Annotated in this window: 51 protein-coding genes and 1 pseudogene (2 of these 52 running past the window's edge); 26 read left to right on the top strand and 26 right to left on the bottom strand. The window is 57.6% G+C overall.

Annotated features, from left to right (window positions below; translation table 11 throughout):
* A protein-coding gene (locus tag GPL81_RS20800) for a DNA topoisomerase III (protein WP_160108259.1) crosses the window boundary here: on the bottom strand, nucleotides 1–1590 show its 5' portion. The gene continues 372 nt to the left of window position 1, outside the view; the window shows 1590 of its 1962 coding nt (coding positions 1–1590); the start codon lies at nucleotides 1588–1590; its stop codon lies off the left edge, out of view.
* Between the two features lie 109 nt (nucleotides 1591–1699).
* Nucleotides 1700–2044, bottom strand: a complete 345-nt coding sequence (locus GPL81_RS20795; RefSeq protein ID WP_160108258.1) for a helix-turn-helix domain-containing protein — start codon at nucleotides 2042–2044, stop codon at nucleotides 1700–1702.
* Between the two features lie 141 nt (nucleotides 2045–2185).
* Here GPL81_RS20795 and GPL81_RS20790 point away from each other — a divergent pair, with 141 nt between their 5' ends.
* Nucleotides 2186–2413 carry a hypothetical protein gene (locus tag GPL81_RS20790; RefSeq protein ID WP_160108257.1) on the top strand — a complete coding sequence of 76 codons (228 nt, stop codon included), beginning with the start codon at nucleotides 2186–2188 and terminating at the stop codon, nucleotides 2411–2413.
* Nucleotides 2414–2505: 92 nt separating this feature from the next.
* Here GPL81_RS20790 and GPL81_RS20785 read toward each other — a convergent pair whose 3' ends face one another.
* From GPL81_RS20785 to GPL81_RS20740, 10 genes are all read right to left on the bottom strand, one after another.
* Nucleotides 2506–2934 (bottom strand): single-stranded DNA-binding protein, encoded by a 429-nt coding sequence (locus GPL81_RS20785; RefSeq protein WP_160108256.1) that lies wholly within the window; start codon nucleotides 2932–2934, stop codon nucleotides 2506–2508.
* 5 nt (nucleotides 2935–2939) lie between these two features.
* Nucleotides 2940–3440: a DUF3158 family protein gene (locus GPL81_RS20780; protein WP_160108255.1), complete on the bottom strand. Its 501-nt coding sequence runs from the start codon at nucleotides 3438–3440 to the stop codon at nucleotides 2940–2942.
* Nucleotides 3437–4186, bottom strand: coding sequence for a PFL_4669 family integrating conjugative element protein (locus tag GPL81_RS20775; protein ID WP_160108254.1), 750 nt, complete (start codon nucleotides 4184–4186; stop codon nucleotides 3437–3439). Before GPL81_RS20775 ends, GPL81_RS20780 begins: the two co-directional genes overlap by 4 nt.
* Before the next feature lie 150 nt (nucleotides 4187–4336).
* The gene (locus tag GPL81_RS20770; protein WP_160108253.1) at nucleotides 4337–5542 is read right to left on the bottom strand and encodes an STY4528 family pathogenicity island replication protein; all 1206 of its coding nucleotides are present in this window, start codon (nucleotides 5540–5542) and stop codon (nucleotides 4337–4339) included.
* Nucleotides 5536–6087 carry a DUF2857 domain-containing protein gene (locus GPL81_RS20765; RefSeq protein ID WP_069557631.1) on the bottom strand — a complete coding sequence of 184 codons (552 nt, stop codon included), beginning with the start codon at nucleotides 6085–6087 and terminating at the stop codon, nucleotides 5536–5538. The genes GPL81_RS20770 and GPL81_RS20765 overlap by 7 nt, the downstream gene beginning before the upstream one ends.
* Nucleotides 6088–6103: 16 nt before the next feature.
* A complete protein-coding gene (locus GPL81_RS20760) occupies nucleotides 6104–7642 on the bottom strand; it encodes a ParB family protein (RefSeq protein WP_160108252.1) in 1539 nt (512 codons plus the stop codon).
* A gap of 14 nt (nucleotides 7643–7656) precedes the next feature.
* The gene (locus GPL81_RS20755; RefSeq protein ID WP_160108251.1) at nucleotides 7657–8535 is read right to left on the bottom strand and encodes a ParA family protein; all 879 of its coding nucleotides are present in this window, start codon (nucleotides 8533–8535) and stop codon (nucleotides 7657–7659) included.
* 5 nt (nucleotides 8536–8540) lie between these two features.
* Nucleotides 8541–8711 (bottom strand): AlpA family transcriptional regulator, encoded by a 171-nt coding sequence (locus GPL81_RS20750; protein WP_282582542.1) that lies wholly within the window; start codon nucleotides 8709–8711, stop codon nucleotides 8541–8543.
* Nucleotides 8712–8857: 146 nt separating this feature from the next.
* On the bottom strand, nucleotides 8858–9595 hold the full coding sequence (locus GPL81_RS20745; RefSeq protein ID WP_160108249.1) for a hypothetical protein: 738 nt from the start codon (nucleotides 9593–9595) through the stop codon (nucleotides 8858–8860).
* Nucleotides 9596–10267: 672 nt separating this feature from the next.
* Nucleotides 10268–12184 (bottom strand): linalool dehydratase/isomerase domain-containing protein, encoded by a 1917-nt coding sequence (locus GPL81_RS20740; protein WP_160108248.1) that lies wholly within the window; start codon nucleotides 12182–12184, stop codon nucleotides 10268–10270.
* Nucleotides 12185–12411: 227 nt separating this feature from the next.
* Between GPL81_RS20740 and GPL81_RS32025 the strand changes: the two are divergent.
* Nucleotides 12412–13548: pseudogene (locus GPL81_RS32025) on the top strand (HAMP domain-containing protein); the annotation flags it as partial.
* A gap of 147 nt (nucleotides 13549–13695) precedes the next feature.
* Nucleotides 13696–14409, top strand: a complete 714-nt coding sequence (locus GPL81_RS32020; protein WP_425502593.1) for a methyl-accepting chemotaxis protein — start codon at nucleotides 13696–13698, stop codon at nucleotides 14407–14409.
* Between the two features lie 72 nt (nucleotides 14410–14481).
* Here GPL81_RS32020 and GPL81_RS20730 read toward each other — a convergent pair whose 3' ends face one another.
* Nucleotides 14482–15321 carry an alpha/beta fold hydrolase gene (locus GPL81_RS20730; protein WP_160108246.1) on the bottom strand — a complete coding sequence of 280 codons (840 nt, stop codon included), beginning with the start codon at nucleotides 15319–15321 and terminating at the stop codon, nucleotides 14482–14484.
* A 150-nt stretch (nucleotides 15322–15471) separates the two neighbouring features.
* On the opposite strand from GPL81_RS20730, the gene GPL81_RS20725 reads away from it, so the two are divergent.
* The 7 genes from GPL81_RS20725 to GPL81_RS20695 all read left to right on the top strand — a co-directional run bounded on the left by GPL81_RS20725 (nucleotide 15472) and on the right by GPL81_RS20695 (nucleotide 22728).
* Nucleotides 15472–17139 carry a flavin-containing monooxygenase gene (locus GPL81_RS20725; RefSeq protein ID WP_160108245.1) on the top strand — a complete coding sequence of 556 codons (1668 nt, stop codon included), beginning with the start codon at nucleotides 15472–15474 and terminating at the stop codon, nucleotides 17137–17139.
* Nucleotides 17136–17951 carry an SDR family oxidoreductase gene (locus tag GPL81_RS20720; protein WP_160108244.1) on the top strand — a complete coding sequence of 272 codons (816 nt, stop codon included), beginning with the start codon at nucleotides 17136–17138 and terminating at the stop codon, nucleotides 17949–17951. Before GPL81_RS20725 ends, GPL81_RS20720 begins: the two co-directional genes overlap by 4 nt.
* Before the next feature lie 88 nt (nucleotides 17952–18039).
* Complete coding sequence (locus GPL81_RS20715; RefSeq protein WP_160108243.1) at nucleotides 18040–19074, top strand: zinc-dependent alcohol dehydrogenase; 1035 nt, start codon at nucleotides 18040–18042, stop codon at nucleotides 19072–19074.
* An 82-nt stretch (nucleotides 19075–19156) separates the two neighbouring features.
* Complete coding sequence (locus GPL81_RS20710) at nucleotides 19157–20104, top strand: NAD(P)H-dependent flavin oxidoreductase (protein ID WP_160108242.1); 948 nt, start codon at nucleotides 19157–19159, stop codon at nucleotides 20102–20104.
* An 11-nt stretch (nucleotides 20105–20115) separates the two neighbouring features.
* Nucleotides 20116–21099 carry an NADPH:quinone oxidoreductase family protein gene (locus GPL81_RS20705; protein WP_160108241.1) on the top strand — a complete coding sequence of 328 codons (984 nt, stop codon included), beginning with the start codon at nucleotides 20116–20118 and terminating at the stop codon, nucleotides 21097–21099.
* A 4-nt stretch (nucleotides 21100–21103) separates the two neighbouring features.
* Nucleotides 21104–21865 (top strand): enoyl-CoA hydratase/isomerase family protein, encoded by a 762-nt coding sequence (locus GPL81_RS20700; protein ID WP_160108240.1) that lies wholly within the window; start codon nucleotides 21104–21106, stop codon nucleotides 21863–21865.
* A gap of 65 nt (nucleotides 21866–21930) precedes the next feature.
* Nucleotides 21931–22728, top strand: a complete 798-nt coding sequence (locus GPL81_RS20695; protein WP_160108239.1) for a FadR/GntR family transcriptional regulator — start codon at nucleotides 21931–21933, stop codon at nucleotides 22726–22728.
* A gap of 3 nt (nucleotides 22729–22731) precedes the next feature.
* Here the strand turns inward: GPL81_RS20695 and GPL81_RS20690 are convergent, their stop codons facing one another.
* The 4 genes from GPL81_RS20690 to GPL81_RS20675 all read right to left on the bottom strand — a co-directional run bounded on the left by GPL81_RS20690 (nucleotide 22732) and on the right by GPL81_RS20675 (nucleotide 26814).
* On the bottom strand, nucleotides 22732–23583 hold the full coding sequence (locus GPL81_RS20690; protein ID WP_246218961.1) for a cache domain-containing protein: 852 nt from the start codon (nucleotides 23581–23583) through the stop codon (nucleotides 22732–22734).
* Between the two features lie 174 nt (nucleotides 23584–23757).
* On the bottom strand, nucleotides 23758–24510 hold the full coding sequence (locus tag GPL81_RS20685; RefSeq protein WP_160108237.1) for an enoyl-CoA hydratase-related protein: 753 nt from the start codon (nucleotides 24508–24510) through the stop codon (nucleotides 23758–23760).
* Between the two features lie 8 nt (nucleotides 24511–24518).
* Nucleotides 24519–25700 (bottom strand): acyl-CoA dehydrogenase family protein, encoded by a 1182-nt coding sequence (locus GPL81_RS20680; protein WP_160108236.1) that lies wholly within the window; start codon nucleotides 25698–25700, stop codon nucleotides 24519–24521.
* A gap of 10 nt (nucleotides 25701–25710) precedes the next feature.
* On the bottom strand, nucleotides 25711–26814 hold the full coding sequence (locus GPL81_RS20675) for an acyl-CoA dehydrogenase family protein (protein WP_160108235.1): 1104 nt from the start codon (nucleotides 26812–26814) through the stop codon (nucleotides 25711–25713).
* A 209-nt stretch (nucleotides 26815–27023) separates the two neighbouring features.
* Here GPL81_RS20675 and GPL81_RS20670 point away from each other — a divergent pair, with 209 nt between their 5' ends.
* Nucleotides 27024–27908 carry a FadR/GntR family transcriptional regulator gene (locus tag GPL81_RS20670; RefSeq protein WP_246218956.1) on the top strand — a complete coding sequence of 295 codons (885 nt, stop codon included), beginning with the start codon at nucleotides 27024–27026 and terminating at the stop codon, nucleotides 27906–27908.
* Nucleotides 27909–28018: 110 nt separating this feature from the next.
* Here GPL81_RS20670 and GPL81_RS20665 read toward each other — a convergent pair whose 3' ends face one another.
* The 6 genes from GPL81_RS20665 to GPL81_RS20640 form a co-directional block, all read right to left on the bottom strand.
* Nucleotides 28019–28741: a 2-phosphosulfolactate phosphatase gene (locus GPL81_RS20665; RefSeq protein WP_160108234.1), complete on the bottom strand. Its 723-nt coding sequence runs from the start codon at nucleotides 28739–28741 to the stop codon at nucleotides 28019–28021.
* Nucleotides 28742–28858: 117 nt separating this feature from the next.
* On the bottom strand, nucleotides 28859–29839 hold the full coding sequence (locus GPL81_RS20660; RefSeq protein ID WP_246218955.1) for an NAD(P)H-dependent flavin oxidoreductase: 981 nt from the start codon (nucleotides 29837–29839) through the stop codon (nucleotides 28859–28861).
* Between the two features lie 60 nt (nucleotides 29840–29899).
* Nucleotides 29900–31093 (bottom strand): alpha-hydroxy acid oxidase, encoded by a 1194-nt coding sequence (locus tag GPL81_RS20655; protein WP_160108232.1) that lies wholly within the window; start codon nucleotides 31091–31093, stop codon nucleotides 29900–29902.
* Nucleotides 31078–31854, bottom strand: coding sequence for an SDR family NAD(P)-dependent oxidoreductase (locus tag GPL81_RS20650; RefSeq protein ID WP_246218954.1), 777 nt, complete (start codon nucleotides 31852–31854; stop codon nucleotides 31078–31080). Before GPL81_RS20650 ends, GPL81_RS20655 begins: the two co-directional genes overlap by 16 nt.
* A 22-nt stretch (nucleotides 31855–31876) precedes the next feature.
* Nucleotides 31877–33265 (bottom strand): FAD-binding oxidoreductase, encoded by a 1389-nt coding sequence (locus GPL81_RS20645; protein ID WP_160108230.1) that lies wholly within the window; start codon nucleotides 33263–33265, stop codon nucleotides 31877–31879.
* The gene (locus GPL81_RS20640) at nucleotides 33265–34518 is read right to left on the bottom strand and encodes an amidohydrolase family protein (protein WP_160108229.1); all 1254 of its coding nucleotides are present in this window, start codon (nucleotides 34516–34518) and stop codon (nucleotides 33265–33267) included. Before GPL81_RS20640 ends, GPL81_RS20645 begins: the two co-directional genes overlap by 1 nt.
* A 193-nt stretch (nucleotides 34519–34711) precedes the next feature.
* Here GPL81_RS20640 and GPL81_RS20635 point away from each other — a divergent pair, with 193 nt between their 5' ends.
* The 13 genes from GPL81_RS20635 to GPL81_RS20575 all read left to right on the top strand — a co-directional run bounded on the left by GPL81_RS20635 (nucleotide 34712) and on the right by GPL81_RS20575 (nucleotide 50016).
* Nucleotides 34712–35422 carry a TetR/AcrR family transcriptional regulator gene (locus tag GPL81_RS20635; protein ID WP_160108228.1) on the top strand — a complete coding sequence of 237 codons (711 nt, stop codon included), beginning with the start codon at nucleotides 34712–34714 and terminating at the stop codon, nucleotides 35420–35422.
* Between the two features lie 123 nt (nucleotides 35423–35545).
* Nucleotides 35546–36754, top strand: coding sequence for an acetyl-CoA C-acetyltransferase (locus GPL81_RS20630; protein ID WP_160108227.1), 1209 nt, complete (start codon nucleotides 35546–35548; stop codon nucleotides 36752–36754).
* 30 nt (nucleotides 36755–36784) lie between these two features.
* Nucleotides 36785–38941, top strand: coding sequence for a 3-hydroxyacyl-CoA dehydrogenase NAD-binding domain-containing protein (locus tag GPL81_RS20625; RefSeq protein ID WP_160108226.1), 2157 nt, complete (start codon nucleotides 36785–36787; stop codon nucleotides 38939–38941).
* Nucleotides 38942–38943: 2 nt separating this feature from the next.
* Entirely contained in the window at nucleotides 38944–40062 is a 1119-nt protein-coding gene (locus GPL81_RS20620) for an acyl-CoA dehydrogenase family protein (RefSeq protein WP_160108225.1), read from the top strand.
* A complete protein-coding gene (locus GPL81_RS20615; protein WP_160108224.1) occupies nucleotides 40062–41243 on the top strand; it encodes an acyl-CoA dehydrogenase family protein in 1182 nt (393 codons plus the stop codon). The genes GPL81_RS20620 and GPL81_RS20615 overlap by 1 nt, the downstream gene beginning before the upstream one ends.
* A 165-nt stretch (nucleotides 41244–41408) precedes the next feature.
* Nucleotides 41409–42494 (top strand): amidohydrolase family protein, encoded by a 1086-nt coding sequence (locus GPL81_RS20610; protein ID WP_160108223.1) that lies wholly within the window; start codon nucleotides 41409–41411, stop codon nucleotides 42492–42494.
* Between the two features lie 46 nt (nucleotides 42495–42540).
* Nucleotides 42541–43854: a phenylacetate--CoA ligase family protein gene (locus GPL81_RS20605; protein ID WP_160108222.1), complete on the top strand. Its 1314-nt coding sequence runs from the start codon at nucleotides 42541–42543 to the stop codon at nucleotides 43852–43854.
* The gene (locus GPL81_RS20600) at nucleotides 43851–44543 is read left to right on the top strand and encodes a hypothetical protein (protein ID WP_160108221.1); all 693 of its coding nucleotides are present in this window, start codon (nucleotides 43851–43853) and stop codon (nucleotides 44541–44543) included. Before GPL81_RS20605 ends, GPL81_RS20600 begins: the two co-directional genes overlap by 4 nt.
* Before the next feature lie 48 nt (nucleotides 44544–44591).
* On the top strand, nucleotides 44592–46142 hold the full coding sequence (locus GPL81_RS20595; RefSeq protein ID WP_160108220.1) for an AMP-binding protein: 1551 nt from the start codon (nucleotides 44592–44594) through the stop codon (nucleotides 46140–46142).
* A 428-nt stretch (nucleotides 46143–46570) separates the two neighbouring features.
* On the top strand, nucleotides 46571–47953 hold the full coding sequence (locus tag GPL81_RS20590; RefSeq protein ID WP_160108219.1) for a DUF1329 domain-containing protein: 1383 nt from the start codon (nucleotides 46571–46573) through the stop codon (nucleotides 47951–47953).
* Nucleotides 47954–48107: 154 nt separating this feature from the next.
* Nucleotides 48108–48251, top strand: coding sequence for a hypothetical protein (locus tag GPL81_RS20585; RefSeq protein ID WP_160108218.1), 144 nt, complete (start codon nucleotides 48108–48110; stop codon nucleotides 48249–48251).
* A gap of 276 nt (nucleotides 48252–48527) precedes the next feature.
* Nucleotides 48528–49214 carry a TetR/AcrR family transcriptional regulator gene (locus GPL81_RS20580; protein WP_160108217.1) on the top strand — a complete coding sequence of 229 codons (687 nt, stop codon included), beginning with the start codon at nucleotides 48528–48530 and terminating at the stop codon, nucleotides 49212–49214.
* Nucleotides 49215–49308: 94 nt separating this feature from the next.
* Nucleotides 49309–50016 carry a toll/interleukin-1 receptor domain-containing protein gene (locus GPL81_RS20575; protein ID WP_160108216.1) on the top strand — a complete coding sequence of 236 codons (708 nt, stop codon included), beginning with the start codon at nucleotides 49309–49311 and terminating at the stop codon, nucleotides 50014–50016.
* Between the two features lie 279 nt (nucleotides 50017–50295).
* Here GPL81_RS20575 and GPL81_RS20570 read toward each other — a convergent pair whose 3' ends face one another.
* The 3 genes from GPL81_RS20570 to GPL81_RS20560 form a co-directional block, all read right to left on the bottom strand.
* Nucleotides 50296–51768, bottom strand: a complete 1473-nt coding sequence (locus tag GPL81_RS20570) for an acyl-CoA reductase (protein ID WP_160108215.1) — start codon at nucleotides 51766–51768, stop codon at nucleotides 50296–50298.
* 2 nt (nucleotides 51769–51770) lie between these two features.
* Nucleotides 51771–53183, bottom strand: a complete 1413-nt coding sequence (locus GPL81_RS20565; protein WP_160108214.1) for a hypothetical protein — start codon at nucleotides 53181–53183, stop codon at nucleotides 51771–51773.
* A gap of 910 nt (nucleotides 53184–54093) precedes the next feature.
* Nucleotides 54094–54714: a TetR/AcrR family transcriptional regulator gene (locus GPL81_RS20560; RefSeq protein WP_160108213.1), complete on the bottom strand. Its 621-nt coding sequence runs from the start codon at nucleotides 54712–54714 to the stop codon at nucleotides 54094–54096.
* Between the two features lie 257 nt (nucleotides 54715–54971).
* On the opposite strand from GPL81_RS20560, the gene GPL81_RS20555 reads away from it, so the two are divergent.
* Entirely contained in the window at nucleotides 54972–55724 is a 753-nt protein-coding gene (locus tag GPL81_RS20555; RefSeq protein ID WP_160108212.1) for an SDR family NAD(P)-dependent oxidoreductase, read from the top strand.
* A 23-nt stretch (nucleotides 55725–55747) separates the two neighbouring features.
* Nucleotides 55748–57112, top strand: the 5' portion of a protein-coding gene (locus GPL81_RS20550; RefSeq protein WP_160108211.1) for an aldehyde dehydrogenase family protein. The gene runs 93 nt beyond the window's last position; only the first 1365 of its 1458 coding nucleotides appear in the window; the start codon lies at nucleotides 55748–55750; its stop codon lies off the right edge, out of view.

Genomic DNA, 57112 nt, shown 5'->3' with positions numbered 1-57112 from the left:
ATCGATCAGGCCCTGGATGATCGCCGCTCGGGTGGCCTCGGTCCCGAGGCCGCAACTGTCTTTGAGTTTTTGCTTGAGTCGTGAGTCTTCCACCTGGTTGGCAATGGTTTTCATGGCCTTGACCAGTGTGCCCTCCGTGTACGGCTTGGGGGGCTGCGTGCGCTGAGCGTTGACCGTGGCGTCGATCACTGCCACCGCTGCCGACTCGCGCAGTGTGGGTAAGCGTTGGCTTTGCTCCACCGGTTCGTTGCCGTCGGCCTCGTCGATCACCATCTTCCAGCCGCGTGCCAGGAATTGCTTGCCGCGCGCCAGTAACTGATCGTCGTGGCTGTGCAATACCACCTGGGTTTTCAGGAACTCATGGTCGGGCAGAAATTGTGCGAGGTAACGGGCGCGAATCAGTGTGTACACCGCTCGCTCGCGCTCAGAGAGCTGAGCCAGGTCTAGTGCTATAGCGGTGGGGATGATGCCGTGGTGGGCGGTGATCTTACTGCTGTTCCAGGCCCGGGAGCGTCGGCTGGGATCGGCCTCTTTCACCCATTGTCCGAGTGACGGGGCGGCCGCCGCCAAGGCGCGGAGTACGCGCGGGACTTCATCCAGCATGCTTTCCGGCAGGTAGCCGCAGTCGGTGCGTGGGTAGGTCGTGGCCTTGTGGGTTTCATACAGGGCTTGGGCCACTGCCAAGGTTTCCTGGGCGCCGAGGCCGAGCTTAGCCGAGCAGATCTCTTGCAGCGTGCCCAGATCGAACGACAGCGGAGGGCCTTCGTGCACGCGCTCGACCTCGATGCGACGGACTTGCGCAGTCCCCTGCTGGCTCAAGCGTCGCGCCGCACTCTGTGCGACCGCTTCGTGAATGCAGTGACCGGCTTCGTTACAGGCGGCGGCCGGTGGCTGCCAGCGCGCCTGAAAGAGCGTCCCGTTGGCTTCCAAATGCGCATCGACAGTCCAGAACGGCTGAGGCTCGAAGCCCGCTATCGCCCGATCACGCTGGACCACCAGGCGCAGCGTCGGCGTTTGTACACGCCCCACCGGCAGCACGCCGTCGAAGCCGGCGCGGCGTCCGAGCAGGGTTAAGAGCCGGCTCAGGTTGATACCCACCAGCCAGTCGGCGCGTGAGCGTGCCAAGGCGCATTGGTACAGCGGCAAGGTCTGCTCACCTGGGCGCAGCGTGCCCAGTGCACGGCGAATCGAGGCATCGTCGAGGGCGGAGAGCCATAAGCGCAGAATCGGTCCCTGGTACTGACAGCGCTCAAGGATTTCCCGAGCGATCATCTCGCCTTCACGGTCGGCGTCCGTCGCGATGACCACCTCGGAGCAGGCGCGCAGCAGTTGCTGGATGACCTTCAGCTGGCTGGCGACCTTGGGTTTGACCACCAACTGCCAGTGGGCAGGGATGATCGGCAGGTCCTCCAGCGACCAACGTTTGTAATTACCATAAGCCTCAGGCGGTGCTGTTTCCAGCAGATGGCCCACGCACCAGGTGACGGTGGCCCCCTGGCCTTGCAAACAGCCGTCGCCACGCCGATTGGCCTGCAGCACGCGGGCGATGTCGCGGGCTTGAGATGGTTTTTCGCAAATAAACAGGCGCATACGAGAGCCCTCTCGGTGAGGTACCGATAGGGTGGCGGTGTGGCGTGAGGGAACCAGCGAAAACCCGAATGCGCCGAGATCATATCGGCGGTTCAGTGAAGGCGAAAGGTTACTTCCTTTGCGCGAGGTGTGCGGCCAGCGTTTGCAGAAACTCCAAGGCAAATTTTTTATCTGCTTCGCCAAGCTCCTTGATCAGCGATGCAATCCTCTGGCCTTGGTCCTGGGGGCGAGGACTGATGGCGAGCAGCAGTTCATCGGCGGGACAGCCGTACATCTCGGCCAATTGCAGCAGCTTGTTGACGGTCAGTTCGACCACGCCACGTTCAAAACGTGAGACAGCTTCGGCGCCGATGTCCAGACGCTCACCAACTTGCTCTTGGGTCAAACCACGTGCGCGACGATATTTCGCCAACTGGCGACCGATGTGTTCTGGGCTAGGCTCTTTGACTGGCAACGGGGGCGCTCTCCAATTCGACCCATATGGTTGACCAGCAACCCGAATATATGAACGCCTCATAAAGTTGACTGACAACTCTATGAGGCGTATCACTTAAGTTGAGTGTGATAACCCGCCCGTCAAAACGGAGGTTACGACTTGGACGGATCTAACGAGCGAGAGGCCGATGCGATAGCGATCAAAGCTTACGAGTTGTTCATAGCTACTCACCTGGAGCCGGACAATCTGAAGGCGCGCGCTAGGTTGATCGCATGGATTCAGGAAAGCCAAGCGCACTGGCGGGCATTCCTTGCGCTGGACCAGTACTTGTCTGAGGTGACGCAGCTGCTGGGTGCTGATCAGCGGGGAGAGGTTCGGCGGCAGTGAACGACCTGCAGCATTCAGGGTGCGCGCCGAACGGGCAACGAGCCCTCAGGGGTATCGCGCTGCAGGCCGTGAATCCACTGAAGACCACCCGCTTAGCCGGTCTTGCGTGGAGTTTTCTTGCTAGCCCCCTTGCGTCCGGAGCTGCTGCTCTCATTGGCCTTTTCGCGCATGGACACCGAGGCCAAACGGTGGGGCAGGATGCCGATGCGTCGGGCCTCCACCTTGAACGTCACCCGGGCGTTGTCCTCACTGTCCTCCCATTCATCCTTGACCGTCCGGCCCTCGACCAGGATGCGCATGCCTTTCTGGTACAGGGCGCTCCAGTGCTCGGCGTCGCGGTGCCAGAGCTCGACGGGGGCCCAGTAGCCGCCGCGATCCTCGTAGCCGCCTTCGCGCGGTACCGGGTTGTCGAAATAGACATTCAGCCGCAACAGGCGTCGTGGTTCATCCGGGGGGCTGTTGAACTCCTGAAACTCCGGGGCGCTACCGATGTTGCCTTCACCAACAAAGAACGTGCTCATGCTTGCTACTCCTCGGTGGGGGAACGGGATAGATCGAAGAGGGTCTCGGCGGCGTGCAGCTTGCTGACGCCGGTTTCGGCCTGGCGATACAGCGACTGCAGGCTACTCATCTGCAGATTCAGGGTTACGCGGTTGACTTCCAACTGGTACAGCGCCTCTCGCAGCGAAGGCGCCAGATGCTGAAGTGCCATCGCCTGCTGCCACACCTGTACTCCCATGCGCTGGAAGTCCGGGCTGCGCCAGCGCAGGAAATCGGTTCCGGAGGCGCTGTGCTGGACGACTAAGCGCAGGTCCAGGAGGGAGAAGGGTGGCTGCGCCATGATGGTCAGCATCACCCCCATCAGTCCGGCGACCTGGGTGCGCAGGCGCAGGATCGACTCGGCGAACTGCTGCAGTTCCCCCTTACCCTTAAAAGGCTTTAAAAGGCCTTTTAGGGAGGCACCTTGTTCGAACTCACGATAGGCATCCGCTGAAAAACGCCGAGCGATAGCTTCGGCCAAGGTCATGCTTCACCCCCTTCGGACGGAACGTCCAGCGCAGGTTGATCCTCAGCCTGATTCGGCTCTTCACGGATCGAGGCTGTGGAACCGCGCGCGATGGGTGGGGCAAATTGGGAGCGGCAGCTACCCTCAAGAATGTTTTGCGGTGGCGTGCCGAACTTGTCGATGGCTTCGCGGGCACGGGCGTTATTGGCGGCCATGTCATCCCGACTGACTCCAGCCAGGCGGTAACGCTGCGCCAAGCCGAACAAGCTGCGCAGTAAATGGGCCCCACGATCGATCCACACCTCCATGTCGCTGCGGCCGATCAAGGCGGTGTGATGGGCGAGTAGCACGCGGCGTACCAAGGTGTCGTAGTCGGTCAGCAGGTACACCGCGAGAAAGCCGAGCTGGCTGCCGATGAACAGCGGCAGAGTGACGGGATGGATGTTGAGGTTGTCGCCGACATCAACTTGGGTGGGCAAGTCGCGCTCCACCTGGCTGATCTGGCTGGTCAAAGTGAGCATTTCGGCCTTCGCCTGCAGCAGCTTGTCTTCCAGTTGGAGCATGAACCAGTCGGCGAATGGGTCGTCCTGGCTGCTCGCGTGTTTGAGCAGGTTGGTGACGTTGATGTAGCCGGCCATGCCCATGATGGCGTGCACACCTTCGCGGGCCATGCGGCCTTGCCACAACCGAGCGGCATGATGGGTGTGCAGAGTGAGGGTGATGCTGCTGCGTAGTGAACCCAGGTTGAGCTGATAGTGATCGACCATCGCCAGTACCTCGCCGTCGGAATGACGCAGACGATGGACGGTTCAGTGCGGCACGGTGCGGATCAACGTGAAGGTGGTTCGCTCGTATTTACAGGCAGTGGCTTTCCCTGGATTTGATGACACCGGCATTGTTTCCGCTAACGTCCAGCCCTAAGACGTTGCGCCTAAGACGCGACAGCGTTGCTTCAGTTCCTCCAGGCAGGCCAAGGCGAGTGGCGAGACCGTGCGTTCGCCGCTGCGCCGTGGCCGCTCGCCGGGCGGTTCCGCTGTCGGGGCGCGATGGGAGGTGGTCACTGGCGTCGTCGTCTCGGTACGGGCCGCCCACAACGTGAACTCCCCTTGGCATGCGCGCTTGATCAAGCCCATCAGGTAAGCAACCGGTTTGCGGATCTCGCCGCGGACGCACCGCACCGCCGCTTCGTTGATCACGGCTTGTTGCTGTTCAGGTTCCAGCTGGCGCATCGCCCGGGAGGCCATGCGCCGCTCGGTTGGGCTGAGTGGTAGGTCTTCTGGCCATTGGGCCTGGCCGCGCTCCACCTGCGCCAGTACCGTACTTTTTTTGCTTTTCTCTTTTTGTACTGTACGGCCGGCGTCGGCATTCCGAATCGCAGTTGAAATCGGCGCGTTGCCGCAGAGTTCGGAATCCGCTGGCGGTGCGCCTGCGGTCCGAACCTGGTGGCTGTTTCCGGGTTCGGAATTTTCCGCACCTTCGCTGGTTAGGGGGAGCGATTGCTGCTGAGCTGGCATAGCTGGAGAGGCGAGTTTTTCCTTATCGATCGCCGCCACTTGTGGGTCTGCGTAAATTTCCTCAATCACATGCTGCGCCACGTCACGCACGCCTTTAGTGGCATGGGTGAGGTTCTGCTGGAGCAGCGATGCGTAGCCGCCGTCGAGCTCAAGCTGTTCGGCAGGAGTCAACGGGTCACCGTGCAGCACGTAAACGCAGCCCCGCAGGCAGCCTTGCGCATCGCGGGAGCGGTCGACCAAGCTGAGCCAGCGGGTAGTGCGGAGTACGTTGAGCGCTCGGGCGATGGTTTCGCGTGATGCCTGGGCCCCGCAGGGGCTGGTGGCCAGGTAGGGCTGTAGGTCCTGATAGCGAGGTGTTTTCACGTGGCGTTCGGTGATCAGCCAGCGCAACACCTGCCAGGTGTTGCGCTCCAGCGGCGTCAGCCGGCGATCAAGCAGCAACGCTTGGGGCAACGGATCATCATCGCCATAGTAGATGGTCCGTAGCGGTGCCTCCGCAGCGCAGGCAACCATTTGGGCCTGTGACGCCTGCCACTCCAAGCGTCGCCGGAGCGCGTCGTAGCACTGGCGCACCACATCCTGCCAGTCGACCTGGTAGAAGTTCAGCATGGCGCACCTCCGTACAGTTCAATCTGTTGCCAGATCAGGGTCAGGCTGATGTGTTGTTCCTCCGCCAGCATCATCATCGCGTCCAGTGGATCGTTGTCCGGATCGTCACCCCGCAGTTGGCTCCAGCGGTTCCACACGGCATGCTCTTGCGCTTCGCTGAGCTGAACCGGTCGACCGCGGTGGGTCTCGATTTTAAGCACGCGACGACGCAGCGCGGTTTCCGAATGGTCCAGGCCAAAGCAGCGGTACATGATGCTGGAACTCGCGCCCAACTTGAGCGCCCGATTGATCAGCCGCTCGTTTTGTTCGTCCCGTTCGGCCTGGGCGATGAGGCGTCGTAGCACCGTCGTGTCGACTTTGACCTCCACCCAGGCTATGGACGAGTGCGCCAGATGGGACAAAGTGGTGGGTGGCAGCGACTGCAGTACCTCGATGTCTTCATCGGCCAGTCCCAAGGCTTTGCACCGCTGCAGGCGTCCATGGCGCAGCTCATACAGCACCTGATTCAACATGGCATGGTTCAGCAGATTGAAAGTCGTGGTCATGAGGCGGTTCCTCACGTTAACGAATGGGCGACAGCGTCATATCGATCAGCCGCCGGGCGTGGCGGATCAACGTAAATAGTTGCTCCAGCTGGGCGTCGGGGAGCCGCTCGAGGCCAACTGTCAGAGCGGGGCGTTCGGCAAATGGCAGATCGTAGGCACCGATCAGCAACTGACCAAACAACGCGGCCGGCAACTGCTGACGTTGTTCCCAGGCCACGTCATCTTGCAAACGCAGCAGAGCCGAGAGCAGCAGCTGAATGCCGGTGTATCGTGGGCTGAGCAGCTCGCGGTGTTCCAGCGACAGGGTGAAGCCCAGGCCGTCAGCTTGCGGCCTGACCAATGCGCCAGCATCGGCATATTTGGCTAGATCGGTCGCAAGTGCAGCGCAGGTCTCACGCAAGCCACGGATACCATCCAGCAGGGTGGTGTGTGATGTGGTTGAGTTCTCCGGTGACTGAACATCATGAATACCGTCGGGCTGCTTCACCGCCAGCGGCTCGTCACTCAACGCCTGCCGAATATGGGAAAGGCGGGGCTCTTTTGCCGGCATTGGGTCGCCGCCACTTCGTCTTTGCTTGGGGCTGGACGACTTGATTGATGTTTCGGAGGTGTCCACGTTTTCTGGGGAGGGGGGTGGCGGATCGTCTTCCACGCTTGGAGACAGAGGGTGAGCGTTGTTTGATGCGTGAGGCGGCACACGCTGTTCCTGGTGCATTTCCAGGGCCAGCAGGCGGGGCGTCTGATTCAGGATCACTGCCATTTTGGCGATCAGCTCGTCCTGCAGCTCACTCGCATCCAGTTCGGTTTTTTCACCTTCGAATGTCGACAACACCTCTAGCCACAGCAGAGCAAATTGTTGGGCATCACCGAAATACTGGTTCCAGGTCGATTCTGCTCGGCGCCGCAGTGTGATGAGCCGCTCGATGGCGGGCTTGCCGAGACCTGCATAGAGGACTTGTGGAATAGCAGGTAGCAGATGTTCGAGCGCATCGAACATTCGGCTGATATGAGATTGCGAGACAGGGTACCCACCTTGGCTCAAACGCGCTGACAACTCACGTTGGCTCAGGGAGGCGCCAGGCTCTTGAAACATTTCCTCGAGCTTCGCCACCGCCAGTGCTCGCTCGATGAACGTGAGCTGGCCATGCAAATCGCTCTCGGCCAAGTGCCCGAGCAAGGCATGTGATTCGGATTGCCAGGGACGAAACAGGCAATGGATACGAAAGAAACGCTCCTCGCGGGTTTCCTGCCATAGCTCACCGAGGATGCTCAAGCGGGTGTTGCCGCCGTTGCGGATGATGAAATGCTGCTCATTTGGGCGACGTGTGATGGAAGGTGGCTGGTCCAGGCCGCGTTCGCGTATCGACGCTTTGAGTTCGTCATACAGCGGGTTGCGGATGACACGCGGATTGAGCTCGTAGGGATGCAGTTGCTCGAGACTGACGACCATCGGCATGTCGCCGTCAGGAGTGGCCGTGACCTCACGACCCGGCTTCTGCGGGAAATGGACTTGTTGCAGTTGACGCGTGATTTCTTCGGAGGTCGGCGGCTTCATCACAGATCCTCGGATCAGCCACGACGGATAAGTCGGCTGTCAGCTGTTGACGTTAGGTTAGGCCCGCTCCTCGGCGATGAGCTCAGCTGGTCGGTCCACTCTGGAAACAACTCGACCGCTAAAGCGCGCATTACGTCAGCAGCGCATCTGCTATGGCTACCGGATGGTGGGGCGAAGTCGACGCGGTGCACGGGTAGCCCCAGTGAGGCCGCATTAAGATAGGCCACTCGATCGGGAATCACCGTCGCGCAGACGCTGACATGAGGATCGGTCTTGAAGGATGCTTTCAGGCTTTCCATGATCAAGCGAGTATCGCGGCGATTGGCGTTGACCTGGTTCATCAACAGCTTCACCGACGGCAATGCTACCCCCAGGTAGCGGTACGGCTCCAATTCCTCAAACAGCCCGAGCGTACCGCGCCGCAGCTCGCGCGCAGCAAGCATTTCCGGCGGGACTGGGCAAAGTGCACAATCGGAGGCGAGGATGGCCATCTCTACCACGACGCTGCGCGCGCCTTGGGTATCGACGATAAGCACATCGTAGCGATCCTGAAAGGCTGGCAGCAGGTTACGCAGTCGAAGGCGGCCATCGTCCGCTTGCAACAGCAGGGCATTAATATGCCCGGCGCGGTCGTTGGACACGATCAATTCAAGGTGTTGAATGACGGTGGTGGTGATCACCTGCTCGTGAGCAGTGAGCCGTTGCGAGATAAGTTCGTAACTGCCGGCCTCTCGGAGTTCGCACAAGGCGAAGTAGCTGGACAGCGTCGGTTGACTGTCCAGGTCAAGCAGCAACACCCGCAAGCCTGAGTCGGCGAGCAATCCACCAATATTGGCGGCGACAGTAGTCTTGCCGGCACCGCCCTTGGTCGAGATCAACGAAAGAACTTTCATGCCAGCTAGACTCCTGTCGACAAGCGATCCTGAACCCACTGCTCAATCTCCAGTGAGTCCCAACCAACGGCTCGCGTGCCGATGCGGCGGCATTTCGGGAACCGTCCGGCTTTCATCAGGTTGTAGATGTGTGAGCGTTTGAATCCGGTTTTTTGTTCGACCTCATCACGACGCATGATGTGGCGATCGGCAGGGTTGATAGGTTGCACGGTGTCACTCCTTAGCGCCGGATGGCGCGTGGTGGGATGTGACACTCAGTGAAGGCCGGCAGAGCAGAGAAATCATTGCCAGGCAATGGCACCCATTGCCTGGCAATTCGGTTTTAGGCCTGTAGGGCTTGGGCCAAATGACGGCGAGCTTCGGCAAATTTCCGATCAAGGGTGCGTTTGCTCAGGCCAGGAAGGCCAGGGAACTGCTCGGTAATGGCCTCGACAACGGCAGCCTGGTTCTTGTAAATCGACCGCGGTCGGCCGCTTCTGGATTTTCCCAGCATGATCGCCAGTAGGGCGCCAATGATCCTGTAGTGCACGAATGCGGACGCTTCGGAGGGAACCTCAAATGCGCCAAGCTGCGCGGACAGCCCTTGGTGGTCGAGGGCGAGAGCCGCCGCCTCATCGGCGATTGCCGAGTGCGTTTGGCGTAGTTTTTCAATTTCGCGGGCGCCGGCGTCTCGCTCCGCTTGCAGGGACAGATACGCAGTCAGGCTCACGCATTCGGAATGGTCGATATTCTGGGAAAATAGGAATGCTGGCTTTTCTTCTGGGTAGTTACGCGCAAACCAAACGCGCAGATCAGTATGGCGAATGGACCAATAAACTCGTTCAGCCTGATCCTTAGGAGTAATAGGACGTCCAAAGTAGGTCGCGGGTAACTCGCAACAGACGATAGCATCGTAGATACGTTCGGCGTAAGCGTGGAGAAAAGGCCACTGCGGGAAATGCTTGAGCAGACTACCAGGGTGAGAGAGATCTACCTGCAGAATTTCGCCTTGGTGGTCGGCGAGGTCGCACCAGAGGATCGCGGCATCGATAGGGTGGTAGAAGTTTCTGATCGAGACCATGGTAAACAGCCTCCTGCTGAATTTGTCCTAGATTCGCTGGCGCGGGCTACTGTTCGGGGCCCCTGTCGAGCGAGCCAGATTTCTAAAGTAACTTTTGGATCCAATTCTGCTGACAGCGCTAGATGGGAATAGTTCGTTACACAAGGCGCGGTATCGACAGTTTTTAGCATAAGGCAGGAGGACACCGCTAAACATTGAACGCGCAGTTGCCCTAGAAGCATTGCAAACTCTGGCTGAGCGCCTCGATCGCATTGCGACGTGGATAGTCAAAATGGCTGCGAAACGACGATTTCGTACTGCGCTACTGCCTACGCTAATAACTCTGTACGAGGTGGTTGGACGGCTGGTGAAGTCAGCAATTCAACAGATTTGAGATGGCGTTTTAAGCGTGCAGAGGCGCGATCGACGGTATGCCAGGGAGGAGAAGGGCGTGATTCAAAAAAACCATCCGGACTCCGGCGATTTACGTCCAGGTGTAATTTGGATTTCGATGTGGGCTTGAGGTGATTTCCATCGCGACGCATACCGTCCTACGGATGGAGTGTCACAGAGGTCATGCCTGGTATCACGGCTTTCACGTTACGCAGCAAGAGAACCTCAAACCTTCAAACCAAAGCGAATCCAGATGGAAGGAATAAAGGGGAGAGCGATATTGCCATCCCCCCCTTAATCTCAAAACTTCGAATTGGGTTTCAGTGATATTGCAGTACGTCCTGAAAGCATTACGGTCAGTTTCAATTGACCCTTGATGTCTGCCTGGACGCTGGACTGTGAGTCGGAAACGACCAACTGATAATGGGCGTTGGCTTCCAAACGCTCAATCACGATATCCTCAGGCCCCGGTTCCAAGCCAGGATAAAGCGTCATGTCCAAGTCATGCCCATGACTGAATGCACGCGCTACAAGCACTTGCGGGTAGCGTGCCTGGCTAAGTACCGGCCCTTTTTGCGTGCATGGCGCTGGCCCTTCATTTACTGTCCGGCTCCAGTCTCCCATGCGCAAGATACGACTGCGGACCATGTCGGCGGCCAGTCCACTGGAGCATTCGTACTTAAGTACACCGTTTTCGCGGGTCGGTTTGCCGATTTCTTCCAGCAGGCGAAGCAGCTCGGTCACCACTGCGGTGTCACCCATTTCCCCAGCCGCACCTAGCATATGTTGGATGTGTCCTATCGGCGCCTTACGGTATCGGCCGAAGTCGACACCTTTTTCCATGCCTTCAATGGTGATTTTGTCGCCCTCTTCCTTAACGTATTCTCGCCTTGCCAAAGCCCATGCCTGGCGGGCCCGCTCAGGTAGCAGCGCATGAGAAAGAAGAGCGAGTCCTTCATTGCCGAATGGGAAGGCGACTGATGAACCAGTGACCTCATTGCGCAGCACAATCAAATCGCCGTCTGCCAACGTGAATTCGTTTTCCAGATTTTCCCGGAAACGGGGCATGTGTTTGGTGGCTAATTGCGTGCCGAACAATCGGTCATAGGCTATCAAAGTCATCATGCCCATGAAATTGCACGGCGTGTAGATCCAACCCGGCTCACACGGATAGAGGCAGAAATCAGCGCGGCTGAAGTTTTCATCGATGGAGCGGGCGATGCTGTGGATGTCATGGGCGAAGCGTCGTTTGCCCCAGGTAAAGGTCAGGCTACCAGGCTCGGTGTAACGTCGGTCGCCACTTGCGGTCATGTACAGACAGACTTGCAAGCCTAGAAAACCCGTTAGCATGATGTTGTCACGGCCTACCGGATCGAATCGCCAGGATAAATGGCCCCACAGCCGCTCCCAGCGCCAGTATCCCCACACCCTCTTATTCAGCGCCTTGTCGATCGCGTTGCGCTGAGCATGGTTCACATACCCGTGGAAATTGGGCGTATAGACGGTCTGCATGACTGCTAGCGAATAGCCGATGCTGTTTAACTGATAGCGCAGCGCAGAGGTCTGAAATTGCTCAATGGTCTGGAACCCCTCGAAGGAACCGATCGGTTGTAACGCCAAATCCAGGTTGAAGCGTAGCGCCTGTAATTCGTCCAGGCTCAATTCGCGTTTATCTGCGGGTGGCGCCTCAGTAGCCCGAGTAGTGACCGCGCGAGTAGCTGTCGGCAGGTAGGTGCTGCGCTCTTCACGACGTTTTACGAGTTGGGCCTTCGCCTTACGCTGCTTGATCGCCCCACGAATTCGATAAAGGGCAAACAGCGCCACTGCCAACGTTGCACCTATTGGCCAGGGTGCTTCACCGACTAACGCTGCAGCGAGCAGCGCAGATCCAAGCCAAATAAAGATGGGCGCAACGATCATCCCTGAACCGAACCAGGCGATCAGCGCTACTAGATACAGGACCAGTGTCAGCGGTACCAGCAATAGCGCCCAACCACCGATAGAAAAGAAACCGGCCCCAGGGAACAGCAGGCCGAGACCGAAAGCTTGCAGGGCCGCATGCGCCCCTAGAACCGAGGGGGCCAGGCCGAGTAGGGCGAATAGGGCATAGATAATGCTGGTACGGCGTTTCTTAGCCCGAGTTACGGGTCCGTCTTCGTTGGCACCCAGATGGACTGCGTCGTTGACGTCCGCAGTCGGTCGGCTGAGGCTGGACATTATTTTTATTCTCCAGGCGGTTCCAGTGTATAAACGAATCAATCATAGATATGATTGATATGTTTGTATACCCGCTGAATTGCGCCAGGTAACTGCGCGAGCGACAGCTCGGCACGAGCTTTTGAGCCTTGGCCGGTTAATTCACAAGGGCAACCCGCAGTCTGCGTAATAACCATAAAAACCAGAGGCGCTCAGTGAAAACTCTCTTGCATCCCGCCATCTCGCTTATGAATCGCCTGAGTTTCGGCATGAAATTCAGTCTGATCAGCATTCTGTTTTTCCTGCCCATGTTGGCGACCAATTACTTTCTGATCCGCGATGCCTATGCCCAATTCATCGTCACGAAAACCGAATTAGCCAGCCTCCAACCGCTTGCCACCAGTCTGAAAATTCGGAGCGACATGGAGAGCCTTGAGAATCTGATACGGATTCAGATTCAAGTCGGCGTGGCTTATCAAAGCGAGGAGTTGAACGATCGCATCAAGCGTCTGGAGTTGAGCTTGATATCGAGTCTACAAGGGCTGTGGGTTGTTGCATTGACGCCTGCCCTGGGTGACGACATCAATGCCAAGCGGACTGCGCTGATTAAGTGGCTGCAAGAGGCGCACGCCGATGCTACTCAAGCCAAACAACAGCACGGGATCAAGCAGCAGCTTGGCAATGCGCAACTGTTGATCATGTCTGTTGTTTCCGCAGGTGGTCTGTCGCTTGATCCTGGCGTCGATGAACGAAAGCTGATCGACCTGATTGTCGATAGTGGTGCCGATGTGACCCTTGCATTGGGAGAAGCTCGTTCACTCGGTGCATATCTGCTGGCCAGTGGCTCAAGGAGTTCGGGCGCACTTGGCAAAGTAGAAAGTGCTTTGCAGCAGATGGAAAAATTGCAGGCCGAATACAGCCAGCATATCGATGGTGCGCTGGCTGGCAATGACCGTGCGCACACGATGTTGTCGGCCAAGGCAGGCCTGAGTCGCGACTCATTGGCAGCCACTGGCGCCCTGCTGGATAGCTACTTGTTGCAAGACACTGACAGTAATGCTTCCTGGCAAAAATTCTACGATCAGATGAGCGTCGAAATCGATAAGACCGACCAGTTTTACAGTGCAACCCTTTCCTACCTTGGTAGTGAGCTAAAGCAGCGTTTAGGCAGTGATCAACAGCGGATGATCCTCCTTGTGGCTGCGTTGCTATTGGTATTTCTTTCGATCGGGTATCTGTACGCCGGGTTCTACGTGGCGATCCGCAGCACGTTGAAAGACTTCAGCTTGGCGATGGATGATATGGCCGCCGGGGATATGACTGTCCAGGTAGGAACTCAAAGCAGGGACGAACTGGGTGAGCTAGGTAAGGTCATAAACGGCACTATCGGCAAGGTACATCAATTAATTCAGCGGGTCGGGCAAACGGTCGCTGAGGTCGAAAGCCAGGCCGGTCGAGTAGAGCTCGCATCTAACGAGAGTAGCGAGGCTGTATCGGACCAGCGCCAGCAGATCGAATTGATTGCGACCGCGATGAATGAATTGTTCGTAACTGCGCAAGAAGTGGCACGAAATGCAGCCGCCGCGGTAGACAGCGCGCAGAGTGTCAATAAGGAAACCATCATTGGTCGTAGTCTGGTCGAATCTCAGGTCGACAGCATTGAACAATTGGCCAGAGAACTAGACCAGTCGGTGGTTGTCATCAATCAACTCGCAAGCGATAGCAGTTCGATCAGTCAAGTGCTCGATGTCATCAAGGCCATTGCTGAACAAACCAACCTCCTCGCACTCAATGCGGCTATCGAAGCTGCCCGGGCAGGCGAGCAAGGACGTGGATTCGCAGTGGTAGCTGATGAGGTGCGCAGCCTGGCCAAGCGCACGCAAATCTCCACTGAAGAAATCGAGCTCATGATCGGCAAGTTGCATTCGGGGGTTAGCGCCGCCGTCAAAGTGATGAATGCAAGTCATCAAATGGCTAGCAGCACGGTCGACCAGTCCACCCAGGTGAGACTGTCCTTGGAAAAAATCTTCGAAGCGGTGGCGGGAATCGTCAATCAAAATCAGCAAATCGCGACGGCAGCCCAAGAGCAGACAGCTGTGACGCACGACATAGACCGCAACATTGTGCAGATCAACCACGCAGGTGACCGTACGGCCAAAGGTGCCAGTCAGACCGAGCAGGTCAGTCGTGCGCTGTCTGAGCAGGTTGGCCAGTTGAAGCAACTGATCGGAGCCTTTCGGGTTTGACTGGGCGTAGTAGGCAGGCTCTGGTATCCGACCCACTTAACCGAAAGCGCTCGTGGGTCGAGAGGGATCAGATTAAAGATCCCGCAGAAACCCCTCAATTGCTTGATTGAACACGTCGTTGCGATCACCCGCAACCATGTGGCCGGCTCCTTCGACATCTACGTACTGGGCGTGCGGAATCAATTCAAGCAATTGCTGCGCGCCTTCCAGGCTCACCACGTCGCTTTGCTTGCCGCGTACGAGCAAGGTTGGAATGTGCACGCACCTGGCCGCATTCTCCATTCGTGTAAACAGTTCGCCCATGCTGGTTCGGGAATTATCGTTCTGGAATTGCGGGTCCCAGTGCCAGTAATAGCGACCGTCGTCCTTGAGCCGCAGGTTTTTCAGAAGGCCCTGGGGTGAGGAAGGGCGGGGGCGGCCGGGAATGTAGGCGGCAACGGCATCCGCGGCATCATCGAGTGTGGCGAAGCCTTGGGGGGTACCGCGCATGAAGTCGCGGATATGTCGTATGCCCTCCGGGTCCATGCGTGGAACGACATCGACCAGCACCAGGGCCTTGGCCAGAGGTTGGTTCGATTCACCGACCGCCAGTAGTGAGGTGGCTCCTCCCAGTGAAGCGCCAACCAGGACGGGTGGTTGATGGAGAGTGGCGACTACCGCTTTAAGATCGGCGATAAAGACGTTGGTGCTGTAGTCGCCGTTACCAGACCACTCGCTTTCACCGTGACCTCTCAGGTCAAGTGCCAGGCAATGGAACCCCTGATCCACCAGGCTGCGTGCCGCCTTGCTCCAGGAATGACGCGTCTGGCCGCCTCCATGCAGAAAAACTACCGTTGGTGCCTTGGGATCTCCGCCAACGTCTGCGCACAGCGTGACTTGATAGCCGTTGAGGTATTGCGTAGACAGCGTCATTTGGACTGCTCCTGGACAAGATTTTTCATCGGCGTCGATATCGGACAGCCACGAAAAATTTGCTCCACTTTTGAATAATGATGTGTATGCTATAAATCATACATACAATAAATCGGTGATGTGAAGCCGACACATTCAGGAGACAGAAGGATGAGTGAAGCGCAGCAAGGCAAGGCCAGCGCCTGCCCGAGTGAGTTCGATGTCATCGTAGTCGGCGCGGGCTTCGCCGGATTGTACCTGATCCACAGCCTGCGTCAGAAAGGCCTGAGCGTCCGTGCTTTCGAGGCTGGCTCCGATGTCGGAGGTACTTGGTTCTGGAACCGCTATCCTGGCGCACGCTGTGATATCGAGAGCGTCATTTACTCCTACTCTTTCTCCGACGAACTGCAAGACGAGTGGCGCTGGTCGGAGCGTTATGCCACGCAGGCTGAAATCCTCGCTTACATACAGCATGTTGCCGATCGCTTCGAATTGCGCCGGGATATCCAGTTCAACACACGCGTCAGTGCCGCCACCTTCGATGAGAAAGATGAGCGCTGGACGGTGGAGACCGAGCAAGGGCAACGCGTCAAAGCCCGTTTCGTCATTATGGCTACCGGATCGCTGACCGTTCCTAAGCCTGTGGACATTCCGGGGCTGGAAGACTTCAAAGGTACTTGGTATCACAGTACCAATTGGCCGGCTGAAGGCGTGGACTTCACTGGCAAGCGAGTAGGCTTGGTGGGTACGGCATCTACGGGCGTACAAATGGTTCCGTTAATTGCCCAGCAGGCGGAGCACCTGACGGTCTTTCAACGTACCGCCAATTTCGTCTTGCCCGCCGGGAACCGGCCGCTCAGCGAAGAAGAACAGCGTCATTACCGCGCGACCTACCCGCAAATTCGTGAGAAAACCCGATATTCCAGTGGTGGTTCTCACTATCAGTTCAATGACCAATCGGCCCTCGTTGCCACTGCCGAAGAGCGAGAGGCCATTTACGAAGAAAACTATCGGATTAATGGTCTCGCGTTTCTCGGCTCGTTCAATGACTTGCTGATCAACGAAGAAGCCAACGCCACTGCCGCGGAATTCATTCGCGGAAAGATTCGTAGCGTGGTGAAGGATCCTGTAGTGGCCGAGGACTTGTGCCCGAATGATCATCCGCTGGGCTCCAAGCGTCTGTGTATTGGTAGCAGCTATCTGGAAACCTTCAACCGGTCCAACGTCAGCCTGGTCAACCTGAAGCGCACACCACTTGAACGCATCACTGAGGGGGGCATGCGCACTTGCGACCAGGAGCTACCGTTCGATGTGCTGGTGTTCGCAACCGGTTTCGATGCCATCACCGGCGCGCTGTCACGCATCCAGGTGACCGGTCGGGAGGGGTTGAAGCTCAAGGACAAGTGGAAGGATGGCCCGCGTTGCTATCTTGGTCTGGCGACAGCGGGTTTCCCGAACATGTTCATCATGACTGGCCCACAGAGCCCAGGTGCGCTGGCCAATGTGGTGGTGGCCATCGAACAGCATGCTGACTGGATCATGGACTGCATCGGTTACCTGGAACAACAAAACAGGACCTTGATCGAAGCTAGCCCGGACGCTGAAAACGCTTGGGTAGAGAAGGTTGCGGCGCTGTCGCAGATAACGCTTCATCGTAAAGGGGCATCGTGGTACTCCGGGGCGAACGTACCGGGTAAGCCACGGGTGTTCATGCCCTTTGTCGGTGGCTTTGGTAATTACCGGCGCATGTGCGATGCCGTAGCTGCCAATGGATATGAAGGATTTGTGTTGTCGGGATGTGCCGCTGGCGCAACGGTTGAGCAGGAGGAATTGGCATGATCCGCACAGTATTGATTACTGGCGCAGCCAACGGAATCGGTAAGGCCACGGCTGCGCTGGCTGAGACCAAGGGGTTTAAAGTCATACGTGCCGATTTGAGCGAAGGTGATGTGGCGGCGGATCTTTCTACACCCGAAGGGCGTGAAGAGCTGATTTCCAGTGTGCGGGCATTGTGCCCCAACGGGCTCGATGCCGTGATTACCTGCGCCGGCCTACTGGTGTCCAGTACGACCAGTGCCAGTTTGAATTACTTCGGCTCTGTCGACGTGCTGGAAGGGTTACAACCATTACTACTCAAGTCGCCAGCGCCACGTGTGGTGCTGGTGTCTTCACGCATGGCCTATGCCAATGCGGCAGATTCAGCGTTGGTCGAATTTTACCTGGCCGGGAATGAAAACGCTGCGAGGGACAGGGCTCAAGACCTGGTCGCTCGTGTTGAAGCACAAACCGAAAGCCGTCTGGTCAACCAGCGCACGCCAGTGGGGATCTATGCCAGCAGCAAGGTTGCCATCGCTCGTTGGACTCGTCGTGCTGCCGTAAGTCCTCGTTGGGGCGGCAGTGGCATCATCGTAAATGCGGTCGCCCCCGGGTTCATTGAAACCGAGGCGGGCTTGGCGTTGCGCGATCATCCTGTGCGCAGTCAGGTCGTGCGTGACATGCATCCCCAGGCATTGGGCCGTTACGGGCGTCCGGAGGAAGTGGCAGAACTGATGTTATGGCTGGCCAGTCCCGCCAATAGCCTAATGATCGGCCAACTCCTGTGCATCGACGGCGGTACCGAAGTACTTGAGCGCGGTGATTCACACTGGTAGGCAACCTGACTGTTGTCGTTACTAAACAGAGCTACTTACAGCTGCCAGCTGTGTACACGAACCGTCCGATACTCGCTGAGGTACCGTTATGAGCACTATGCACGCCGCCTTGCTGCATGGGCGCCACCACATGACCATCGAAGAGGTCGATATTCCGGCCCCAGGGCCAGGGGAAATATTGCTCAAGGTTGAGCGCGCCGGCATCTGTGGAAGTGACTTGCATGTGATCCAGTCGGACTCTGCGCTCGCAGCGGTGCTCGGTCACGAGTTCGCGGGTACCGTGGCTGAAGTCGGGCCGGGCGTGGAGCGCTTCAAGCTCCACGATGGTATTTGCAGCCTGCCCCTGATCGGTTGTGGCCGCTGTGTTCACTGCTTGGGTGGTGATCCAGCGCATTGTCCGACCACGCGGATGATCGGCCTTAATATGCCGCGCAACGGGGCTTTCGCCGAATACGTAATCGTCGGTGAAAAGGAAACTTTCCTGCTGCCACCGGGTGTCGACGCGGCGCTCGGAGCACTGGTCGAACCTTTGGCCGTTGGACTGAAAATGGTCGAAGTCGTGCAATGGAAACCGGGCGAGACCCTGGTAATACTCGGTGCTGGTCCGGTGGGTTTGGCCGTTGTCGTGTGGGCCCGCGCGCTGGGCATTGGCGATATTGTGGTCAGTGACCCTGTACCGACTCGCCGCGAGCTGGCCCTGAAGTTGGGCGCCACAGCAGTCTGCGATCCCTCCCGTGAAGAGATTGCAGGGTTCTGTGATCGCGAATTGGGGGGCGCTCCACATCTGGTGATCGAATGCATCGGCCGACCAGGCAGCCTGGACTTGGCCTGCGCATTGGCGAGAAGAGGAGGGCGGGTGATTATCGGTGGATTGCACATGCACGAAGAGTCAACTCGGCGGATCGTCCCATTCCTCAAGGAACTGCAGATCAGCTATTGCATGATGTACGAGGCTCGTCACTTCGATTACACCTTGAAAATGCTGGCTCAGGGGCGCATCGACCCACGACCGATGGTTACACACGAAGTAAGTCTGAGTGAGTTGCCGGCCACCATGGCCGCGCTGGCGGAACCCAATGCGTTCGGCAAAATTCTGGTCGCGCCGGGTCGCTTGCGATCCTGAAGCGCGCTCAACAGGGTGTTCGCTCTGTACCAATCCGTTATCGAATTTCTGACGACACCTCATACCTGTGACGGGAGAGCTCATGCCTTTGCCCACGCTTCTACGCGACCGTTTACGTTTGCCTTTGGTGGCGGCTCCCATGTTTCTGGCCAGCAGTCCAAAATTGCTGCTCGCCCAGTGCCAGGCCGGTATTGTCGGTTCGATGCCTGCCTTGAACGCACGCAGTAGTGAGCAATTGGATGACTGGCTAGGGGAAATAGTTGAAAGCCTCGCAGCCACCCCGCAGGCTGCCCCGTTTGCCATCAACCAGATTATGGCCCCTGCCAATCTGCGTCAGGATCGTGACTTGGCGTTATTGGAAAAACACCAAGTGCCGGTGGTCATCACCAGCGTTGGCTCGCCGGGCGAAGTGGTCGCCACGGTGCATGGTTATGGTGGCTTGGTGTTCCATGATGTGGTCAGTGTGCGGCATGCAGAAAAGGCCGCGGCCGCTGGGGTCGATGGCATCGTGGCGGTGTGCGCGGGGGCAGGTGGGCATGGCGGCCAGCTCAATCCGTTTGCCTTTGTCAGTGAAATCCGCCGGTTCTTCGAGGGCACTCTGTTGTTGTCTGGCGCATTGGCTCACGGCAAAGATATTCTGGCAGCGCAGCTCCTCGGAGCGGACTTGGCCTATATGGGAACGCGATTTCTGGGTACTGCCGAATGTGAAATTGATGCCGTGTACAAACAAATGTTGCAGGCTTCCAGTGCTGACGACATCGTTTACACCGACCTGTTCAGCGGGCTACGTGGCAATTATCTGAAAGCCAGTATTGCGCGCACGGGCTTGAATCCCGAGCGTTTGCCAGCGCCGCCGAAACCCGGCGTCGGCACTGGAGGCCATGGTGATTACAAACTATGGAAGGACATCTGGGCGGCCGGGCAGGGAGTTGGTGCGATCAACGGATTGCCAAGTGTCAGCGAGCTGATCGATGACCTGGAACAGCAGTACCGTGCGACCCTGCGACAGGCTCAGGTGCTGGCATCGTGAGTGAGCGTCGTATGAAAGCAGTATTGGGCCGACGCCTGGAAAGCCTGGATGACTTTACGCTCGAGAGCCTACCGCTGCCTGAGCCCGGTCCCGGGCAGGTACGGCTGAGGGTTCACAGCACTGGGCTGGGATTTGCCGATGGTTTGTTGTGTACCGGGCGCTACCAGCTCAAACCAGCATTGCCCTTCGTACCGGGTTGTGAGTTTGCCGGGGTTGTTGATGCCCTGGGCCCGGGGGTAGAGGGTGTCGAACTTGGCTTGCGGTGTGCGGCTTCGGCAATGGGCGGCGGTTGTGCGCAATTTGCCGTAGTGCCGGTTTCAAGTTTGCTACCTTTGCCGACTGCTCTGGACTTTCCTCGCGCTGCTGCATTCTGGGTCGATTACACCACGGCGTTCCATGCCTTGCAGGACCGCGCCAGGTTGCAGCCAGGCGAACGGGTTTTGGTGCTCGGTGCAGCCGGTGGTCTCGGGTTGGCGGCGGTTCAGATAGCACGATTGCTAGGCGCCGTGGTGATTGCGGCGGCGTCCACTGCTGATAAGCGCGAAGCAGCGCGGGCTGTCGGTGCACATGAGTGCCTGGATTCGAGCGCAGCCGATTGGCCTGAGCGCCTCAAGATCCTGACCCAAGAATGCGGCATTGACGTGATTTTTGACCCGGTTGGCGGTGAGGGATTCGAGATGGCTTTCCGGCGCCTGGCTTGGGGCGGGCGTCATTTGGTACTGGGGTTTGCCGGTGGCAGTATTCCAGCCTTGCCCACTAACTTGGCGTTGCTCAAGGGCGCGGCTTTACTAGGGGTGGATATCCGCCAGTTCATCTTGCGCGAGCCTGACAAGGCCGCCGCCGCCCGTGCACAATTAGCCCAATGGGTGGGAGATGGCAGTTTGCAGCCTGCGACAGGTGTTGCCTACGTCCTGGAAGACTTCCGCTCGGCATTAGCTTCGACGTTTGAGCGTCGACGTATTGGCAAGACCATCGTGACCGTATTACAGGAGTAAATCCATGAGTCTGATTGACCATCACCGCCAGGGTAACTGCGCCGTTCTGACCATGAATCGCCCACAGGTGCTGAATGCTCTCAATGACGCCTTGCTCGACGAGTTGGATTGGCATCTGGATAACATAGCCAAGGACGACAGTCGTGCACTGGTGATCACGGGGCAAGGTCGGGCGTTCTGTGCAGGCTCCGATCTCAGCGAACGAGACGGCGATCCCGCCTTGCGTATTGCGCGCATGCATCGCCTGATGTTGCGCCTAGATGAATATCCGAAAATCAGCGTGGCCGCAATCAATGGTGCAGCCATGGGCGGTGGGCTTGAAATTGCGTTGGGCTGCACGTTTCGGGTCTGTGTTGCGCAGGCGAAGCTGGCCGTCCCGGAGATACGCCTGGGATTGATACCCGTGTATGGCGCCACCCAGTTATTGCCTAGATTGATCGGTCGCGGACCTGCGCTGCAAATGATGTTGGGCGGAGGTGCGCTGGACGCGCAAGACGCCTATAGTGTAGGTTTAATAGATCATCTTACTAATAGCGACGATAACTTGCTGGAAGCCGCTTGTGCTTTAGCGGAGAAATACAGCTGTTACAGTCTGCCGGCCCAACAGGCCATTCGTCAGGCGGTACGCGAAGGTAATAACCTTTCGCTAGCCGATGGCTTGGCATCGGAAGCCAGCCTTGGCCACCGTATTGGTAAGACCCACGATGCCAAGGAGGGTGTCCAGGCATTCGTGGAGCGGCGTGAGCCGGTATTCAAAGACTGCTGACCACCAAGTGCACTGGCGGTCGGCAGCTATCATTCGTGGATGCCCATGACCTCTAGGATTCAAGCATGACCATTGCAGCAACGATCGCTCTTTCTTCCAGCACCCGGAAACAACCGCTGCAGATTCCAAAAGCTCCGCAGATCGTCGCGTCACGCCTCAAGAAACTGATCGTAACCGGGCAGCTCAAGGAGGGCGATCTTTTGCCCGCCGAAAGTAAGTTGATGGAAGAGTTCGGCGTTTCTCGCCCGACTATTCGTGAGGCTTACCGAATCCTTGAGGCTGAGCGTCTGGTTACTGTTTCCCGTGGGGCAAAGGGCGGAGCAGTGATCCATGCTCCAGATCCAGGGCTAATCTCCAGCTATGCGCTTATGGTGTTGCAATGTGAAGGAACACGGGTATCTGAGGTTTACCAGGCACGGTTGGCTGTCGAACCAGCTGCAGTGCGTATGATAGCCAAGAATGCCAAGAAGACTGCCCCGGCTCTTTTGCGTGAGTCTCTGGAGAAGGAGCGCGCTGTTGTCGCGGATGCAACTGCTTTCGCTCAGGCCATTGCTGAGTTTCACAGCCTGGTGGTTGAGTTATCCGGTAACCGACCGCTGATGCATCTCTGGGGCGCGATTCATGAAGTAGTTGTGCAACACCAGGCGTTGGCGGTGTCGGCGTATCGGCGTACAACCCAGGCCGAGGAAATCATTGCCAATGCTGCCATGGGTCTTCGGTCTCAGGAAAAACTGATCAAACTGATTGAGGCCGGCGACGAGGATGGGGCTGAGCTGCACTGGCGCAAGCATATGCAGGCGGCCTACAAGACTTGGATCGCCGGTTATGAAGAAACCACAATCGCCGAGATCATGCAGGACTGACATTCAACGAGCTGCGTTTTGCGCGGGTGCATAATAGCCGACAGCTATTAGGTAATGGCCGCTGTGCTGTATCAGTGTGTTTTTTGGCTCAGACTTGCCAGTAACCGGATTGCGCCAACTATAACTGATCCGAGTCTTTGTCTTGCCGTCGATGGCCTTGAGCATCTCTTGGCCGATCGGCTGGCCGTTCGCTGTTTGAAGGCGGCGAATGTCAGTGTCGACCAGGCGCTGGTTGTAGCCATGAGCGACCATCTTCAGCGTGTCGGTGTCGACTACGAATACATAAAGATCATCACGATTGAATGCTTTATCCAGTTGGTTGATGCGTTTGATAGTCGTCGCTGGGTCTTCACTCATGGCGTTGGTTGCGTCGTCGAGCAGGGCCTGGGCCGCTTGTGGGCTGGAGCGTGGCAAGTAGTAGCCGACGGCGAATATCTTGTTGTCGACCCGCTGATACCAGACCCTCTTGCGCTCGATCTTGCCATCATGAGGGTTTAGCCAGCGGTATTCGTCGCTGTGCATCTGGCCGTTATCTGGTTGGAGCAAGGCGCGATCGAAAACGGGTTTGCGATCTTCGTCCAGCATCGGTCGCACATCTCGACCAATGTAGATCGCTGACAAACCGCCACTGGCCAGCATGATGCCGCGATTGTCTATCACATATACATACTGCTCATCGCGGGTGAATTCACCCTGACGACTGAACTGCGCCAATGCTGCTTCGCCTCTTTCACGATAGCGACCCACAGCTTTCTCAAGCAGAGCTCGAGCTTGATCGGATTGCTGGGTATAGCCGACGTCCTCGCTGGCTGTTTGGGCATACGCCGGCTGCAGCAAGGCAATTCCGAGGGTCATGGCGGTCAAGCGTAGAAGTCTTTTCATTAGTGAAGAGCGACCTGCCAGAGAGAGTAATTGACCGATCAAGAATAGGGGCCCTTAAACTGGTATTATGATTTTAATCATATGTAGGTATTTAGCAAGCGGCCATTGAACAAGACCATGAGATTTCATGGCCTTGCACTGGTGCGATTACTTGCGCTTTTCCAGCATGCCCCGCAGGGCAGCTTTTGCCTCTTCGCTTTGCAGGCGTGCGATGAACTGTAGATTTTCCTCGCGTACCACTGCTTTCAAAGACTCCAACGATGGAGCTTTCAGTAGGCGTTTACTCACCTGTAATGAAGCCAGAGAAGCCTTTGCAAAGCGTTCGGCCTGGGCGTTGGCAGCGGCGAGGCACTGTACAGGGGTATCGAACAGATGTGTGCATAGCCCCCAGTCCAGTGCTGTTCGCGCATCCAGGCTCTCACCGGCGAGAATCAGTTGAGCTGCTCGGCCGTGCCCCAGACGTTGCGGGAAGAGCAGGCTGGCACCGAACTCCTGACAAAGTCCGAGTTTGATGAAAGGTGTGGCGAATTGGCAGTCGACGCTAGTGAACACAAGATCACAGTGAGGCAGCAAGGTCGTGCCAATGCCAATGGCTGCCCCGCAGACGGCAGCGATCAGTGGCTTGTCCAGATCAATGACTGCATTCATAAAGTGAAAGGCTGGAGCATCAAGACTGTCCGGCGGCGATTGCATGAAGTCCTTCAAGTCGTTGCCGCTGGTGAAACAATGCTCGCCGCCGCTGATGACCACCGCTTTTATACTGTCGTCCGCCTGCGCCGTTCGCATCAAATCTGCGAGGTCGTCGTACATTTGCAATGTCAGGGCGTTGTATTTTTCCGGTCGCTGCAAAGTGATGCCCAGCCAGCCGTCATGCTGCTGTACTTCGATGAATTCAGGCATGGAGCATCCTAGCGGCATTGGGAGAAGGGAATGTTTTTATCCACCCGGATTTCTCCTGGCATGCCCAGAACCCGTTCTGCAATCTGGTTTCGCAGGATCTCATCAGTGCCACCGGCGATACGCAATGCAGCGGCCCATTCATACCCATGCTGGAACTTGTCGCCTTCGGCTTGCAGTCCAGGCAGGCCAGTGACATCCAGGGCCATGGCACTGAGTTCCTGCAAAGTATTGGCGTATACCAGTTTGCTCATGGCGGCAATCGGCCCTGGGGTTTCCCCCTTGGACAGTGAGGTCAACAGACGGAAACGGAAGTAGCGCAGGCCCATCTCCTGGGTCAGCAATTGAGCCATCTTGAAACGATCCAGACTGGCGCCGGTTGAACGATCCTGTGCACGCTCGATTAGTTCCAATACGTTGGGTAGTGCCTGGCTCTCTCCACCGACATTGACCCGTTCATTCATCAGCGTGGTCATCGCGCATTTCCAGCCGTCACCGACTGCGCCAACCCGATAGCGATCGGGGATACGCAAGTCAGTGAGGAACACTTCATTGAATTCCGAAACGCCGGAAACCTGTTGGATTGGCCGCACCTCAACGCCGACGCTGCGCATGTCCACGACAAAGAAGGTCAGACCTTTGTGTTTGGTTGCCTCGGGATCTGTGCGCGCCAGCAGGATGCCCCAGTCAGCGACATGCGCCCAGGAAGTCCAGACCTTCTGGCCATTGATGACCCAGTCGTCACCGTCCTTGACTGCACGGGTACGCACGTTGGCCAAGTCCGAACCAGCCGAAGGTTCCGAAAAAAGCTGGCACCACAGAAGTTCGCCACGCAAGGTTGGCTGGGTGAATTGCTCGATCTGTTCAGGGGTGCCATGGGTGCGCAACGTTGGCACTGCCAATTGGGTGCCAATGGTGACGAATGGGCCGACGGGAACATCGTGTCGGGATTCTTCGTCTTGAAAGATGACTTCTTGCATTGGCGTCCCGTCGAGGCCACCTTCGGCTTTTGGCCAGCGGATAGCGGCGTAGCCTTCGCGAGCCTTTTTCGCTTGCCAGGCTTTGGCCTTGGCAATGAAAGTATCCACGTCGGCGTCGTCGTTAGGGCTCATGAAACCCTTGGCGTGGGTATCGAGCCAAGTGCGGACCTGCCCGCGGAATTCGGCTTCGGAAGTCGAGTCATTGAAATCCATGGGGGGCTCCTTAGCGAATCTGCAATTGTTTGAGCGAGGTTTCAGTCAGCAACTGGTCGACCCAGGCACCGGGTTGGCCGAGGATCACCGCCAGCAGGCGTGAGCGCTTGTAAAAGAAATGACAATCCGCTTCCCAGGTGTAGCCGATACCACCATGCAAGTGCAGGCATTCGCGAGCGGCGTACTCAAAGGCGTTGGTGGCGCTCAAACGGCAGGCGGCGGCGGCAAGGCTGCGATCGGCAACTTCACCGGCATGCATGGCCCATGCGCCAAAATAAGCATTGGAGCGGGCCAGCTCGATCTTCACTGCCATATCTGCCAGCTTGTGCTTGACTGCCTGGTAGCTACCGATAGGGCGGCCAAAGGTATGCCGCTCAAGGGCGTAGTCGCGGGCCAATGTACAAGCAGCATCTGCGCCTCCGATCTGTTCGAAGGCGGTAAGAATTGCATCCTGATCTACTACTTCGCGCATGGCGGTTCGTGCCGCTTCGCCTTCCGCCAATACCAGGTAGGGGGTGTTTTCCAGTTCCAGCACTGCGTAGGGTACGACATCGTCCAGGCTGCGGGCTGGATGGTGGCGAACCGGATGCTGTTCAAGATCGATTAAGACCAATGCTGGCTGGCCGGCGAGCAGAGCCGGCAGGATCGCTGCATGGGCGTGGGCAGCGTAGGCCAATGGCTCACAGCTACCTGTGACAACACCACCATCAACGTGCAGGCTGACGCTCTCCCAGGCCAGCGTTGGCTGGACAGCAATGATCGCTTCGCCAGTGGCAATTCGCTCCAGCCAGCTTGTGGCTTCTGGCAACTCGCTACGCTTAAGCAATTCGGCGCCTAGGAAGACAGTGCCGTGAAATGGCACGGGCGCCAGGCTGCGGCCGAACTCTTCGGCCAGGACGCACAGTTCCAGGGCTCCCAGGCCCAAGCCCCCTTGCTCCTCTGGAATGGCTACCGCCAACCAGCCAAGTTCAGCCACTTGTCGCCACAGGTCGTGGTCCAGGAGTGTGCCATTCGCGATTCGCTCACGCAGGGCATGGAAAGTACTCGCTTCGCTCAAAAAACGGCGGGCTTGCTCGCGCAGCATCCGCTGCTCATCTGAAAAATCAAAGTTCATGATGGTCCCTGGCTAGGATCGGCTGTATATGTATTAATCATATACATGTATTTTTATGATTGTCTAGGATGCCTGCAGCCTATTGCTCGATGTTGCCAGAAATTCTGAAAATCGGGGAATTGTCTGTTGAATAGAGAGTCGGCCATAAAGTCAGGATCAACTCCTTAAATAAGATGTGTTACATTTAGATCATAGCTATGATTAGTATCATGGCGTTGATCCGCTGGCGGCCTGCGTGGTTGTGTGGGTTCGTGTGGTTCCATTTCAATTTGCAGGACGCTTATATGACCGAGATGAAAGAATTACAGCTGCGAGCCAGCCGCGGCGTCGAACGCCGGCAGGTGCTGCACATACCCAAGGCGCCGCAAATTGTTGCCGCCCGGATTAAAAAGCAGATTGTGCGAGGTGAACTGAAGGAGGGTGATACTTTGCAGGCCGAAGGCCGGTTGATGGAGGAGTTCGGGGTATCCCGACCCACCATTCGCGAGGCGTTTCGCATTCTGGAGGCCGAGCACCTCATCACGGTCGCCCGTGGTGCCAAGGGTGGCGCGATCGTGCATGCGCCCGATCCGCAGCTGATAGCCAGTTATGCGTTGATGGTGCTGCAGTTCGAAGGCACGACAGTGTCCGAGGTTTATCAGGCACGGATGGCGTTTGAGCCTTCGGCGGTGCGATTCGTCGTCGAGAATGCAGCGCAGCAGGCCCCGGCGCTATTGCGCGAAGTGCTTGATCAGCAACGCAAATGCTTCGAAGACACGGTGGTGTTCGCCGCTGAGGTTGCGCGCTTTCACCGCTTGCTGGTGGAGCTGTCGGCCAACAAACCGCTGATCCACCTTTGGGGGGCCATGCACGAAGTGATCGAGCGCCACCAGGCAGCAGTGGTTGCAGTGCAGCGTCGCAATGTAACGCTTGAAGGTGCGCGCCTGGCAGCGGTGGCGGGGCTCAAATCCCAGGATAAATTGATCCAGCTGATCGAGGCGCGCGAGACGGATCTGGCTGAGGCTCATTGGCGCAAGCACATGGTCCGCGCCAACAAGGTCTGGGTCACCGGCTATGAGCATATGCTGATCTCTGAACTGTTCCATGAGTTCTGAGGTAGCAAGGCGAGCCTGAGTATGGTTTGCCTGCAACCTGACCCTTACAGGCAGTTGCAGGCCAGACTATCTCTTGAGCAGTACCGGATCGGCTTCACTGACCGGTGATATTACGCCACCTGAAGGCTTACACCTTTGAATTTGGGTACAAGGTCGATGCAGCCCAGGCGTGCCGAATAGCTTATTTCCTCATCCATCTCCGTCAATGCCAGCACCTTGCCTAGTTGGCTCTGACGCAAGCAGTGCTCTGGGGAGTCATACTGACGATACACCGCCAATGCAATCTGGCAGGTGTCGGTGAGTTGCCAATGGTCAGAACACTGAGCGCTGAGTTGTTCGATCAGGTAACCGGCCAGATACAGGTCCTCCAGGTTCACCCGCCCTGCAGACCCGGAGCAGATCAGTACCAGGGTCTGGTCTTTGTGCTGTTGCAGCTGATTTACGACGGCTGGAGCGTTGAGAAGGGCAGCAACGTAAACATGTGCGGCGCTGTCAGCCTGCCGCAGGGCAACGGTGCCATTGGTCGTGGCATAGACCAGGCTTCGCCCCCGTAGAGACTGGCGTGACAGTGCCAGAGGGGTATAGGCGCTGAAGCCTGCGATACTGTGCAGGTGCTGTTCGCCGGAGAGAATGTAGCTGTCTTTAACGAAGTTTCGAACCGTCTCCAGTGCCATTTGCCGGTTTAGCACCGGGTAAACATCAGCAGCTCCCTGGTTAAGAGCAGTAACGATGCTGGAAGTGGCGAACAGCACATCAATGACCACCGCCACCTTGTCGTGGAGGAAGCTCGGGTCCAGGTCTTCCTTGCGCAAGATCACATTTATTTTTGCCATTGTGCAGTTTCCTCGCGGCCAAACTGGCGCACCCAGATACTGGTTGGCAGGACCTGGGTGCGTGATCAAAACCACTTCCAGATGTCGCCCTGAAAGTGCGGGGGGCTCGTCCTTCAGTCAGGCAAAATAGCCCTGGGCGCGGCCGAGGTGTTCTTTGCACTCCTTGATCATGCGTTCAAGCAACACGGCGCAGGATGGAATGTCGTCGATCAGGCCAATGACCATGCCGGCGGTAATGACTCCGCCGTCCACGTCGCCGGCTTCGAGGGCCGCTCTGCCACGAGCACCGGCTACCAACGGACGGATATCGGCAAACTCGCAGCCACCCGGGCGACGCTCGATGCCGACCACTTCCTCGGAAATACTGTTCTTGAACACCCGGGCACTATTGCGCAGTGAGCGGAAAATCAGGTTGGTGTCACGCTCAGTGGCATTGACCAAGGCATGCTTGATGTTCTCGTGCAACGGCGCCTCCTCTGTGCAGACGAAACGAGTACCCATGTTCACACCTTGGGCGCCCAGGGCGAGGGCTGCTGCCATGCCGCGACCATCGGCGATGCCGCCGGAGGCAATAACCGGGATCTTCAGTTTGCGGACGGCGGCCGGGATCAGTACCAGGCCGGGAATATCTTCCTCGCCGGGGTGACCAGCACATTCAAAACCGTCGATACTGATGGCATCGACGCCCAGGCGCTCTGCGGCCAGTGCATGGCGTACAGCTACGCATTTGTGGATGATTTTGATCCCGGCTTCCTTCAGGCGTGGCATGAACTCCACGGCCTGATTGCCAGCGGTTTCCACGATTTTCACACCACCTTCGATGATCGCCTCAATGTACTCGGCGTAAGGGGGCGGACTAATAGTCGGGAAGATGGTCATGTTGACGCCGAATGGCTTATCGGTCATTTGCCGGCAACGGGCAATTTCCTCGGCCAATGCTTGCGGGGTTGGTTGGGTCAGGCCGGTCAGGATGCCCAGGCCGCCGGCATTGGAAACAGCTGCGGCCAATTCAGCTCGACCGATCCATTGCATGCCACCCTGGATAATGGGATAGCGGATACCTAAAAGTTCTGTAATCTGCGTCTTCACGGCCTGCACCTGTTTAGTGGCTTAGTGGTCTGTGCAATCATAATAATCATATACACCATTATGTCGCAACTATGAGTTTATGGCGCTTGGCTCGGTGACCCAGCTTCGGTTCAGTTCGGTCACGCAGGAGCAGCCGATCTGAGCCATGGTGCGGGTGATGTCGCGGGTGTACAGGTCGCAGATTTTCTGCGCCCCCTCTATTCCGGCAGCCGCGCAGCCGTAAAGAAAACTACGCCCACTGAAAACGAAATCGGCCCCCAGAGCGAGGGCCTTGATTACGTCTTCGCCACTGCGCACGCCACTGTCGAAGAGCACTTTTGTGCAGTCACCGACCTCATCGACAATCGCTGGCAGGCAGTCCAATGCCGCAGGCGCCGACTCCAGTTGACGACCACCATGATTGGACACCCAGATCCCGTCGGCGCCTCGCTCGACACACTCTCGTGCATCGTCTGGATCCAGGATGCCCTTGATTACCAGGTAACCGGGCCAATCACGACGCAGCTCGTCCAGATCGCTCCAGCTCAAGTCCTGTTTGGTTTGCCGAGCCAGTGCTGCGAAGACCGGATTGCCACTGCCGGTGCCGATCAAGTGGCTGAGGTTTTCAAAGCTCAGGCGTCCTTGCCGAAACCAGTGCCATAACCAGATCGGGCGCTTAAGTGCCGCGGCTATTGTGCGAGGGGCCATACGAAACGTGGCGACCCCAAAGCCGTTGCGGGCATCGCGATTGCGGTTGGGGGCGCTGGGAAGGTCCGCAGTCACCACCAACACCTTTACCCCAGCTTCCCAGGCCTTGCGCAGCAGTTCGCGATTCAATGCAGGATCGTTGCGAGAATAGAGCTGAAACCAGGTTTGCGAGGGGGCGAGTGCCGCGAGTTTGTCCACGCTCAGGGTCGCCAGCGTGCTGTTGACCACAGGTATCCCGGTCTTCTCGGCGAGCAGGCCGAGATCATGGTCGGCGCTGGGCCAGACAAGTTGGTTCATTCCGGTGGGGGCAATACCGATAGGCCAGGCATAGGTCTGGTCGAAAAGCACGGTGGCTGTGCTCACCTTCTGTGCATTCAGACCACGTAGGTAGCGGGGCTTTAGCAGCACCTGCTCGAAGGCGCGCGCATTGCGTCGTACACCCGCGTCATCGCCGGCACCGCTGTCGAGATAATCAAACGCGAAGCCTGGAATTCGTTGACGGGCAAGCGCCACAAAGTCCGTGACTGTGACAGCTCTGTTCAGTGTCATTCGAGCCATGCTCACACCACCGGGCACATGCCGCCGTCGACGTTGATGACGCTGCCAGTGATGAAGGAGCCTGCATCACTGGCGAGGAAGCAGGCTAGATCGGCGAATTCCCGAGGTTGCCCGGCACGTTGCAGCGGGATGCCCAGGCTGACAGCCTTCGCTTGCATATATTGATCGTAGGATTGGCTACCGTCGCTGTTGGCATAGCCACGACGGAACTGATCACTTTCGATAATCCCGATGGCCAGGGCATTGATCAGTACGTTGTAGGGGGCACACTCTCCGGCGAGTGCCTTGGTCAGAGCCATGGTCGCCGCACGGCTGACGCAGGTCGGCGCGGTATTGGCACGAGGCGCCTTGGCGAACACGTTGATGCTGTTGAGAATGCGCCCCCAGCGTCGCTCCTTCATGCCCGGCAGGGCCAGGCGGCTGAAGCGGATGACCGGAAACAGCTTGAGGTCCAGGTCATGTTGCCACTGAGCATCGGTCAACGTCTCAAACTCACCGTGGGCATGTTCGCCGGCGTTGTTGAGCAAGATATCGACTTTGTCGAAGCGTGCCTGGACGGCGGCGAAGGTTGCTTCGATTTGCTCGGCATGAGTCACGTCGCAGGTAAACCCTGCAGCCTGGCCAGGCGCGAGTGCATTGAGTCGTTCGACTGCCGAATCCAGTTGCACTGAGTCACGTGCAATTATCGCAACTTGTGCCCCACTGCGGATGAAGCGCTCTGCACTTGCAAACCCCAATCCCTTGCTACCGCCGGTGATCAGGGCAACACGTCCGCTCATATCGATTTGCATAAGGAAATACTCAGGTTAGACGCCGGGTGTCTAACACTCGGCCGGGGTTGAGGATATTCAAGGGATCGAGGCTGCGTTTGAGCGCGTACATCAGCGACATTTCCTCGGTGTTGCGCGAGTAATGCAGGTGCGCGACCTTGCTCTGGCCGACACCGTGTTCGGCAGCCATGGAGCCACCCAAGGGCTTCAATGGCGGATAGAGCAGGGCGCAGAGTTGTTCGTAGGTCTGTTCCGGCATTTTTTCAGGGAAGCGCACGAATACATGCAGATTGCCGTCGGCGATATGGCCGAAAACCACCAGTTCGGCAGTCGGCCACTGGCCGGCAAGCCTTTGCTCGATGGTGTGCAGGTAATCTGACATTGCCGAGGGTGCCAGGCTGATGTCGAACACATGCCAGCTTGGCGCAGTCATGATCCACAACACCCGCTCACGTACCTCCCACAACGCATTGCGCTGAGCCTGGGAGCTGGCCAGTACGGCATCGACTGCCCATTCGTGCTCCAACGCCTGCTGCATAGTGATCTCGAAGTGCTCGCTGTCACGCAGAGAGTCAGCGCCGCTGGTCTCAACCAATACATAGAAAGGCTGATCAGCGGGCAGTGGTGCGACATGGCCTTGGATCGCGCCGCAATAGAAACCCTTCCACATCACCTCAAAGCTCGTCAGGCTGCCGGGAAAGTTGCGCTGGCAATGGGCAAGCAGGTCGGTGACGTGGTCGAAGCCGGGTAATGCCAGCAATGCAGTATTCTGGCTGACAGGGAGCGGCCGCAAACGTAGTACCGCGCGGGTGACAATACCCAGGGTGCCCTCGCTACCGATGAAAAGCTGCTTGAGGTCGTAGCCTGCATTGTTTTTGAGCATGCGATTTATCGATGACAAGACGGTGCCATCGGCCAACACCACTTCGAGTCCAAGCACTTGCTCGCGAGTCATGCCGTAGCGCAGCACCTGACTGCCGCCGGCATTGGTGGCAATGTTCCCGCCCAGGGTTGCCGAGCCGCGCCCGCCATAGTCGACGCCATAACCCAAACCCAGAGCCTGTAGTCGTTCATGCAGCGTTTGCAGTACACATCCAGCTTGCACCAGGGCAGTACTGGAGCGGGTATCGATTTGCTCGATGGCATTCAAGCGCTCTGTGGAAATCGCGACTTCATGGGGGTGGCTGAAACCACCACCGCCACCCAAACCTCCCAACACCGTGACGGGCTGGCCCGCTGAATGGCAGCGCTTGAGAATTGCACTGACTTGTTCGGTGCTGTTTGGGCGCAGCAGGCAGCGTACCTGCAGCGCCTGCCCTGGCCTGCTGGGCGCCACAATTCGCTGGGCGGCCTGATCGGCATTCAATATCGCCGAAGGTTCAAGCAAGTCAGCAAAATCATGGGCATACAGTCCGCTCATCAGACTTGCTCCGGAAGCGATAACAGGGCCGAGTCGGCGGCATGGTACAGCCCGTCCTTGAGGCAGAAGCTGGGTTGCAACAGACGTTCGGTAATAACTTGGTCGTCGGAGGTATCGGTCAATCGCCAGCGGCCGCGCAAATCGTCGAGTACCGTGATATCAGCCGCGGCACCGATGTTCAGCGTACCGACGCCGTCTTGCTCTCGCAGAAAGATCCGTGCCGGATTTGAGGTGGCCATGGGAATGACCTGCTCCAGTGGAACGCCAAAGGCCATCAACAGGTTCATGCCGGCCGCTACGCCAGGATGGCCATTGAATCGTCCGCGCCCACCGGTATCGATGTGGGGATCCTTGATTGCGGTGTTATAGGCATGGATATCGGCGCCCAGCGTCTGTGGCAGGAAGTCCTGCTCAAGACCTTGGCGGACCAAATTGAAATTGGTCGCCGCACCGTAACCCAGATCGATATGAATTCCGCTGGCGATAGCTTGGCGAACCAGCGAACGTACCGAGCCGTCGGCATTGAAAAATCCACCCAGGCGATCGGTATAGGCGTGGGCAAAAATATCGCCGGCACGCATGAACGGCAGTACGGTCTCCAGCACCTTTTCAGCCGGAAATTGCGCATGAACTTCCGCCGGTAAGCGCCACAGTTCGCCCATGTGTACGTACATCGGCACCCGGGCCTGATCGACGATGGTTCGAACCTTGCGAATCGAAGCCTCGCCGAATTTCATTAGGCTGGCTTGTTCGGCCCAGAACTTCATGCCCTTGGCCACCTGCGGGTTTGCTTCGAATGCCTTAAGCGTGGCTTCGACATCAATGGTGCCGGGGGTGAACTGGTCTGGGTAAGAAAAGCCACCAACACCTCCGGCTGCATAGGGCGCGAGGAATGCATGGACACGGTTGGCCTTGGCATTGACCACATACTCTACGAAACCGGGCAGGGTGGCAGCACTAACGCCGCCTTGCTCCACCAATGTCGTTACGCCGGACTGCACCCCCACCCAGTCGGCGTCCATGCCCAAGACACCAGTGATGTAACGAAATACATGAGCATGCGGGTCGATCATGCCGGGGATGACAAGCTTATGGCGGACGTCGATTACCTTGATGGCCTGGCTGGGGTCCAGATGCGCCTCTATGGCGACGATGCGACCGGCCTTTACGGCCAAGTCGTGAACACCGTCCAGTTGGTTGGTAGGATCGATTACTCGACCACCTTTAAGTATCAAGTCGTAGTTTTTGTCCATGCGGGACCCTCAGGCAGGCATCTGTTGTTTTTGTCTCCGGCGCCTTTTCATGATATTCATCTAGCTGATTAGCCCCTATCCGGATTTCACTCCTTCGAGAGGTGGGCTAATTGGCTGAAATATAAGAAATTTAAAAAATACTCAGCGCGCACCTCCGGGTTCTTTCCCGAAGCGTCGGCCAGAAGGCTTTGTCATGGGATACTTTCCTCGAAACCTCACCCCATCAGGCGACCCTATTCCGCCTGTCGCCCATCTGGCCGAGGCCGGTCAGGCCCTTGAACACTTCGGTCAGTTGCGCAAACGGCCACGTCAAGCGCGATCGGAAGCGCTCGTCATAGCGCTCAAGCAAGCTGCGCGACGTTTGCTGGAGCAAGAAGGGCGTCCTGCCCTGACCTTGCTCCGCTTGTCGGAATTTGCCGGTGTCGCGGCCAGTTCGATCTACGAATACTTCCCCAGCATGGACAGCCTGGTGGACCTGTTGTTTGCCGATTATTGCGATGAAACGGGTCGGCAGATGCAGGCCGATGTTTTCGAGCTGCCCCCCAATGCGTCACTGTTCGATGGTGTTTGTGTGATCACACGCCATGCATTGGCTCTGCGCCATCGCTTGCATTTGCTTGATCCTGAAACCAACAGCCGTCAGGTGCGCTATTACGAACAGCTGCGACTGTTGCCCAGGGAAGATAACTACATGCCGCCGCTGGATGGTTCGGCTCGGTTGCTCTTTGAGCGCTTCTGCGGGCACATCCGGGTTTTCGATCCTGAAAAGTCCCTCTATCTGTTTTGCCGCACCTTGCATCTGCTTGTGCGCTCCATTGCCATGGAACGCCCGCAGTATCTGGGCGACGAGAGTACTTTGCAGGAGGTGGCGCACATGCTTCACAGCCTGTTGTGCCAGTCATAAGCGCCAAAGCATCGGGTGATTGTCAGTGGTGGTTGTTTATCATATCAACCATATATATGATTGATATGAATATCGGCGCATTGTCTTGTGCTGGACGGGTTGAATCAGATTGGGAGAGAGACGGTGGTTGATGCCTATATATTTGATCATGTACGCACGCCTCGCGGCCGCGGTCGCGCCAATGGCGGATTGCACGCCGTGCCGTCAGTGGAGCTCGCCGCCCAGGTGCTGCGTGCGGTGCAACGGCGCAACCAGCTGGATACGCGTGAAGTAGAGGAGGTTGGGTTCGGCATCGTCACACCGTTTGGCGAGCAGGGTTCGAACCTGACTCGTCCGGCAATCCTGATGGCCGGCTACGACCAGACGGTGCCTGGCTTTCATGTCGATCGTGCTTGCTCCTCGGGCCTTGATGCGATCAACCTGGTGGCAGGTCAAGTAATGGCCGGTCAACTCGGCCTGGCTATTGGTGGCGGGGTCGAGTCCATGTCCAGAGTGCCGATGGGCTCTCAGGGCAGCGCATGGGCACGTGACCCGGCAGTGGCTTATGGCACTTACTTTGCGCCTCAAGGCATAGGTGCTGATCTGATCGCAACCCGTTCAGGATTTAGCCGTGCCGATGTTGACCGTTATGCGCTGCATAGTCAGGAACGCGCTGCCAGGGCTTGGAATGAAGGCCGGTTTACCGGCTCGGTGATCCCGGTAGTGGATGCGCTCGGTAGCACGCTGCTCAAGCGTGACGAACACCTGCGCCCTGAAACACGTGCCGAAGACCTTGCCGCACTTCAACCTGCGTTTGCACAGATGGGCACGCTGGGCGGCTATGACGCCATTGCGTTGCAGAAATACCCGGAAGTCTTCGAGATCGACCACGTGCACACTGCCGGTAACTCTTCGGGGATCGTCGACGGCGCCGCCGCAGTGCTGGTAGGCAGTCGCGAAGCGGGTGAGCGTCTGGGCCTCAAGCCACGGGCACGCATCCGCAGCTTTGCCTCCATTGGTTCTGACCCGACCATCATGCTCGATGGCCCGGCACCTGCTTCGTTGAGAGCCCTTAAACGCGCCGGTATGAGTGTGGCCGACATCGACCTGTTCGAACTCAATGAGGCCTTCGCATCGGTAGTACTCGAATACATGCGAGTACTGAACATTTCTCACGATCGGATCAACGTTAACGGTGGAGCAATCGCCCTGGGCCATCCGCTGGGCGCCACAGGCGCCATGTTAGTGGGCACTGCCCTGGACGAATTGGAGCGCAGCGGCGCCGGCACTGCGCTGGTCACCTTGTGCGTCGGCATCGGTATGGGCGCAGCGACGATCATCGAGCGCGTCTGAAGACCTCACTTCACGGAGCAGGGCATTTCCATGTTCGAAAGTATTCAGTATTGCCTGGATGACGCGGGTATCGCCGTGGTCACCCTGGATGTTCCTGGCCAATCGGCCAATACCATCACTACACAATTGCGCGATGAGCTGGCCGAAGTCGTCAACCGGGTAACCGGTGACACGAGCGTGCGCGGTGTGATCATCACCTCAGCGAAAAAAGATTTCGTCGCTGGCGGTGATCTTAAACAGATCGTTCGTGACCTGGCCCGCGATATATCGACAGAAGAAGCGTTTGCGATGGCCACGGCGTTTAGCCCGCTGCTGCGCAAGCTGGAAACCTGCGGCAAACCTTTCGTAGCTGCAATCAATGGATCGGCACTCGGGGGCGGCCTTGAAATTGCGCTGGCGTGCCAGCATCGTGTGGTAGTGGATAATCCCAAAATCCTGCTGGGGTTGCCGGAGGCAACGCTCGGTTTGATGCCCGGTGCCGGCGGCAGCCAGCGTCTGCCGCGTCTGATTGGCGTCGCACAAGCGTTGCCACTGATGCTCAAGGGCGCCCTGTTGGGTCCACAGGCGGCGCTGGAAAAAGGTGTCGTGCATCAAGTCGTTGCGCAAGACCAGCTTCTGGCAACTGCCAAAGCCTGGATCCTGGAACAGGGCGATGCCCAGCAGCCTTGGGACAGGAAAGGTTTCCAGGTCCCCGGTGGCGCCGGTTTCGCTGATGTCGAACTGGGTAACCTCTACAACCTGACCGCCACCCACATCGCTCGTGACACTGGCCGCAATCTGCCGGCCCCGATTGCCTTGCTTAATGCTGTGGCCCGCGGCACAGCGGTGCCTATTGATGCAGGCCTGCACATTGAGGCGTGTGAGTTCGCCAAGTTGGTCATGGACCCTACGGCGTGCAACATGGTGCGTACCCTGTTCGTCAACAAGGGCGAGCTGGAGAAACTCAGCCGTCGGCCGAAAGACATCGTCCCTGCCAGCTTGCGCAAGATAGGTGTCATAGGCGCGGGCTTGATGGGAGCAGGTATTGCCCACAGCTCTTCGATAGCGGGTCTTGAAGTGGTACTGCTCGATGCCAGTGCCGAGCAGGCTGCCAACGGTAAGCAGCGCCTGGCGAACGAGTTTGCCAAGCGCATTGCCAAAGGTCGCATGCAACAAGCGACTGCCGATGCGATTCTGCAGCGCATACAGACTACCGGTGACTACGCTGCACTGGGCGATTGCGACCTGGTGGTCGAGGCAGTATTCGAAGACCTCAAGGTGAAGGCGGAGGTGTTTGCTCAAGCGCAGGCGCATTTGCGCCCCGGAGCAATCCTGGCTTCCAATACCTCAACGTTGCCAATCAGCGACATGGCCCGGGATCTTTCGGCACCAACCGGTTTCATTGGCCTGCATTTCTTCTCACCGGTGGACCGCATGCCGCTGGTCGAAGTGGTGGTCGGTGAGCAGACCAGTGAACAAACTCTGGCGCATGCTCTTGATTACATCCGCCTGCTGCGCAAAACACCTATCGTAGTGAAAGATTCACGTGGTTTCTTCACCTCGCGTGTCATCGCCGCTTATTTGCAAGATGTGCTGGCAATGCTCGCGGCAGGTGTCAAGCCAGCGTTGATCGATAATGCGGCGAAATTGGCCGGTTTTCCCATGGGGCCGCTGTGCTTGATGGACGATATTGGTCTGGAGAACGGTTACAAGGCTGCCAAGGCTGAACGCAGTGCCTTGGGCGCACAGTGGAAACCGTCCCCGGGCTTTGCTGTACAGCAACGCTTTTGCGACGACCTTGGCCGAATCGGCCGCCGCGTTGGCAAGGGTTTCTACGACTATCCGGACGGAAAACGCGCCTTGTGGGCCGGACTTGCCGAGGTTTATCCGCCGCTCGCCGAGCAACCTTCAGTGGAGCAAATCAAGCAGCGCATGCTGTATTCGCAGGCACTGGAAGCTGCGCGCTGCATGGAGGAGGGCGTGATCGCCGATCCTGCCGAAGGCGATGTGGGCTCAATTTTGGGAATTGGTTTCCCAAGCTGGACCGGCGGCGTTTTCAGCTTGATTGATACAGTCGGTGCCGATGTGTTTGTCGAACGCTGCGATTATTTGAGCCAGATTGCTGGTGAGCACTTCCGACCATCGGCCTGGTTGCGTGAGCGTGCCATACGGGGCGAGCGTTTCTACCCACGTGGCAGTGGAGCCTGAACATGAATTTCGATTTTTCTGCCGATCAAGAGCAACTGCGCGACCAGGCCAGGCGTGTATTTGCCAACAGCCTGACCGGTGCCCGGTCGCTGCTGGAGTCCAATGTCACCCACGATCAGGCGCTGTGGCGCTCGATCGTTGAATTGGGCTGGCCTGCGGCGGGTATAGCCGAAGAAGACGGTGGCCTTGGTTTGTCGGCACTGGAGTGGTGTGTTCTGGCCGAAGAGGCTGGTCGCACCTTGGCGCCGATACCTTTTGCCAGCTCCGTGCAGCATGCCAGTATGGTTCTGCAGCAGGCCCTGGGGTGTGAAGGCTGTAGGTCACTGTTGGGTGCTTTGGCTGCAGGCGAGCTGATTGCTACTGTGGCCTTCACCGAGCGCGGCCAGCGCAGTTGGGTTGAAGTACCGACGGCTCGGGTAACGGCAGGGCGGCTGAGTGGTATCAAGGCCATGGTTGCCGATGCACCCTTGGCCGATGTGTTCATTGTATCGGCGCTCGATGAGCAGAATCAGCCTGGCTGGTGGCAAGTACGCGCCGGTGCTGAGGGCGTCAGCCTCGTAACAGTAGAGTCAATCGACCGAATTCGCCGGCATGCCGATATTCATTTTGCCAATGCGCTGGCAACACCTCTGGCAGCTGGGCAGGATTGGCGAGCCCTGAGTGAGCGGGCGCTGGACGCCAGTGCCGTGTTGACCGCGTTCGAGCAATTGGGCGCGGCGGAAGCCGCCTTGGCGATGACACTTGACTATGTCAAGACGCGCAAGGCTTTCAACCGTCCTGTCGGGGGTTATCAGGCGGTCAAGCATGCTTTGGCCGATGTGTACGTAAAAATTCAGTTGGCTCGCAGCCATTGCTATTACGGTGCCTGGGCCTTGACTCAAGCGCCCGATCAATTGCCGCGTGCCGCTGCCGGGGCGCGATTGGCCGCCAGTGATGTTCTTAATGTAGCCGCCGAGGCGGCCGTCGAGTTGTTTGGTGGCATTGGTTTTACCTGGGAAAGCGACACCCAACTGTTCTACCGACGCGCCCGACTGCTGGCCACTCAACTGGGTGGGCGAGCACTGTGGGCACAGCGATTGGTGGCGGCGTTGGCCCGCGAACAGCTAGAGGAGACGCACTGATGGATTTCCTGGATACCCCCGAACAAGCGCTTTACCGCGCCCGCGTGCGGCAGTGGCTGGGCGAGCAGGCACCGGCCTGCGAGGTGCATGCCGAGGAGGAGTTGTCGGAAGAACACTTCATGGCGCGTGCCCGTGCCTGGCAGGCGCTCAAATATGATGCCGGTTTCGTCGGCATCATGTGGCCCAAAGCTGTGGGAGGGCAGGGTTCATCACCGATCGAGCATGTGATCTTCCATCAGGAGGAAGAAGCCTTCAGTGTGCCCAATGTCCCGTTCGCCGTGGGCATTGGCATGTGTCTACCGACCTTGTTCACCCATGGTTCTGCCGAGGTGGTCGAGCGCTTTATGGCCCCGGGTATGCGCGGTGAGGAGATCTGGTGCCAGTTGTTCTCCGAGCCGGCGGCCGGTTCGGACCTGGCAGGTTTGCGCACTCGGGCCGTGCGTCACGACGATCATTGGGTGCTCAATGGCCAGAAAGTCTGGACATCCTACGCCCACGAGGCGGACTACGGCATCGTATTGGTGCGTACCGACCCCAGCCAGCCCAAGCACAAGGGCTTGACCATGTTCTATGTGGACATGCGCGCCCCGGGCATCGAGGTACGTCAGATCCGCACATTGCTCGGTGATGCTGAATTCAATGAGGTGTTTTTCACCGACGTGCGCATTCCTGACAGCCAGCGTTTGGGTGCAGTAGGCGACGGTTGGAAGGTCTCCCTGAGTACCCTGATGTTCGAACGTCTGGCCGTTGGCGGCAAGCCGGCCGGTGCGCCCGATGCCCGCGACCTGCTGGCACAAGGGTTGGTAGGTGCTGAGCAGGCTGAAGCGTTGGCAAGGTTCTATGTCGCCGATGAAGGTATCGCCCTGACTCGCTTGCGTTCGATGACTGCCGTATCACGCGGTGGTGTGCCGGGCCCCGAGGCCTCCATCAACAAGCTGGTGATGGCCAAGACACTGCAGGACATGAGTGGTTATGCCTTGGAGCAGCTTGGCGCGGACGGTTTGCGCGAGTTTGACGACCCGCGGGCACGCCGTTACAACTACTGGTACTTGTGGTCGGCCGGTCTGCGCATCGCTGGTGGTACCGACGAAATCCTGCGCAACATCATCGCTGAGCGCGTGCTTGGCCTACCGGCCGAGCTGCGCAACGACCGGGACACACCGTTCAACCAACTGAGCTGAGTGCGTTGAGGATGAGTGGGGCGTGGGTTGGAGCAGCTTAAAAGCAAACCTGAAAAGGCTATTTAAATATTAATCATCAATATGATTGCTGTGGCTTGCGGCACGCTTCTAGCTGCAGCATAATCAGCTTAATGATTGATATCAAAAATAAGAGGGAGAACCCCGATGGCCGGCCATTTCATCTTTAGCGCCGATTCACATGTGCTTGAACCCCACGACCTGTTTGTTCAAGGGCTGCCACCTTCCCTGCGACGCCATGCGATCCGGGCGGAAAAACAGGGCGACACCCTAATTACCCGTACCGACGATGAAGTGATTTTCAAGATGCGCCTGAATATCGCCGATATCGGGGGGAGCAAGCGTATCGGCCTGCATAACCTGGAAGGCCGTTTGCAGGATATGGAAAAGGATGGCATCGACGCTGAGATCTGCTTCCCCAGTCTCGGACTCTGGGCTTACGCGCTGAAAGATGCCGAAGCCGAATACGCCACCTGCCAGCTCTACAACGACTGGAATAATCAATTCTTTCAGGGCCATCTGGACCGTTTTGTGCGCTGCGCCATCCTGCCAGTTCGCGACCTCGCCAATGCTGTCGCCGAATTGAAACGGGTTGCGGCCAAGGGCTTTACCGCCGCCATGTTGCCTTCGGTAACCAGCACCGGCATCCCGCGCTATAACGATCCAGCCTGGGATCCGGTGTTCAAGACGGCAGGCGACTTGGGTGTGGTACTGGTGATGCATACCGGTACCGGTTTGGAAACGGTGATCCATGAGCGTGGACCGGGTGCAGCAGTCGTCAACTACACCCGCCAGATGAACGATGGTATCGAAGCTGTCACCTACCTGGTTGCCGGAGGCGTACTGGATCGCAACCCAAAAACCCAGGTGGCGGTGATCGAGTGCGGCGCCAGTTGGCTAGGTGCGTTGGCCGAGCGCATGGATGAAGTCTTTTTCGCTCACGCAGCGTTCGTTCAACCCAAGCTCTCGGTCAAACCCAGCGACATTATCCGCCGTCAGGTCAAGGCTTCGTTCCAGCATGATCGTGCTTGCATCGCTGCCCGTGCGGTAACGGGCACTGGCGCGTTGATGTGGGCTTCTGACTATCCCCACGCGGAGGGTACTTTCCCTGATTCGCGAAACATTATCGCTTCGCTGTTCGATGGCATTGAGATAAGCGAGCAAGAAAAAGCCGATATCCTCGGCGGCAATGCGGCGCGACTGTTCCGCCTGGCACGACCGGAGTTTCAGTAACCCGGCGCCTGGCCAACGATAGCTACGACAATAATAAGGTAACGCTATGACACGACTGGACGACGACAGGTTTTTCGACCCGGACATCGAAACGATGTCTCGGGCAGATATCGAGAAACTGCAGGAAGCACGGATTCTCAAGCTGGTTCCGTATGTCTACAGCCGCTCGGCACTGATCCGCGAGGTTTGGGATGAGGCGGGCGTCAAACCTGAAGACATCAAGAGCCTGGCGGACTTCAAGGCCAAGGTGCCGTTTATCGACAAGGAACGTATCCGCCAGTTTCGCGACGAGCATGGCGACCCGGCTGGTGGTCTGGTCTGTGTCGGCCCGCCGCATTTGCGTGGTATTGGTTTTACGTCGGGGACGACTGGTGATCCGACTCCGCTGCCGCGCTCCGAATACCACGTTGCACTCGCCGGGCTCAAGCGCGAGCTCTGGCATATCGGGGTACGTGCCAACGACTACTTCACTTACGCATTGTTTACCTTCCGCGAAGGACTGAACTCCGACAAGTGGATGGACAGTGGTTTCCGCCCGGTCACCGTGCAGCACCTGCCCAGCGAAATGCCTCACTTGGTCAAGATGTCTCGTGAGCTGCGCCCCAAGGCGATGTTCATGCTCTCTACACCGCTGATCATTGCGCTGGAGAAATATGAGAAGGAAACCGGCGACGACCTCAAGGAGGCTTTCAGTTCCTATAAGGGTGTTGTGTTCGGCGGCGAGCCAATGAGCCCGCATTTCCGTGCCGTGGTCACGGGCTGGGGCCTGGAAATATTCGAACTCAGTTCTCTGGGCGACATTACCACCACCATGGACTGTCGTGCCCACGACGGCATGCACACCTGGGAAGACATCGCGCTGATCGAGCATCTGGACCCTAGCGGTGATGCTGAGATGCCCGATGACTCCCGCGGCGAACTGGTTGTCACGGCGTTGCTCGACGACGTTGGGCCGCTGATTCGCTACCGCACCGATGATCTGGTGCGGTTTACGCGCAAACCATGCAGCTGCGGGCGCACCCACGGGCGACTCAAGCCCATCGGGCGTAAGAGTGACGAGATGCTGATTCAGGGGCGCTCGATCCTGCCGATCGATATTTGGCCGCTGATGGAGCGGTTCGACGAGACCCGCACAGGTTTGTTCCAGATGATCCGTCCGCAGCGCGAAGCCGACGTCCTGACCTTGCGTGTGGGCTATGAAGAAAGTGCACTGCAGGACAGCCTGGAGCAGTTGTCGGTACGAGTTGCGGATGCCGTTTCCACCGCGCTGCAAGTACCAGTGAAGATTATTCTGGCCACGAACCAGTCGATGCTCAAGGATGGACCGCCGAACAAGATCCCGAGGGTGACCAAGCAATGAATAGTCCAGTTCAGCAGTCAACCGTACTTTCTCCGATGGCCGTGGGTCGTTACTTCGACGCACAGGGTGAGCGTCAGATCCTGCGGTATTCGGCACTGGAAATCGAACGCTCAATGCGCTCGATCCTCAAGGTGCTCAACACCTTCGATTTCCATATGGGCAGCAATCTGATGGTTACCGCGCTGCTCGACCAGGGGGTACAGGCCTTGGGGATGGAACGTGCGGTGATGCAATTCAACATGGTAGCGGTTTCGGCCGACTCCTCACTGTTTGATGCCCGCCGTGTGGAGTCGATCATTCGTCGTTTCAATTTGGTCGGCGCCTATGGAATCACCGCTGCCACGCTGGATGGTTTGGTTGGGCTGGGCCATGACCCACTCAAGCTGTTTGCCGACATGGTGGTTTGGGCCTGGCCTGACGCTTATGCGCGGTTGGCCGGCCAACCGGGTTTGACGGTGTTTCGTTGTCTGGAGCTGGGACCAGCGCTGGCCATCGAATGCAGTGCCGGCACGGGAGCACATATCGACCGCTTCGAGTGGGCGGTGGACGCAATCGATGGAGAAGTGGTGATCAGCAGTCGCCTGGAGCGTTGCCAACCTTTCCATCACTACCACACCGGTTTGCGCGGTCAGGTGCTGCACGGTGCCTGCAATTGCGGCAGTGCCGATCCCCGGATTGTTCCAGCCTGACACGCATCTCCCCCGGCCTCGCCGGGGCGATCGATGAGGACTCCCAAGATGCAAAAAGCCCAGACGGCTCAAGATAATTTCAACCTGATCCGCATGCACGGCGTCGCGGATATTTTGCGTGAGCACCGGCGCTCGCGCCCGACCATGCAAGCAGTCGTAGATGGCGACGTACGCCTGACCTGGCCGCAACTCGACGCTCGGGTCAACCGTCTGGCCCAGGCCCTCCAGGCAGCCGGCGTGACACATGGCGAGCGAATTTTGTGGCTGGGCCAGAATGATTTCAGGGTCCTCGAAGTATTGTTGGCTGCAGCCAAACTCGGTGCGATTTTTTGCCCGGCGAACTGGCGTCAGAGCGGCCACGAACTGGCTTTCGTCATTGAAGACTTCAAGCCTAAGGTCGTCCTCTGGCAGCAGGCGGAGGTCGGAGAATCGGTCTGTCATGCCCGCGAATTGAGCGAGCACGCGGCGTTGTGGGTGCAAGCCGACGATGAGAGTGGTTACGAACAGTGGATCGCTGGGCAGTCGGATGTCGATATCGAGACTCGGGTGGATGCGGATACGCCCTTGCTGGCGATCTATACAGCGGCGTTTGGAGGACATCCCAATGCGGCGCTACTGACTCAAGGTACCATCCTTTATCAAGGACTGATGCTGGCTTATACCGAGAGCATCAGCGAAAGCACCGTATTCCTCAACTCCGGTCCACTGTTCCATCTGGGAACCCTCACGTCGACCCTGGCGACTTATCAGTTCGGTGGTAAGAATGTGTTCATCGCTCGCGTGGATGCGGAACGCATGCTGCAACTGATTGAGCAGGAGCGGGTCACCCATGCATTTGTGGCGCAACCAACGCTGGAGCAGATTCGCCAAATCAATGCTGATGGCCGCTTTAACGTGTCCAGCCTGTGGTCTTCACCTCTGGCACCGGAATGGACCAACCCAATGGTGATGCCGCAGAGTGCGCCGCTCAATCGCGCCCCTCGATTGTATGGCCAGACCGAGTTAATGGGTTTTACGATAATGGGCTGGCTCGGTGGTGAGGGGGCCGGTCGACCCTCGCCATTGGTTCAGGTGCGCATCCTGGATGATAACGGTCAGGAAGTACCTGATGGCACTGTCGGGGAAATCAGTGTCCGGGGCTTGCAGGTGATGGCGGGCTACTTCGATCGAGGCGAAGAGAATCAACAGCGCACTGCCCATGGTTGGTATCGCACCCGTGACCTTGGCAAACGCTTACCAGACGGAGCTATTGCCTTTGTCGGACCGAAGACCACCATGATCAAGTCGGGGGTGGAGAATATTTACCCTGCTGAGATCGAAGGCTGTCTACGAATGCTGCCAGAGGTCCTTGATGCCTGTGTCATTGGCGTACCCGACCCCGTCTGGTCCCAGAACGTCAAGGCCCTGGTAGTGCTGCGCCCGGGCCGGCATCTGAATGCCGATGTGTTGATCGAGCATTGCAAGGTGCGCATGGCCTCGTACAAAAAGCCGAAGATTATCGAGTTTGTTGATAGCCTGCCGCGCGGCCGAGACGGGCAGTTGGACCGTGACGCAGCCAATGAGCTGTATGGCGGTGGAGGATATCCAGCTACCGCCTGACTTTAAGGTAATTTGTGTTGTGCGACGGCCCGACCGGTCTTGACCGGTCGGGCCGTTTGCATTTCATCCGCTGTGCTTTGGTAGGCGAATGCCAATCGTCTTATTCAGCGTTGACGCTTAATCATTAATAGGATTAAGATGATTAATAGGTTAAGGCGAAATGTGACATCACGCTCCCTTTCCTTGCAGTACCCCCGTTGAACAAGCGTCTCCTACAAAAAATCCAAAAGGTGGGGAGGTTTCAATGAATGCAAGCTCGCTGTTATCCGTAAACAGCACATCAGCACGCCACACCTCCCAGGTGCGGCCCAATCCGCGGATCCCCGTCTTGAGATCACCTATGGCCCTGCCTGCAGACCTGCAGCCAGCAGCCTCGCGCTCGTTAGCGCGCGCTTGAACATACCTTTCGAAGAGCCAAGGAGAACATCATGTCGTACTCGATTCACGCATTGGCCGCAGCGATTGCCTTGAGTGTCGCCGTCACTGCCCAGGCACAACCGAGCCAGCAGGAAATCGACCAGTTGGGCAAGAACCTGACCCCTTGGGGAGCGGAAGTTGCCGGCAACAAGGATGGCAGCATTCCTGCCTACACTGGTGGCATCAAGACACCACCAGCAACGTACAAACCGAGCGATTCGCGTCCAGCCGACCCATTCGCGGATGAAAAAGCCACATTCAGCATCACTAATGCCAACCTGGCTCAATACAGCGACAAATTAACGCCAGGTACGCTGGAGTTGTTCAAGCGTTTCAACGACTTCAAGATCGACGTCTATCCGACTCACCGCAGTTACCCGGAAATGGCCAAGGATCGCGTTGCAGGCACACTGAAAAACGCCAGCAATCCAGAGTGCAAGACCGAGGGCGGTGGTGTAGGTTTGCGCGGATGCTGGTTCGGTACACCGTTTCCGATTCCGAAGAGCGGTTACGAGGCCATGTGGAATGCCTTGACCCGTGATCAGACCGAATATGAATTGCGGATGGAAAGTTGGCTTGTGGATACGTCGGGCAATCGGACCATGACCAACGAATCCTTCCAGAATTCTGACTACCCGTACTGGGACTCCAAGGCCACACCGTATGAAGGCGGCGCCGAAAGCTACTACCGCATGCTTAACCGTACAGTGGCGCCTTCGCGCGACGCTGGGCAGAAGGCACTGATCTGGTACCCGGCCCATTTCGATGAGAAAGACCAGCGCACCTGGTCTTATACCACGGGCCAGCGCCGTACCCGTCTGGCGCCGGAGTTTTCCTACGACACGCCGAGTGCTTCCTTGTCCGGCGCGCTCAACTATGACGAGTTGAACTTGTTCTCCGGGCGGATGGACCGCTTCGATTTCAAACTGGTGGGTAAGAAAGAAATTATCGTACCTTACAACCAGTTCAAGTTCCTCTCCATGACGCCTGAGCAGTTGTTGGAAAAGAACTTCGTCAATCCCCAAGGCGTACGTTGGGAGTTGCATCGTGTCTGGGAAGTTCAAGCAACCCGCAAGGAGGGCAAGCGTCACATTGCAGCCCAACGTAACTTCTATATCGATGAGGACTCCTGGGCCTTGGTGGCTGCAGAAGCGAAAGATGATGCCGGCAAGATTTTCCGTGTCGGTTACAACTTCAGCTTCCCACAGTACCTGCGCAACGAGTCGGGGGCGGCCGGTACTATGAGCTTCTGTACCCTGACCTACGATTTGAGCAAAGGGCAGTACATTCTCAGCAGTTACATCAATCCAAAGAATGGCTACATCAAGCAAGTAGCTCGTATGCCGGACTACACGTTCCGTTCTGAGTCCATGGCGGGGACCGGCGTGCGCTAAGCCCTCACAGCAACGGGCTACAAAGGCCGGGTATCGCGGGCAGAGGTTTGCCCGGATATTCGGCCTTTTTTTTAGCGGTGGAGTAGAGCGCACGGTACTTGGCTCTATGACAAATCGAACTCGACAAGACGCGGTGCGGAGGCGCTTGCATGGGATGTTGCATTATCACGGCAATGCTGATTTCGCAGCTGATTTGGCTCTGGGAAAAGGCGCGGAAGACCATCTGGCTGAATTTGCTGGCGTTCGCTTGCGCGGCGATCTCTTTCGGTTTGGTGGTTTGGCACTGGCACCACATTGAAGAACTGATACTGGATCCGTTCGCTTTTTCGTTTGTCTCCGATTTGCTCAACCAAGCGGGAAGTTTTTGTCGGGCTTTAGGCACTGACTGAGTGCTGCCACTTACAAGCAGTCCTTATTGCACTCATTGAAGATTGGTCGTTAGTGGCGGGCAGATTGACTCAAGGCTGATGTAACGGCATTTGTGAGTGCTAGCTCGAGACATTCGCGAGTTTTTTATCGCGCCTAGCGTAAATCAGGGCCAGCGTTGCTCTTTTGCACTGTAGGGGATAAATCCATGTCCAGCACCTCCAAGACCCAAGCCTTACTGCAAGGCCGGTTACTGATAGAAGTTCCCGAAACGCAGCGCAAACAGCCACGACAGGCACGCTCGATCGCCATGGTCGAGGCACTAAAACAGGCTGCCAAGCAGATACTTGAAAGCGAAGGCCGCGATGCGTTGACTTTGAGCCGGGTGTCTGAGTACTCGGGCGTTTCTGTGAGCTCTATATATGAGTACTTTCCCACCCTGGACTCTCTCACTTCGTCGATGTTCGACGACTATCGCAAGCATCAGCATGCCGAGTTGCTCGAGAAAATAATTAGCTTGCCGACTTCTAGCACGCTCTACGATGGATTGCTGTTAATGCTGCGCACGTTTCTGCGCCTGCGCCGCAAACAATGGTTGGCCGATCAGGCCTTGAATACCAAGTACCTGCACTACAGCGAGTTGCAGCGTATGGACGCAGTTGAGCCTGGCAACCTGCCGCAGGCTCAATTGACTTCCGCCCTGATGCGGCGTTTCCCAAATGAGCTGGCCGTGCAGGATGCAGAGAAGGCACTGTTTATTGCTTATCACGCGGTACCAGCGCTGATTCGGGTTGTCGCCTTGGAGCGTCCACGATATTTGGAGCAGGACGACACTGCCGAGATGATTGCTCGCATGCTTTACGGACTGCTGGGTAAGCAGCGAACTATGCCTTGAGCGTGTGCGGGTGAAATTGCAGTCCAATTAACAGACCCCAGGGCATGCTTTGTGCCCTGAGTGCTAGTCGCTCCCTATATGAAAGGATTACGACATGTCTAGATGCACAGCACCAGTACGTGGACATAGCTCAGCGGCAGCGGCCGCTGCCTGCCCTGCATGCCGATATCGCACCAGTTCCCGCAGTGGCTCCCGCTATGAGGGCTATGGTTCGTCCTACTCCTCGTCCGTCGGTAGTGGAGGTAGCTATGGCAACAGTGGTGGCGGTGGTGGCGGGTCCCGCAGCAGTTCAAAGCCGCGCTGGTCGAGAGCTGGTTCATCCGTATCGTATTCACCAGCCCAAGTGCAGTCCCTGACTCCAATTCGCGAAACCGTTGAGACGCGAGCAGCGGAGCAACCTGACCTTCGTGACGTCTTCCTGTGCCACGCGTGGAACGATCGGCACGGGCCAGCCAAAAAACTGCACGAGTTACTTGTGGCGGCGGGTGTCAAAGTTTGGTTCAGCGAGAGGGACCTAGGCCTCGGTGTTCCAATGATGCGCGCAAAGGGCTTAGCGAATTCGCGAATCGGGCTTGTGCTGGTTACTCCCGCGCTGCTGACGCGCCTTCCCAAAGAGAGTGTTGCTGACAAAGAACTTTCGGCACTCCTGGCGGGTAACCAGCTCGTTCCCATTGTGCACAACACGACGTATGAAGCTCTCCGCAATGTAAGTCCTTTGCTCGCCTCCCGAAGCGGCCTGGACACTGCAGAAGATTCAATGGCGGTGGTTGCGGCAAAAATCGCCGAACTGGTAGCGCTCTAGCTCTTTGCCCACACAGTTTTGGCCATTCAGATGCGGCTGTTCGTACGCTATATCCTCTACGGTCTAACAGACCTGCTTCCGGCAGGACTGTTAGCTCCGACTAAGAGACCGCTTTTGCTCGATTTCTGACTGTCACCACCGTCAGCTTTGGGTCACTCAAGCCCCGAAACGTCATGGTCAAATCCGACACAATTGACGGGTAAGGTCGAATGCAAGCACACGGGCGATTCTGTGCAGTTCCTCGGTGAGCTACCCGATTTCGCAGCAGCGTTTCCAGTTCTACTCTGTTTTTGGTTCGAAGTTGGGCCGCTGCCAAGGCCCGGGTATTCGGGCGGGCGTGCAGATTTCATTGACGATCCACTTGCCCATTCGCCGCAAGGGTTCGATGGAGTCTTGCGGCAATGCCCAGTTCAGTGCGATAGCGTAGCCAAGTGAAACAATGCGCTGGGCGCCGTGCAGTGGCAGGCGATCCTTTAGTTCGTCCTTGAGATTTTCTGGGTAGATTCCGACTGTTTGGGTGGAGGCGTCTACTACGCTCATGACCTCATCCAACGAATTCACGGGAACGAGGTTGGCCGTACGGTCGTTGAGCGCTGCGGCGAAGGACACGGGGTCAGGCAATTGCGAAACGATTACAGCTCCTTCGCCATCCTCACCACCGATTACCCGGTACCATTCGTCTTCCAGACGCAGTGCGCGTAGGTGCGCGGCTAACTCCGGATCATAGCGCTTGGGGCGAGTGCTGATGCTATTGGGCAGGGTTAGCAGCGCGTCGTATACGTACTCGCCAAACAGATTGAGTTGATCCAAGCCTGACTCGTCGGTACCGGAAACTGCATATACCACACGAGCGTTCACGCACCCTTGTTGGTTATGTGCGCCGATATCGCAAGCCAAGCGAAGTGCTGCCTCGCGCATTCGTTCAGGACTACCAAATGTCTCAGCACCAAGGATGCTAACACTGCGTTTGGGGTCGAGAGAAATCAGCTCAAGGCCGGGCTGGATGTATTGGCTGACATGCTTGATCGAAGCGAATCCACCCCAGGCTACGATCTTCTCGAAATGCTGCGGTCGGTAAAGTTTCGCTTCAAGTGCCTGATCACCGCCACGCCAATAGGCGACGCTCAGATGTCGGGTCAGGGGATGGTCTGGCGCCATGTCAATCATGGTGCGGGCAATGGCTGTGGCCGTGAACGGGTCATTGGATGGCGCTTTGATCAGCGCATCGCTGCGCAGGATCATGTTGCGCACAATGCTCAGCAACGATAATCCCGGCGAATTGCCGGCAACGATGTGTAGCGTGCGCGCGCCGAAGCAGCGGATTTCCACGTCACGGCCGTCGTGCAGTGTTTTGCGTACCCACCCTTCTAGGTGATCAATGCCGATGGCTTGTTCGGCGGCTTCATGGATGGACTGACGGTCGAGCATGCGCGCCAGGCTCATATACTGCGCCTTGACCAGGGGCGGAGTGGTCGGCGCGGTGGCGTAGGACAGCTCGCAGGCTTCCTGCAGGTGGTGATTTCGAGAGAAATCGAGTTGTCCAGCCAACTCGTCGGTGTAGTCAAGGATGTCTGCAAAATGCAACTGGTACAGATCTGCCAATCTGGCTGGGTCACTGAGTGGTAGGCGATCAAGGTAGCAATTTGCGTCGGGTGTATGGAAGCGCAAGTCTCCACCTCGGCCGCCAATCTCGATCAATTGATCGGTGATGATCTCGCCACGGATGATCATTGGTGCAATGGGTGTCGGCATCATCATTCTCCCAGGTTGTTTAGAAAGTCCATCGCTTCCTGGTGAGCGCTTTCTGTGCCAGCACAGGTAATCTTGTCGTCACCACCATTCTTTTCGCTGTAACGCTGCACTTCACCGACAATGTACCGGCTGGTGCGACCGCAGGTGCAGTGCTGATCCCATTCGATGGTGATCTCATCGCCGGATATGAAACCGCCCCAACGCGAGTCGGCTCCCAGATCAAAGAACGCCGCGCGCCCGGTGATGCGACCATGTCGGGGTAGCGGTTCGCTTGTTTGCGGGTCGAGTTGAAAGGGGATCGCCAAGTGTGAAAGATGATAGTGGCCGTGCTCGCAGCGCATGTGCGTGGCCAGTACTTCACTCATGGCATAGAGCTCGTGCAATTCTTTTGCTCCGGTGAATCGCAGCACGTCCTCGCGCCAGCCGGCTGGTTGTATCAACCCCTTGGTCCCTCCGCCTGTGCTGACATAGGAGTCGGCGGAGAACACACCCTCCAGGCCTGTCTCCAGCCCGGCCTTTGCCATGTTATGAAGCAGGTTCCAAGTGGCCCATACGTAAATGCGCTTACCCCGCAATTCTTGCGCTATATGCTGAAAGAATTGCTTGAGATGGGCGGGCATCTTCGCCTGCAGCGCGTCATGTTCCTCTTTGCGTGCCAGTATTGCTGGGTTCACCTTCAACCGGTCCAGGGTGCCTTTGGCTTGGGCTCCCCTGATGCGTGCAGACAGGTAGAGCACATCGGAGCTCATTTTCGTGGGATAGGCTGCGTGAAAGTACTCTTCGCCGCGCAAGAGGTGCTTGACGATGCCATCGTTGCCACGCAAATGCGACGAACATCCTGAGCGGAAAAACGGGTAGGCCACATGCAGTTCTGGGCGTTCGCTGCGTAGCGGGCTGCCGAGGTTCCAGACGCTCATCTGCTTCATTGCGCCATTTTTGTCGATTTCGCTCTGGCTGTGCGGCAGGAAAGATACGGTGCCTGAAGTCCCGGTCGAATGGGAAATGCGCAGTTGCGGCAAGGCGGCGTCCATCACCTCCAACCATTCATCAATGCTCTGGCAGTGTGAGACATCGATCTCTTCGACAGGGTGGAGTGTGAGTTTTGCCAGCCATTTGTTGATGTGTTGGAAGCGATTATTTTCCAGCAGTGATGGTGGGTAGGATTTGTAAATGGTGTGGTCGAACAATAGCGGGACGACATCGTTGAAATTGTCAATGCTGTCCACATTCTCTGCGTCCGCGAGCTTCTTCAGCATAGGGATGGCATTGCGCAGTTGTGCGAAGCGTTGCTTCAGGCCTGCCAGTTGCAGCGCGTCTACCTCCTCGCGAGGTAGGTGATCCCAGGCCTCCAGGCAGTAGTCGACGAGCATTGGCGGATCGGTTAATAGCCACTGGATGTTTTTTGTAATTGTCATATCCACTCCCTGTCACATTGAGGTGAGACGTCGAGTATATGGGCGCAAAAAACTCTGCATCTCCGGATTGGATATACGACATATGATTGATACATCATTGATTAGTAATATTTTTTATATGATTGTTGGAGTGAGGTTCGGAAATGGCTCCGTGTTGTGCAGGAATTCGGCAGGCCTACCCGTGCACTCAAGCTGTAAATACTGCGCATTTTTGCCAAAACTTTTCGACCGACTATCCGAAGAAATGCCCGCTTTACCGGGAGGTCTAGAATTCATAAGGGGGACCACTTCAACGTGTCCTTACAAATCGAGAGGTATACGATGAAAATCGTTTCTTCGCTGGCGCTGGTAGTAGCGATCGGATCGATGTCCGGATGTGCAACTTCACCGCAGCAAATCACCTCAGTTCCCCTGAACGCGACTATGAGCAATTCCGGGCGTATCGCTGAAGTCACTCTCACCCCGATGGGGAGTCAAACGGATCTTTGGCTCTTTGTCAGTGGTGTACCCATCCAGGCTACATACCCTGCGCACTTATACATGTATGTGTATTCGGGAAGCTGTAGCAGTCTTGGAGGAAAGCCTGTCTATGAGCTTAACCAAAGTGTGAACACGGATTATTACCGGCCTGGGCCGGGCATCCATCTCGGAAAGAGCGTACCGGTGGCATATGACACGCTTCGTTCCGGTGGCTATGCATTGGTTGTGCGAGGAAGCCCAGCCGATGGAGGCCACGATCTCTTCTGCGGAAAGCTCGGATGAGGTGTCCTCGGTAACAAGGATCTGTTTTGACTTCAGTACCTTCTTCGGTGGCGACCACAAGGATCGACTTTGTTTGCTCGTCGTAGTCGCTGCCGCTTAAACCCAATCGCGCCACAATCGTTGCGCGCACCTCTTTAGGCCAAATCCTCTATCGGGACAGCTTGAAACCAGCGGGACGACCTAGCAGGTCGTAGACCAGTCGGATAAATAGTTTTCCGGGGCTGCCGAAGCGATCCGGTGAGGTGCCGCGCTCAAACTGCAGGCCATGGGTGAAGGTGTGGACAACGAAGGTGATGTAATCCGGGTCGACGCTGGCTTCGCAGCCGGTGGCGCGGCACAGGCTACGGATCATCTCCAGCAACTGTTGCCTGATCTCGCCATTGACGGTTTCAAAGCGTTTGCCGAACTCCGGTGACCGCTCGGCCTCCAGGCGTAGTTCTACGGCGAGCAACCACCAATGGCGCTGGCTGGCGTCCAGGTCGAATTGTTTTTCCAGATGCTGCAACAGTGTGGCGGGATCCAGGGATTCGTCGATCAGCGCGCGCCACTGGGCGATGGCCAGGGAGTTGTTTTCGCTCAATAGCTCCAAAGCCAGTTCGCTCTTGCTGGAGTAGTTGGAGTAGAACGCGCCGCGTGAGTATCCGGCAGCCTCTGTGATGCGATCGATCGATGCACCGGCGACACCGTACTGGGCGAACTCACCACGCGCCGCGGTGCGCAGACATTGCCGGGTTATGTCCTGGCTTTCCTGCCGGGTGATTCTGGCCAAGGCATTCTCCCTTGTGTTCATTGCGATTTTGAAATACATGACGTATCTGAGTTTTGATCGTATTTAGGGTTCTGTCGCTCGTCAAGTAAATAATTAATATGATTTATATTTATTCGCGGATTCCTTGTGACTGCAGATACGGTTTGTATTTCAAAAATATTCATGCGTATCATCTATATGAATTTGCCATGGCGAGTCTGCCGTCCGTCATGCGCGGCGCATTAACAAGCGATAACAATAAGAAGGAGTGCCAGCACATGAGTTTCGATAACAAGGTGGCGATCGTTACCGGTGGTGCCCAGGGCATGGGGCGTGAGTATGTTCGTTTGCTGGTGGAGCAGGGTGCGTGTGTGGTGATCGCCGATATCAACCTGGATCAGGCACAAAAGGCTGTCGACGAGCTGGGTTTCAAGGATCAGTTGCTGGCGGTGCGTACTGACGTGGGTGACCTGGCTTCCTGCGAGGCCTGTGTGAAGTCTGCTGAAGAGCGTTTTGGCGGCATCGATTACCTGGTCAACAATGCCGGCCTGTTGTCGGCGGCAGCCTTCCCCTCGCTGATCGACATTCCCGTGGAAAAGTACCGACAAATCACCGAGGTCATGCTTAACGGGCAGCTATGGATGGCCCGTGCTGCGGTGCCAGCGATGCGTAGGCGTGGCGGCGGTGCGATTGTCAATGTGTCCTCGATTGGCGCCTACCAGGCTACCGGCGTCTATTCGCTGACCAAGCTGGGGGTCAACGGGCTGACCATCAACCTGGCGCGCGAGTTGGCCAAGGACAATATCCGCGTCAATGCTGTCGCTCCCGGTACGGTTGCCACCGAGGGCATGCAGCCGTTGATGAGCGTGGAGCAGATGGCCCATTGGGGACAAATGCTCGGTCGTCCTACCGAGCGCGTGGCCACGCCGGACCTCATCGCCCAGGTTGGACTGTTTCTGCTGTCGGATGCGGCCAGTTACGTGCGCGGGCAGATCATCGCGGTCGATGACGGCCAGCAGATTCGCCTCTGACCCCAGCTAAGGAGTACAACAAGATGAGCCATGACCGTACCCCACCCGACTGCAGCCTGTTGATCGGCGAGCATGAGTTGAGCAGTGCCAGTGGTGGCGTGTTTGCCCATATCAACCCGGCCACCGGTGATCACCAGGCCAACATTCCTCTGGCCGGACCGGCCGAGGTTAACCAGGCGGTGGCATGTGCCAGCCAGGCCTTCGAGCTCTGGCGGCGCTTTCCGGGGGAGCAGCGCGCGTTGTTACTGAACCGTTTTGCCGACCTTATCGAGAAACACACCGATGAGTTTATCCGCCTGGCCGCTATCGAAGGCGGTACGCCAATCACGGTGGGCGCCGGTGGTCCGCGTCTGGGCGCGGAGTGGACGCGCTACTACGCCGGTTGGGCCGACAAGATCGATGGTCAGGTAGTATCCATGCCGCCAGCCGGGGAGCTCATCTACACCCGGCCCGAGCCTTACGGGGTGATCGGCATCATCATCACCTGGAACGGCCCGCTGATTTCTCTCGGCATGAAGGTGGCTCCAGCGCTGGCCGCCGGCAACACCGTGGTGATCAAGCCTGCCGAGCAAACGCCGTTCGTCGCCCATTTGTTCGCCAAGCTCGCGTTGCAGGCCGGGATTCCACCGGGGGTGATCAACGTGCTGCCGGGCTCCACTGAGGCGGCGCAAGCCCTGATAGGCCATCCGGACGTGCAGAAGGTGACCTTCACTGGCGGCCCGGTGACGGCGCGCAAAATCCTTCACCAGTGTGCCGATCTGCTCAAGCCCGCTGTACTGGAGCTGGGTGGCAAGTCCGCCAACATCGTTTTCGAGGATGCGGACGTCGTGTCCGTGGCGCAGATGGCGGCATTTTGGAGTGTTGGCCTGCTCAGTGGTCAGGGTTGTGAACTACCGACTCGGCTGCTGGTGCAGGACAGCATCTATGACGCCATGGTAGAGGCAGTCAGGACGGTGGCCGGGCACCTGCCGCTGGGCGATCCGTTCGACCCGAACACCATTGTCGGTCCGGTAATCAACGAGGATGCCTGCACACGCATCCTCGGCATGGTGGAACGGGCCAAGCGCAGTGGTGCCGGGCGCCTGGTGCTGGGTGGCGAGCGGCTTGGCGGCGAGTACGCCAACGGCTACTACCTGCGACCCACGGTGTTCGCGGACGTCGATCCAGCCAGCGAAATCTCCCAGCAGGAGGTGTTCGGTCCGGTGCTGGTGATCCAGCGCTTCAAGACGGAGGAGCAAGCCATTGCCCTTGCAAACTCCACCGGCTATGGCTTGGGCGGCTATGTCCAGACTCATGACCTGGGCCGCGCCAACCGCATGGCCGCGGCGTTGAAAACCGGCTATGTGCATATTAACGGCACGCGCAATATTCCAGCCTGCGCACCATTT

The organism is Pseudomonas izuensis (genome assembly GCF_009861505.1).
Lineage (GTDB): Bacteria > Pseudomonadota > Gammaproteobacteria > Pseudomonadales > Pseudomonadaceae > Aquipseudomonas > Aquipseudomonas izuensis.
This window is presented reverse-complemented; position numbering and strand designations above follow the sequence as displayed.

What these genes read in the sequence shown, in the direction of transcription:
- GPL81_RS20685 (WP_160108237.1), bottom strand. Translation starts at nt 24,510, where the DNA reads ATGCCTGAATTCATCGAAGTACAGCAGCATGACGGCTGGCTGGGCATC.
- GPL81_RS20625 (WP_160108226.1), top strand. Translation starts at nt 36,785, where the DNA reads ATGTTCGAAAGTATTCAGTATTGCCTGGATGACGCGGGTATCGCCGTG.
- GPL81_RS20740 (WP_160108248.1), bottom strand. Translation starts at nt 12,184, where the DNA reads ATGTCCAGCCTCAGCCGACCGACTGCGGACGTCAACGACGCAGTCCAT.
- GPL81_RS20720 (WP_160108244.1), top strand. Translation starts at nt 17,136, where the DNA reads ATGATCCGCACAGTATTGATTACTGGCGCAGCCAACGGAATCGGTAAG.
- GPL81_RS20585 (WP_160108218.1), top strand. Translation starts at nt 48,108, where the DNA reads ATGTTGCATTATCACGGCAATGCTGATTTCGCAGCTGATTTGGCTCTG.
- GPL81_RS20665 (WP_160108234.1), bottom strand. Translation starts at nt 28,741, where the DNA reads ATGGCAAAAATAAATGTGATCTTGCGCAAGGAAGACCTGGACCCGAGC.
- GPL81_RS20615 (WP_160108224.1), top strand. Translation starts at nt 40,062, where the DNA reads ATGGATTTCCTGGATACCCCCGAACAAGCGCTTTACCGCGCCCGCGTG.
- GPL81_RS20775 (WP_160108254.1), bottom strand. Translation starts at nt 4,186, where the DNA reads ATGGTCGATCACTATCAGCTCAACCTGGGTTCACTACGCAGCAGCATC.
- GPL81_RS20565 (WP_160108214.1), bottom strand. Translation starts at nt 53,183, where the DNA reads ATGACAATTACAAAAAACATCCAGTGGCTATTAACCGATCCGCCAATG.
- GPL81_RS20765 (WP_069557631.1), bottom strand. Translation starts at nt 6,087, where the DNA reads ATGACCACGACTTTCAATCTGCTGAACCATGCCATGTTGAATCAGGTG.
- GPL81_RS20670 (WP_246218956.1), top strand. Translation starts at nt 27,024, where the DNA reads ATGGCGTTGATCCGCTGGCGGCCTGCGTGGTTGTGTGGGTTCGTGTGG.
- GPL81_RS20745 (WP_160108249.1), bottom strand. Translation starts at nt 9,595, where the DNA reads ATGGTCTCGATCAGAAACTTCTACCACCCTATCGATGCCGCGATCCTC.
- GPL81_RS20605 (WP_160108222.1), top strand. Translation starts at nt 42,541, where the DNA reads ATGACACGACTGGACGACGACAGGTTTTTCGACCCGGACATCGAAACG.
- GPL81_RS20590 (WP_160108219.1), top strand. Translation starts at nt 46,571, where the DNA reads ATGTCGTACTCGATTCACGCATTGGCCGCAGCGATTGCCTTGAGTGTC.
- GPL81_RS20725 (WP_160108245.1), top strand. Translation starts at nt 15,472, where the DNA reads ATGAGTGAAGCGCAGCAAGGCAAGGCCAGCGCCTGCCCGAGTGAGTTC.
- GPL81_RS20645 (WP_160108230.1), bottom strand. Translation starts at nt 33,265, where the DNA reads ATGAGCGGACTGTATGCCCATGATTTTGCTGACTTGCTTGAACCTTCG.
- GPL81_RS20650 (WP_246218954.1), bottom strand. Translation starts at nt 31,854, where the DNA reads ATGAGCGGACGTGTTGCCCTGATCACCGGCGGTAGCAAGGGATTGGGG.
- GPL81_RS20730 (WP_160108246.1), bottom strand. Translation starts at nt 15,321, where the DNA reads ATGACGCTGTCTACGCAATACCTCAACGGCTATCAAGTCACGCTGTGC.
- GPL81_RS20600 (WP_160108221.1), top strand. Translation starts at nt 43,851, where the DNA reads ATGAATAGTCCAGTTCAGCAGTCAACCGTACTTTCTCCGATGGCCGTG.
- GPL81_RS20680 (WP_160108236.1), bottom strand. Translation starts at nt 25,700, where the DNA reads ATGGATTTCAATGACTCGACTTCCGAAGCCGAATTCCGCGGGCAGGTC.
- GPL81_RS20785 (WP_160108256.1), bottom strand. Translation starts at nt 2,934, where the DNA reads ATGAGCACGTTCTTTGTTGGTGAAGGCAACATCGGTAGCGCCCCGGAG.
- GPL81_RS20570 (WP_160108215.1), bottom strand. Translation starts at nt 51,768, where the DNA reads ATGCCGACACCCATTGCACCAATGATCATCCGTGGCGAGATCATCACC.
- GPL81_RS20780 (WP_160108255.1), bottom strand. Translation starts at nt 3,440, where the DNA reads ATGACCTTGGCCGAAGCTATCGCTCGGCGTTTTTCAGCGGATGCCTAT.
- GPL81_RS20715 (WP_160108243.1), top strand. Translation starts at nt 18,040, where the DNA reads ATGAGCACTATGCACGCCGCCTTGCTGCATGGGCGCCACCACATGACC.
- GPL81_RS20690 (WP_246218961.1), bottom strand. Translation starts at nt 23,583, where the DNA reads ATGACCCTCGGAATTGCCTTGCTGCAGCCGGCGTATGCCCAAACAGCC.
- GPL81_RS32020 (WP_425502593.1), top strand. Translation starts at nt 13,696, where the DNA reads ATGAATGAATTGTTCGTAACTGCGCAAGAAGTGGCACGAAATGCAGCC.
- GPL81_RS20675 (WP_160108235.1), bottom strand. Translation starts at nt 26,814, where the DNA reads ATGAACTTTGATTTTTCAGATGAGCAGCGGATGCTGCGCGAGCAAGCC.
- GPL81_RS20620 (WP_160108225.1), top strand. Translation starts at nt 38,944, where the DNA reads ATGAATTTCGATTTTTCTGCCGATCAAGAGCAACTGCGCGACCAGGCC.
- GPL81_RS20700 (WP_160108240.1), top strand. Translation starts at nt 21,104, where the DNA reads ATGAGTCTGATTGACCATCACCGCCAGGGTAACTGCGCCGTTCTGACC.
- GPL81_RS20705 (WP_160108241.1), top strand. Translation starts at nt 20,116, where the DNA reads ATGAAAGCAGTATTGGGCCGACGCCTGGAAAGCCTGGATGACTTTACG.
- GPL81_RS20750 (WP_282582542.1), bottom strand. Translation starts at nt 8,711, where the DNA reads ATGCGTCGTGATGAGGTCGAACAAAAAACCGGATTCAAACGCTCACAC.
- GPL81_RS20710 (WP_160108242.1), top strand. Translation starts at nt 19,157, where the DNA reads ATGCCTTTGCCCACGCTTCTACGCGACCGTTTACGTTTGCCTTTGGTG.
- GPL81_RS20555 (WP_160108212.1), top strand. Translation starts at nt 54,972, where the DNA reads ATGAGTTTCGATAACAAGGTGGCGATCGTTACCGGTGGTGCCCAGGGC.
- GPL81_RS20695 (WP_160108239.1), top strand. Translation starts at nt 21,931, where the DNA reads ATGACCATTGCAGCAACGATCGCTCTTTCTTCCAGCACCCGGAAACAA.
- GPL81_RS20635 (WP_160108228.1), top strand. Translation starts at nt 34,712, where the DNA reads ATGGGATACTTTCCTCGAAACCTCACCCCATCAGGCGACCCTATTCCG.
- GPL81_RS20760 (WP_160108252.1), bottom strand. Translation starts at nt 7,642, where the DNA reads ATGAAGCCGCCGACCTCCGAAGAAATCACGCGTCAACTGCAACAAGTC.
- GPL81_RS20595 (WP_160108220.1), top strand. Translation starts at nt 44,592, where the DNA reads ATGCAAAAAGCCCAGACGGCTCAAGATAATTTCAACCTGATCCGCATG.
- GPL81_RS20640 (WP_160108229.1), bottom strand. Translation starts at nt 34,518, where the DNA reads ATGGACAAAAACTACGACTTGATACTTAAAGGTGGTCGAGTAATCGAT.
- GPL81_RS20770 (WP_160108253.1), bottom strand. Translation starts at nt 5,542, where the DNA reads ATGCTGAACTTCTACCAGGTCGACTGGCAGGATGTGGTGCGCCAGTGC.
- GPL81_RS20580 (WP_160108217.1), top strand. Translation starts at nt 48,528, where the DNA reads ATGTCCAGCACCTCCAAGACCCAAGCCTTACTGCAAGGCCGGTTACTG.
- GPL81_RS20575 (WP_160108216.1), top strand. Translation starts at nt 49,309, where the DNA reads ATGTCTAGATGCACAGCACCAGTACGTGGACATAGCTCAGCGGCAGCG.
- GPL81_RS20610 (WP_160108223.1), top strand. Translation starts at nt 41,409, where the DNA reads ATGGCCGGCCATTTCATCTTTAGCGCCGATTCACATGTGCTTGAACCC.
- GPL81_RS20755 (WP_160108251.1), bottom strand. Translation starts at nt 8,535, where the DNA reads ATGAAAGTTCTTTCGTTGATCTCGACCAAGGGCGGTGCCGGCAAGACT.